The sequence below is a fragment of the Methylobacterium sp. WL8 genome, assembly GCF_008040045.1.
In the GTDB taxonomy this organism is placed as follows: domain Bacteria; phylum Pseudomonadota; class Alphaproteobacteria; order Rhizobiales; family Beijerinckiaceae; genus Methylobacterium; species Methylobacterium cerastii.
Map to the genome: position 1 here is coordinate 1 of NZ_VRVF01000004.1, position 55,035 is coordinate 55,035.

Here is a 55,035-nt window from a genome sequence, read left to right on the forward strand (position 1 = left end):
GAAAGCATCGCCCCGATCGGCGATGATCCCCTCGTCAGCCTGCCCACCCTCGCAGCCTGATCGTCCCGGCCCAAGCCGGTGATCGTGGTGGCCCTCACCAAGCTACACCACGCCTAGGGACACGACCCTTCGCTGATCCGGGCTCCGGAATAGGCCGCCAGCCAGGGGCACCATCGCTTGGCAGCACTCAGATGCGGAAACTTGACATCCGCTTCCACGGTCAAGGCGGCCTGCAGGATCTTGATTGCCTTGTGTTCCAGAAAATGTTTCGGACGCTTGCGCCGGATTTTCTCCTCCGGAAGCCGGAGGCCGACGACAGGATTTGTCCGCATGCGGCGGCTTCCGTCGCGGGTCGTGGCCCAACCAAAGATTGCTCTGACGGCTGCCAGATCATTGCGGTTGATCGATCGCGCGGAAACCCCTTCGTGATTTCGACGGTGGGTCGCCCACTGATGGATGTCGTCGTCCGTAAGCGTGTTGACGTCGCGATCCTTGAAGAAGGCCGCGAGAAAGCCAAACACGCATCGATAACGCTTGATCGTGGCTGGCTGAACTTCTTGCTTTGGTCCGGCTTCCCAGGCTTCGAAGATCTGCCACGCCGTGATGGTTGGACCTGGAGCAGGTGTCGATGTCGCATCGGGCCACGCCGGAAAACGGGCGCTGGTGGCGTCAGCGCTGTAATCGTTAGCCGCATTTTGCGGCGAGCCGCGTCGCCCGACTGAGTTCACGCATCAGCAGTCGGCGGCTATCCGCGTCGGTGACGACGGCCTTCCGTTGGAGGAAGACGTCCGCCTGCGCACCGAAGGCAGCTTCGAGCGCGCCGATGGGATATCTCGGCCGGATCATCGAAGCCTGCCCATGCGGCCGCCGTGCCACTCACCTCGAGGTCAGCGATGAGTTGAACGCGTTGCGTCTCGAAATCGGCATCCTGAGCCGCCAGTTCCGAGCCGAGGCGTTTCGCTTCCTCAATGACGTTGGGAAGATAGCGGCTTCGGTCGTTCTCGATGCATTGCGTGGCTGCACGATAGAATTCGCCGGCCAGGGCGACAGCCTCCTTGTGCGTAAGGGGCCTTTGTCCGACCCGGACAGCGTCCCAATAGCGTTTGAGCGCCGCATCGGCTTCGCTGTGCCGTGCCTTGGCTTCCGCGATGGTCTGGGTCCGCAGCGAGGTCTGAACCACGGCACCGACCGTCACGAGGACCGGTCGGGCACCGATGGGAAGCATGACCCGCGTCCCCTTCACGCGAGCAATCAGATCCCGCGGAGGGCGCTGCCGCAGGTGATAGGTCCCGGTCTTCGGATCCTTCCAGGGACGGGCCATGCGAAGGGCCATGTGTGAGACCGCTGTGTGAGAGTCAGCAGTCGCTAAGTCCTTGTCGAACCATAACCTCTTGCGCGGAAAGGCGAAAGGCTGGTGCCGGTGGAGAGGATCGAACTCCCGACCTTCGGTTTACAAAACCGCTGCACTACCGCTGTGCTACACCGGCGGACCCGTTTCGATGCCGCGGCGGGACGAAGCTGCGCCGCGGTGCTGATCGACGCGTCTTAGACGATGGTTGCGCGGGGTTCGTCAAGGCGCGGGACGCGGGCGCGCTCGTCGCCGCGACCCAGGGACCCAGCGCCCTGGCGGCAGGCGGCGAAGGGCTTATCTCAACAGCTGACGGTGCGCACGCGCCCGGGCGTCGCGATCTGCGATGCGTTCGGGCGAGGCGGTCCCGTCGGCGCTCCCCGAGGGCCCGGCATCCGGTCCGCCGCGGGCGAGCGCGTCGAAACGAGACCCGGAGCGCCCGGCCCACGCGGGTCGGATCGGGCTTCGCGGTCGGGGAGAGGTGCGAACCCAGCCGATGTCAGAGACCGATCCGGAAGCCAACCGCTTCTCCGCCCGCGCCAGCCGCTACGCCCGCGTCGGCGCCAACGTCGGCGGGGTCGCCGCGCGGATGGCCGGCGCCCGCTTGTTCGGCAAGGAGGGCACCACCAACGCGGCGGCTTTGGCGCAGGCGCTCGGCGGCCTGAAAGGCCCGATCATGAAGGTGGCGCAGCTGCTCGCCACCGTGCCCGACCTGCTCCCGCCCGAATACGCGGCGGAGCTGCAGAAGCTCCAGGCCGACGCGCCGCCGATGGGCGCGGCCTTCGTCAAGCGCCGGATGCAGGCCGAGCTCGGGGTCGGCTGGCAGGCGCGGTTCGAGAGCTTCGACCTGAAGCCCGCCGCCGCCGCCTCCCTCGGCCAGGTCCACCGCGCCACGGCGCTCGACGGCACGGCGCTCGCCTGCAAGCTCCAGTACCCGGACATGCAGTCGGCGGTGGAGGCCGACCTGAAGCAGCTCGAGGTCGCCTTCGCCCTGCACCGGCGGATGAACTCCTGGCTCGACACCCGCGAGATCGCCAAGGAGATCGGTGCCCGCGTCCGCGAGGAGCTGGACTACGCCCGCGAGGCCAAGCACGGCGCCCTCTACGGCACCGTCCTCAAGGACATCGCGGCGGTGCGCGTGCCGGCGATCCACGCGGATCTGTCGACCAAGCGCCTGCTGACGCTGGGCTGGCTCGACGGCGAGCGCATCCTCAACTTCACGGAATCCCCCGTCGAGATCCGAAACCGCATCGCGCAGGCGATGTTCAAGGCGTGGTGGCACCCGTTCAGCCGCGCCGCGGTGATCCACGGCGACCCGCACCTGGGCAACTACACGGTGTTCTCCGAGGGCGAAGGGGCAGAGCGGGAGCCGCAGGGCATCAACCTGCTCGACTACGGCTGCGTGCGGATCTTCCATCCGCGCTTCGTCGGCGGCGTGGTCGACCTCTACCGCGGCCTGCTCACCCAGGACATGGCGCGGACCGTCCACGCCTACGAGGTCTGGGGCTTCAAGGACCTCGACAAGGAGAAGATCGAGATCCTCAACATCTGGGCGCGCTTCATCTACGGGCCGCTGCTCGAGGATCGCACCCGCACCGTCGCCGACGGGGTGAAGCCCGGCGAGTACGGAAGGCGCCAGGCCTTCGAGGTGCACCAGGCCCTGAAGGCGAAGGGGCCGGTGACCGTGCCGCAGGAATTCGTGTTCATGGACCGGGCCGCGGTCGGCCTCGGAGCCGTGTTCCTGCACCTCAAGTCCGAGCTCAACTATCACCGCCTGTTCGAGGCGGAGATCGAGCGCTTCAGCCTCGACGCTCTCGCCGAGCGGCAGGCGGAGGCGCTCGGCGCGGTCGGGCTGCCTCTGCCGGCCTGAGGGTTCGCGAATCGGGGGCCTCGGCGGATCGCGAGATAACGCGTCCCTCGCCGGCTCACGATCGCGTGTCCGGACGATCTTTTGTGCGCAAGTGAATTGAGGGCCAAGCAAAGCCGTGCGATGCCCGATCCCGCCGGTTGCGGCCGATTGCGGCAGCAATAAGCTTGGGCTAAACCCGCTCCCACCGAGAAGTGGTAGCGTCGAGGACGAGCGCACGATGGCCGATACGAAGGGCGTTTCCGGTGGGGCCTACAGCCCCGCGATGGACGCGAAGACGCACGAGCAGACCTATCGGGGATTCGTCCGCTTCGTCGAGATCGCCAGCGGCGTGGTGATCTGCTGGGTGCTCGCCCTGGCGGTCGGCGGCATCCGCGAGGCCTGGCTCACCGCGATCCTCGGCGTCGTCCTCTCGAGCGCGGCAGGCGCCCTCGGCGCCTTCGCGCCGAACATCGGCTGGCGTGCGCCTTGCGTGGTCGCCGTGCTCATGGCCCTCTATCTCGCCTTCGCCTGAGGCCTGACGTCTCGGAAAGGATCGGGGCGGTCCGCGCTCCGGAATTCGGGGCCGCCGCTTACAATCGTCACGCTTCCGTCAGTTCGTCTTACCAACTCGCCTCGAAAAGCCGTTCCATATCGCGCATTCGGGAGCGGTCAATCGAGGGAAGTCCTGAATGCGCATCGCTGTCCTGTCGGAGACCGATTCCGCGGAACCGCGGGTCGCGGCGGTGCCCGAGACGGTCAAGAAGTTCCTGGCGCTCGGCGCCGACGTGACCGTCCAGTCGGGCGCCGGGCTGAGGGCCGGCATGCCGGATTCCGAGTACGAGGCGGTCGGGGCCTCGGTCGCAGGCTCGGCCGAACAGGCCGCCCGCGACGCCGACCTGATCCTCAAGGTCCGCCGCCCCGGCGCCGACGAGCTCAAGCTCCTCAAGCGGGGCGCCGTGGTCGTCGCGATCATGGACCCCTACGGCCACGAGGCCGAGCTGCAGGCGATGGCCGAGGCGGGCGTCGACGGCTTCGCCATGGAGCTGATGCCGCGCATCACCCGCGCGCAGGTGATGGACGTGCTCTCGAGCCAAGCCAACCTCGCCGGCTACCGCGCCGTGGTCGACGGCGCCTCCGAGTACGGCCGCGCCATGCCGATGATGATGACGGCGGCCGGCACCGTGCCTGCCGCCCGCGTGTTCGTGATGGGCGTCGGCGTCGCCGGCCTGCAGGCCATCGCCACCGCCCGCCGCATGGGCGCGGTCGTCACCGCCACCGACGTGCGCCCGGCGACCAAGGAGCAGGTCGAGTCGCTCGGCGCGAAGTTCGTCGCCGTCGAGGACGACGAGTTCAAGCAGGCCGAGACCAAGGGCGGCTACGCCAAGGAGATGTCGGCCGAGTACCAGAAGAAGCAGGCCGACCTCGTCGCGACCCACATCGCCAAGCAGGACATCGTCATCACCACGGCGCTGATCCCCGGCCGCCCCGCGCCCAAGCTGGTCTCGGCGGCGATGGTCGCCTCGATGAAGCCCGGCTCGGTGCTCGTGGACCTCGCGGTGGAGCGCGGCGGCAACGTCGAGGGCGCCAAGCCCGGCGAGGTCGTCGTCAACGACCGCGGCGTGAAGATCGTCGGCCACCTCAACGTCGCCGGCCGGCTCGCGGCCAGCGCCTCGGCGCTCTATGCGCGCAACCTCTACGCCTTCGTCGAGACCCTGGTCGACAAGGAGTCGAAGGCGCTGGCGATCAAGTGGGACGACGAGCTCGTCAAGGCCACCAACCTGACCCACGACGGCTCCGTGGTGCACCCGTCCTTCCAGCCGAAGGCCGACGCGGCGGTCGCCGACCGCCCGAAGGACTCGCCGCAATCCGAGCCGGCCTCGGTCGGGCTGTCGAAGACCGGGGTGTCGGCGTCACCCAGCACTCAGCCAACGGGCGCGGCGTAGGCCGGTCGCGAGGAGCATAACGATGGCCAACATCCCCCCCGATCAGGCGGTCGACCAGACCCGCGTCCTCGCCGACACCGCGCGCTCGGCCGCGGCCGCCGCGCGCAACGCCGCCGACCAGGCGCAGGCGATCGCCGACGGCGTCGGCCACGGCCTCAGCGCCGTGACCCACGGCGCCGTCGACGCCACCGTGTTCCAGCTCGCGATCTTCGTGCTCGCGATCTTCGTCGGCTACTACGTGGTGTGGTCGGTGACCCCGGCGCTGCACACCCCGCTGATGTCGGTCACCAACGCGATCTCGTCCGTCATCATCGTCGGCGCGATCCTCGCCGCCGGCGTGCCGCTGATCGAGAAGGGCACCGGCTGGGCCCGCGCCTTCGGGTTCATCGGCATCGTGCTGGCCAGCGTGAACATCTTCGGCGGCTTCCTGGTCACCCAGCGCATGCTCGCCATGTACAAGAAGAAGGCCTGAGACATGTCCCAGAACGTCTCCGCCCTTCTCTACATCGTCTCGGGCGTCTTGTTCATCATGGCGCTGCGGGGGCTTTCGCACCCGACAACGTCGCGGCAGGGCAACCTCTACGGCATGGTCGGCATGGCGCTGGCCGTACTCACCACCCTGGTCGGCCATCCGCCGGCCGGCGCGGGCGCCTGGCTCCTCGTCTTCCTCGGGCTCGCCATCGGCGGCGGCGCGGGTGCGGTCATCGCCAAGCGCGTGCCGATGACGGCGATGCCGCAGCTCATCGCCGCCTTCCACTCGCTCGTCGGCCTCGCCGCCGTGGCGGGTGCGGCCGCGACGCTCTACGCGCCGCAGGCCGTGGGCATCCTCGAGAACGGCCACATCCACAAGGAGTCGCTGTTCGAGATGGCGCTCGGCGCGGCGATCGGCGCGATCACCTTCACCGGTTCGGTCATCGCCTTCGCCAAGCTCGACGGCCGGATGTCCGGCAAGCCGATCATGCTGCCGAGCCGGCACCTCATCAACATCGGCCTCGCGGTGGCGCTGGTCGTGCTGATCGCGGTGTTCATCGGCGGCGAGAGCAAGGTCGTCTTCTGGCTGATCGTGCTGCTGTCCTTCGCCCTCGGCGGCCTGCTCATCATCCCGATCGGCGGCGCGGACATGCCCGTCGTCGTCTCGATGCTGAACTCCTACTCGGGCTGGGCCGCCGCCGGCATCGGCTTCACGCTGGGCAACCTCGCGCTGATCATCACCGGCGCGCTGGTCGGCTCGTCGGGCGCGATCCTGTCCTACATCATGTGCCACGCGATGAACCGCTCGTTCATCTCGGTCATCCTCGGCGGCTTCGGCGGCGACGCCGCGGCGGGTGCCGGCGGCGGCGAGGTCGAGACCCGGCCGGTCAAGCAGGGCTCGGCGGACGACGCGGCCTACATCATGAAGAACGCCGAGCGGGTCATCATCGTGCCGGGCTACGGCATGGCGGTGGCGCAGGCGCAGCATTCGCTGCGCGAGATGGCCGACCTGCTCAAGAAGGAGGGCGTCGACGTGAAGTACGCCATCCACCCCGTCGCCGGCCGCATGCCCGGCCACATGAACGTGCTGCTCGCCGAAGCCAACGTGCCCTACGACGAGGTGTTCGAGCTGGAGGACATCAACGGCGAGTTCCCGCAGGCCGACGTGGCCTTCGTGATCGGCGCCAACGACGTCACCAACCCGGCCGCCAAGACCGACAAGGCCTCGCCGATCTACGGCATGCCGATCCTCGACGTGGAGCGGGCCAAGACCGTGCTGTTCATCAAGCGCGGCATGGGCTCGGGCTACGCCGGCGTCGAGAACGAGGTGTTCTTCCGCGACAACACGATGATGCTGTTCGGCGACGCCAAGAAGGTCGTCGACCAGATCCTCAAGAACCTCTGACCGGACGTCCTTCGATCCGGGATGCGGCGGACGGGGCGGGCAGCGATGCCCGCCCTTCTGCGTTCCGGGCGCTCGGGCTCGGGGTGCGCCCCGACGATGACTTGTGTCGAGCGGGGTCCTACAACCGCAACGCCGACCGCCGATCCGGTGCGACGGTTCTCCAACCCGGGGCTGGCATGTCGCCCGAGACCTCCGATCCCGAGCGCCTCGCCGAGTTGGAGGCGCTCGCCATCCTCGACACGGCCCCGGAGGAGGCCTTCGACGACGCGGTCCAGATCGCGCGCGCGCTCTGCGCCGCCCCCGTCGCCCTGGTGAGCCTCGTCGCCGCCGACCGGCAATGGTTCAAGGCCCGCGCCGGCTTCCTGTTCTGCGAGACCGAACTCAACGCCTCCATCTGCCGGCACGCGCTGGGCGAGCCGGACCTGCTCGTCATCCCCGACCTGACGCAGGACCCGCGCACCCGCGAGAACCCGCTCGTCACCGGCCCGCCGGGGATCCGGTTCTATGCCGGCGCGCCCCTGCGCACGTCGAGCGGCCGGGCGCTGGGCAGCCTCTGCGTCATCGACACCGTGCCCCGGCCCGGGGGCCTGAACGAGGATCAGGCTGACGCGCTTCGGCGGCTGGCCCGGCAGATCATGATCCTGATGCGCGAGCGGCGCCAGCTGGTCCGCCTGCAGGTCGAGGAGCGCCTGACCCGCGCCGCCTCGATCCGCCGGGCGGCCTTGATCGAGCTCGGCGACCACCTGCGCGACGTCACCTGCGTCGCCGCCATGACCGCCAAGGCCGCCGAGATCGTCGGCCGGACGCTCGATGCCAGCCGGGCCGGCTACGGCGAGATCGACGCGAGCGGGGTGCACGTCACGATCCTCCAGGACTGGACCGCGGCGGGGGTGGAAAGTCTCGCCGGCACGCACCGCTTCGCCGATTTCGGCCGCCTCGGCGCCTCGATCGAGCGCGGCGACGCCCTCGTCGTCGGCGCGGTCGCAGAGGACCCGCGGACCGCGCCGTTCGCAGCGCCGTTCATGGCGCAGGCCATCGGCGCCATGCTCGACGTGCCGGTGCGCGAGCGCGGACGGACGGTCGGGCTGTTCTTCGTCCACGCCGCCGCGCCGCGCGACTGGCTGCCGGAGGAGGTCGCCTTCGCCCGCAACGTCGCGGACCGGGTCCAGGTCGGGATCGGCCGCCTGCGGGCCGAGGAGCAGCAGGCGGTGCTCAATCGCGAGCTGAGCCACCGGATGAAGAACACCCTGGCGATGGTGCAGGCCATCGCCATGCAGACCATGCGCAACGCCACCGACCTGGAGGCGGCCCGCGACGCCCTCGCCAACCGGCTGATCGCGCTGGGCAAGGCGCACGACATCCTGCTCGACGGCACCCGCGAGAGCGCGAGCCTCGAAAAGGTCGTCCAAGGCGCGCTGACGATTCACGACGACGCGCAGGCGGGCCGCCTGCGGCTGTTCGGCCCGCACGTTCAGGTCGGCTCCAAGGCCGCGCTGTCGCTGTCGCTGATGATCCACGAGCTCGCGACGAACGCCGCCAAGTACGGCGCGCTGTCGACGCCCGCGGGCTTCATCGTGGTGGATTGGTCGATCGATGCCGCCGGCCGCGAGCCTATGGTCCGGCTGCGCTGGGCCGAGAGCGGCGGGCCGCCGGTCGCGACGCCGACGCGGCTCGGGTTCGGCAGCCGCCTGATCGAGCGGGGCTTGGCCGGGGCGATCGGCGGCGAGGTCCGGCTGACCTACCCGCCGGACGGCGTGCTCTGCGAGTTGGACATGCCGCTCTCCGGGATGGAAGCCGACGAGTAGCGACCGCGACCCACATGCGGGCCGGGATTTGGCCGCCGTTGCGGTCTATGGTGGCCCCCGTGTCAGCCCTTCCTCACCTCTCGGCCCAGCCCGAGGCGCCCCGCGCCTTCCTCGGCGTCACCCGGTCCGTCCTCGGGCGGCCATGGCGGGAACGCTGCGCCGACCCGGCGGCGCAGGCCTACGCCGCGACCATGGTCCAGGCCCACGGCTTGCCGGAGCTGCTCGCCCGCGTGCTCGCCGGGCGCGGCGTCCGGCCGGACGGGTCGGAGGCCTACCTGCGCCCGCGCCTGCGCGACCTGATGCCGGACCCCGCCTGCCTCGTCGACATGGGGCCGGCGACCGAGCGCCTCGCGCGGGCGGTGCGCCGGGGCGAGAGCGTCGCGGTGTTCGGCGACTACGACGTCGACGGCGCCGCAAGCGCGGCCCTGCTGGCGGGATACCTGCGCCGGCTCGGCGTGCCGACCCGCATCCACATCCCCGACCGGATCACCGAGGGCTACGGGCCGAACGCGGCCGCGATCGCCGCGCTCGCCGGCGAGGGGGCGACGCTCCTCGTCTGCGTCGATTGCGGCACCAGCGGGCATGGTCCTCTGGCGGAAGCGGCCCGGCTCGGCCTCGACGTGATCGTCCTCGACCATCACGGTGCCCCCGAGCTGCTGCCGCCGGTCTGCGCCCTGGTGAACCCGAACCGCCTCGACGACCTTTCCGGTCTCGGCCACCTCTGCGCCGCGGGCGTCGTGTTCCTCACCCTGGTGGCCCTCGCCCGCACGCTTCGGGCGGAGGGGTATTTCGGGTCCCATCCCGAGCCGCCGCTCACCGATGCCCTCGACCTCGTGGCTTTGGCCACCGTCGCCGACGTGGTGCCGCTGACGAGCCTCAACCGCGCCTTCGTGGTCCAGGGGCTGACCGTGATGCGCGCCCGCGGCCGCCATGGGCTCGCCGCGCTCCTCGATGCCGCCGCCCTCGACGGGCCGCCGGAGGCGTGGCACCTCGGCTACCTGCTCGGCCCTCGCATCAACGCCGGCGGGCGCATCGGCGATGCGGGCCTGGGCGCGCGCCTGCTCACCACCGACGACCCGGCCGAAGCCGCCCGCATCGCGGTGGAGCTCGACCGCCTGAACCGCGAGCGCCAGGCGATCGAGGCTCAGGCGGTGGCGGAAGCCGAAGCGGAGATGGACCACGCCCTCGCCCTCGACCCCGATCGCCCGGTGCTGGTCGCAGGCAGCGCGGAGTGGCATCCGGGCATCGTCGGGCTGATCGCGGCGCGCCTCAAGGAGCGCTTCGGCCGACCGGCCTTCGCCTTCGCCCTCCGGCCGGACGGGTCGGCCACCGGCTCGGGCCGCTCGATCGCCGGCGCCGACCTCGGCCACGCGGTCCGCGCCGCCGTCGAAGCCGGCCTGGCGACGAAGGGCGGCGGCCACGCCATGGCCGCGGGCGTGACGCTGGCCGGCCCCGACCTGACGCGCTTCGCCGCCTTCCTCGCCGCGGACCTGGCGGAGGCCGTGGCCGAGGCGCGGGCGGTCGAGGCTTTGCTCCTCGACGGCACGGTCAGCGCCGGCGGCGCCACCGCCGAGACCGTCCGCCTGATCCAGCGCGCCGGCCCGTTCGGGCAGGGCGCGCCGGAGCCGGTCTTCGCCCTGCCGCGCCATCGCATCGTCGACGCCGGCCTCGTCGGCCACGGCCATGTCCGCGCGCGCCTGCGCAGCCGCGACGGACAGGCGGTCGGCGCGATCAGCTTCCGGAGCGCGCAAGGCCCGCTCGGACAGGCGATCCTCGCGGGAATCGGCTCCGAGTTCCACGTCGCCGGCACGCTGGCCTGCGACCGCTGGCGCGGGGCCGAGCGGGCGCAGGTCCGCATCTGCGATCTCAGCCCCGCGACTTGAGCCTCGCCGCGGAGCCGGCCTCGGCCCCGGCGCTCTCGCTACATCGTTAACGCGGCGTGGAGGCGCCGCGCCGTAAGCTCTCCGCATGCGCCTCCTCCTCTCCGCCACCCTCCTCCTCGCCGCGGCGCCGGCCTGCGCCGGCGGGGCCGAGGAGTTCTTCCTCGGCCGCCCGCCCTCGGTCGGCGTGGTGCAGGGCGGCGCCTTCGGCGTCGGCGGCGCGGACTACCTCGACGAGTCGCGCGCCCGCCGCCCGGTCTCGGCCCCGCGCCCCGTGCGGACCGCCCACCGCGTGGTCCACGCCCAGCGCGTGCGCCCGGTAGACCCGACCGCGATCGTCGCGCGGCCCTACTTCAAGCCGTGAGGCACCTGAGCGTTTTAATCCGCCCTGCCGCGTGCGGTGCGTCACGCCGCCAGAGGAATGGGCAAGCTATATAAGGTTCATGCAAGACGAATCGACGCCGAACCGGCGGACAGTCTTGTAAGAAGGAGCCTTATATCCACATGAAGACCCGTTCCGTTGCCGTAGTTGCTGTTCTGATCCTCGGCGTTGCTGTGCCCGCCTCGTCCGCGATGGCGTTCCGCTCTGAGGCGCCCGCCGCCCGCGTCGCCCCGCCCTCGCCCTACGACGACCTGACCACCGGTTCGCTCGGGTTCGACGCCGTGCCGGCGCCGCGCAGCGCCTGGTGCGCCCCGAGCTCGGCGAGCGAGGGCAACGCCAACCAGCAGACCCGCCCGGTGATGCAGTACGGCCAGACCAGCGGCGGACCCCGCTGCTGAGCGCGAAGCGGAACGGAATCACGTCCATGAAGCTGTTCAGCTACGCGATGATCGGCGCCTTCGTCTGCGGCCTCGTCCTCACCGCCGTCGGCTCCGTCAACGTCCTGATGTCCCTCTGACGCCGATGTCGGTGGGGCGCCGTTTCCACGCGGCGCGCGACCGGGTGTGACGCGCGATCTCCCTCCCTTGCAGAGGGGGGAGGGCATCGCAGGTGGCGAATTTCTCTTCGACCCCACTGGCAGCACCGGGAGGACGGCGGCGAGCCGATCGTCACTGGTGTCGACTCGCCTCTCGCGTGCTGCGTGAATACGGTGGTCCGCGCCAGAGTAAGGTCGGTGCTTCGTCCGAACACCCCGGGGCGGCACATCCAGGCTGGACATCTCTTAGGCGCCGGATTGGAATGTCCCCCTGTCCAAACGATGCCACGGGAGCCGAGGATGTCCGATCCGATCGTGATCGCCGGGGCGGCGCGCACGCCGATGGGGGCGTTCCAGGGTGAGCTCGCCCGCGTCGCGGCTCCGGAGCTCGGCGCGGCGGCGATCCGCGCGGCGGTGGCGCGAGCCGGGCTCTCCGGCGACGGCGTATCCGAGGTGGTGATGGGCTGCGTCCTGCCGGCCGGCCTTGGCCAGGCGCCGGCGCGGCAGGCGGCGCTCGGCGCGGGCCTGTCCGACGCGACACCCTGCGCCACCCTGAACAAGGTCTGCGGGTCGGGCATGAAGGCGCTGATGCTCGGCCACGACATGATCGCGGCGGGCTCGGCCGAGACCGTGGTCGCGGGCGGCATGGAGTCGATGTCGAACGCGCCCTACCTCCTCGACAAGGCGCGGGCCGGCCAGCGCCTCGGCCACGGGCGCATGATCGACCACATGTTCCTCGACGGGCTGGAGGACGCCTACGACCGCGGCCGGCTGATGGGCACCTTCGCCGAGGACACTGCGCAGCACTACCAGTTCACCCGGGAGGCGCAGGACGCCTACGCCCTCGAGTCGCTGGCCCGCGCCAAGCGCGCGACGGCCGACGGGGCCTTCGCCGACGAGATCGTCGCCGTCGGCGAGGTCACGAGCGACGAGGGCCCGCGCAAGGCCCGGCCCGAGAAGATCCCGACCCTGAAGCCCGCCTTCCGCCCCGACGGCACGGTGACGGCGGCCAACGCCTCGTCGATCTCCGACGGCGCGGCGGCCCTGGTGCTGATGCGCCGGTCGCAGGCGGAGCGCGGCGGCGTCGCGCCCCTCGGGATCGTGCGCGGCCACGCGAGCCACGCGGCCGCCCCGGCCTGGTTCTCGACCGCGCCGATCGGCGCCATCCGCAAGCTCCTGGACAAGGTCGGCTGGCAGGCCGGCGAGGTCGACCTCTACGAGATCAACGAGGCCTTCGCCGTGGTGGCGATGGCCGCGATGCGCGACCTCGACCTGGCGCCCGACCGCGTCAACGTCCACGGCGGCGCCTGCGCGCTCGGCCACCCGATCGGCGCCTCGGGCGCCCGCATCGTCGTCACGCTGCTCGCCGCGCTCGCCCGCACCGGCGGACGGCGGGGGATCGCCGCGCTCTGCATCGGCGGCGGCGAAGCGACGGCGATCGCGTTGGAGCGGATGTCCTGAGGGTTGCACGGACGTTCGACGGGTGGAACGCATTTCCCCTCTCCCCGCGAGCGGGGAGAGGCCCGCACGGACCTCGTCGTCCGTGCGGGAAGCGGAGGCGAAGCCGCAGCGGCGGTGAGGGGGGCGGAGCCGGACGAGCCTCTTCCGGGTCGGCCCCCTCACCCTCGGCTGCCGCCTCGCTTTGCCGACGACGAGGTCGTCAAAGCCCTCTCCCCGCAGGCGGGGCGAGGGGATGCGTGGTCTCGATCAGAGCCAGGCGTCGATGCGGACGGGTGCGGAACCCGGCGAACGGATCGCAGGCTGACGTTCCAAGCCTTCAGGCCGCCACGCCGGTCCCGATCGGGCAGGCCACGCCGGTTCCGCCCAGGCCGCAATAGCCCGCCGGGTTCTTGGCGAGGTACTGCTGGTGATAGCCTTCCGCGAAGTAGAAGGTCTGGCCGGAGACGATCTCGGTGGTGATGTCCGGGAAGCCCCGGGCCTTCAGCGCCGCGGCGTAGGCCGAGCGGACGGCCTTGGCCGTCGCCTCCTGCGCGGGATCGGTGAGGTAGATGCCGGAACGGTACTGCGTGCCGACGTCGTTGCCCTGGCGGTAGCCCTGCGTCGGGTCGTGGCTCTCGAAGAAGGTCTTGAGCACGGCGTCCAGCGGCAGCACCATCGGGTCGAAGGCCACCAGCACGACCTCGTTGTGCCCGGTGCGGCCGGAGCACACCTCCTCGTAGGTCGGGTTCGGGGTGAAGCCGCCTTGGTAGCCTACCGCCGTGACGAACACGCCCTCGGGCAGCTGCCAGAACTTGCGCTCGGCGCCCCAGAAGCAGCCGAAGCCGAGGCCGATCGTCTCGATGCCCGGCGGATACGGGCCCTTCAGCGGGTTGCCGCTGACGAAGTGGGTCTCGGCGGTCGGCAGCGGATCGGGGCGGCCGGGCAGGGCGTCGGCCGGGCTCGGCATCTCGGCCTTCTTGCGGAACAGGTGCAGCATCGGGCGTCCTTCGGGCAGGGTCGGATGATGCCCGTATATGGGGTCGCCTGCCCGGTTCATGAAGCGGACGCCGTCAGGAGCGCGTGAGGAACCCGATCGGTTCGCGCGCCGGCTGGCCGAGCCAGAGCAGCACCGCGCCGAGGCCGAGACCGAGCAGCGAGGCCGGCGCCAGCGTCAGCGGCAGCACCGCGAGGTTCCACAGCCACGGGGCGACGCCCTCGACCGCACCCTGAAGCGCGTTCGCCTTGTCCTTGAACAGGGTGAACAGCAGCTCGCTCAGCGGTGTGATCCGCAGGCCGTTGTTCGCGACCGAGCGCGCCCCGTCGTAGACCAGGGCGACGAAGCCGCCGGCCAGCAGCACGAAGCCGAGGAAGCGCAGGAGAAAACGGAACATCGCGGGGTCTCGGGAGCACGCTTGTCGGCCGGTCCTGAGGGGGTTACGAGCCCCGCCCGCGCCGCGCAAGCGGTTGCCGCGCCCGCGCCCGCCGTGCCACAGGGGCGATCCCGGCGACAGGAACCGACCTTCCGTGAGCATAAGCCTACAGGCCCCGGCGCCGGCCCTCGTGATCTTCGATTGCGACGGCGTTCTGGTCGACAGCGAGCCCCTGAGCCTCGCCTGCCTCACCGCCGGGCTCAACCGCATCGGCGTCGCCATCGACGTCGAGACCGTGCGGGCGCGCTTCGCCGGCACCTCCATGACCTCGATCATGGGCCACGTCGAACGCGACTACGGCGTGACGGCTCCCGAGGGCTTCGTCGCGGCGGTGAAGGCCGAGACCCTGGCGATCTTCGACGCGGAGCTACAGGCCATGGCCGGGATCGCCGACGCCGTCGCGGCCCTGTCGCTGCCGACCTGCGTCGCCTCGAGCAGCGATCCCGTGCGGCTGCGCCACTCGCTCGGCCTCACCGGCCTGCTGCCGCTGTTCGAGGGGCGGATCTACTCGGCTGTCGAGGTCGCCCGCGGAAAGCCGTTCCCCGACCTGTTCCTGCACGCCGCCGCGCGGATGGGGTTCTCCCCCGACGCCTGCCTGGTCATCGAGGACAGCGTGCCCGGCGTCACCGCAGCGCGGGCCGCCGGGATGCGGGTGCTGGGCTTCGCCGGCGGCGGCCATTGGGGCCACGACCGCGACGGCGCCGACCTGCTGGCGGCCGGCGCCGCCCGGGTCTACCGCGACCACCGCGACCTCTCCGCGCTCCTGGCCGCGCTTCCGGCCGAGACCCTTGCTGCGACCTCCGCGCAGGCCTGAGGCAGGATCGGGCTGCCGGTGCGGGCGGCGACGCGCGTTTTTTGCCCGAAACCTTCGGAAAAACGGAAACGGCTTCCTTTGACGCGGAGGCCTGCAATGTCCATCTTAGTCAGGCAGGGCGATGCCAAGCATCGCCGGCCGCGGTGATTTGAAGAGCCTCGCTTGCGCCGCGTCATCAAACGCTAAAGCACTGCCGGACAACGCCGTCCGGCGGTCCTTCATCGTCAGGAGGGCTTTTTCGTGATCCGATACGCTTCGAAGTCCGCTCTCCCCCTGCAGGGTGCGATGCCCCGCCGTCGCTGTCGCGGCTGACGCACGCGCCGACGGACGATCCGACCGCCCTGCAACGCCGGCCCACGAACGGCCCCGGGAGAATTCCATGCCTCAGCTTCATCCGGCCGCGCAGGCCGCGCCGCCGCACGATCTTTTCGCCGACCATTTGGCCCAACGCGCCCGCAACCGCCTGCACGCGGAGCCGCCGCCGACCCGGATCATCGAAGTCGGCGAGATCGCCGCCGGCATCGCCGTACCTGAGCCCGGCGGCGTGCGCTTCTTCTCCTCGGCCCGTGCCTTCGACGACCTCGACGGCACGGTCTTCCGCAGCACCGAGCAGGCAGCCCGCGCCGCCCGCGAGCGCTTCCGGGCCCGCACCACGCGGACGGCGGCGGGGTTAGGGCAGGGCGGCGGGAGGCTGGCCGCCGTCTAAGGGACCGGGTTTTTTCACCCCCGAAGACACGCGATCCTTGAGGTTGCCGCGCACCCCTCACCCCGCACGCGGGGAGAGAGATCTTCCGACGTCTTCGTCGGCGAAGCGATGCGGCAGCCGGCGGTGAGGGGGAATCGACAGACGAGCCTCCTTCGTCGACTCCCCCTCACCGCCGCTTCGGCTTCGCCTCCGCTTCCTGCAGGCACGACGAGGTGCCTGCAGGCCTCTCCCCGCCCGCGGGGAGAGGGGGGCCGCACCCGACGCACCGGGATCAGGCAGGCATGACGGCACGGGCGCCGGCAAGCCGGGTCCCGCTCCTACTTGCACTCCTCGCGCGTGCGCTTCATCGCCTCGCCGAAGCCGGCCAGCGCGTACTCGTCGCTGGTCGGCTTGCCGCGCATCGAGACGGTCTTGACCAGGAGCTTGGGCACCCGGCCGCTCATCTCGGTGACGACGCGGGTTTCCTCGGAAGGGTTCTGCAGCCAGGCGTTGCCGTCCTTGACCACGAGCCCGTAGCGGGCGCTGCCCAGGGTGATCGCCGGGTCGGTGGGGGCGGCTGCCGCACCGGGCTTGGCCTGCGCCGCGGCGGGCTTGGAGGGAAAGCCCAGCATCACCGCGATCTCGTTCTGGACGTTCTCGCCCTTGCGCACGGTGACGAAGAGGTAGGCGGTGTCGCGCTTGAGAGTGGCGGGCGAGCGGGTCTGCGGCTGCGCGATCGCATAGCACAGGCGGGTCCTTCCCTGGCCGCTGGCGAACACGTTCCAATCGCCGAAGATCGCCACCGGCGTCGCCTGCTGCATGCCGGGCGGCGTCGGCGCAGCCTTGCCCGGCGTCGCCTTGGCCGTCCGATCGCGGCCGCCTCGACGGCGGCGGCTCGGCGTGGCTGCCTCGGGGGCTTCGGCCTCCTGCGCGGAGGCGGAGGCGATCCCGAGGGTCCGGCCACCGCCGGCAGGCAGGAGGGCCGCCAGCGCGAGGGCGCCGAACGGAAGCAGGCAAAGGGCAAATCGCATCATCACGTCCCGGTCAGCGTGTCGGCGCGGCCCGCACGCCGAAGCCTCGGCCGGTGCGAAGCCGGCACCGGCCTCAGGAAGTCATGAAGCTTGGGCGACGGTTGGGCAAGATGGCGGCGACCTGCATGCCGGCGACCTGCATGCCGGCGACCTGCCGCCGTCAGCCGGCGTGGATCTCGGTGGCGGCGTTCTGGGCCGCCATCGCCGCCACCGGCAGAGCCGGAACCTCGTCGAGGTCGATCCGCACCGGGGGGGGCGGCGCAGTCGGGGCAGGCGCGGGTTTGGGCTGCGGATCGTTGTAGGGCGTGTTGTAGCCCTTGCGCACGGCGGCCCAGTAGGCGTCGCGCGACAGGCCGGAGCCGACGAGCGCCGCATCGATCATCGCGGTGGCGGTGGCGGCGAGCGCCGGAGTCTCCTCCGGCTTCGTCCAACTCTCGACGGGCATGCTGCGGTCTCCGATGCGCTCGCGCCGGTGTAGCAGAGCTTACCTAGCTGGACCGTGAACGCACGAACCCGGCTTTCGGTTGCTCTGCACCATTTTCAGGCAACCGGCTCCGCGAGCCGTGCGAGCCAGCCCTCGGCCTGCGCGCGGACGTTGGCCGGCGCGGTGCCGCCGAAGCTGACCCGGCTCGCCACCGAGTTCTCGACGCCCAGCACCGCGTAGACGGCTTGCGTGATCCGCGGCTCGGCCTCCTGCATCTCGGGCAGCGACAGCGCCTCCAGCCCGACGCCCTTGCCCGAGGCGACGCCGACGAGGCGGCCGGTGACGTGGTGCGCCTGCCGGAACGGCAGGCCGAGCTCCCGCACCAGCCAGTCGGCGAGGTCCGTCGCGGTGCTGTAGCCGGAGCCGGCGGCGCGGGCGAGCACGCCCGCGTTCGGCTCGAGGTCGCGGACCATGCCGGTCATCGCGGCAAGGCACAGCGACAGCGCCTGCAGCGCGTCGAAGGTGCCTTCCTTGTCCTCCTGCATGTCCTTCGAATAGGCCAGCGGCAGGCCCTTCATCACGGTGAGCAAGCCCATCAGGGCGCCGACGATGCGCCCGCTCTTGGCCCGCACCAGCTCCGCCGCGTCGGGGTTGCGCTTCTGCGGCATGATCGAGGAGCCGGTGGTATAGCCGTCCGACAGCCTGACGAAGTCGAACTGCGCCGAGGTCCACACCACCAGCTCCTCGGCGAAGCGCGACAGGTGGATCGCGCAGATCGAGGCGGCCGAGAGCGATTCCAGGGCGAAGTCGCGGTCGGCGACGGAGTCGAGCGAGTTCGCCGTCGGGCGGTCGAAGCCCAGCGCCGCGGCCGTGGCGTGCCGGTCGATCGGGAACGAGGTGCCGGCGAGGGCGGCGGCCCCCAGCGGGCACTCGTTGAGCCGGGCGCGCGCGTCGCGGAAGCGGCCGCGGTCGCGCGCCAGCATCTCGACGTAGGCGAGGCAATGGTGCCCGAAGGTGACCGGCTGGGCCGATTGCAGGTGGGTGAATCCCGGCATCACGGTGCCGGCATGCGCCAACGCCTTCTCGGCCAGCGCCTGCTGCAGCCCGGCGGCCTGCGCGTCGAGGTTGTCGAGGGTGTCGCGCACCCACAGCTTCATATCGGTGGCGACCTGGTCGTTGCGCGAGCGCGCGGTGTGCAGGCGCCCGGCCGACGGGCCGACGATCTCGGTGAGCCGGCTCTCCACCGACATGTGGATGTCCTCGAGCTCACGCCGGAACACGAAGGTGCCGGCCTCGATCTCGGACTGGACCGCCTTGAGTCCGTCTTGAATGGCCGCCACATCGTCGGCCGGCAGGATGCCTTGGGCGCCCAGCATCGCGACGTGCGCCAGCGAGCCGCGGATGTCCTGGGGCGCGAGGCGCTTGTCGAATCCGATGGAGGCGTTGATCTCCTCCATGATCTCGGCGGGGCCGCTCGCGAAGCGTCCGCCCCACATCCGGTTGCTCATGGTCTTCCCGATCCTTCCGCTCGCGCAAGAGCGTTTCGTGTGGTGGCATTTCCTTGACGCGAGCCGGCATCCACCGCGCTCGAAATGCTCTTAGGGACGCAACGATGATGCCTGGACGATTGATGGGCGCCGCGGTCGGCGCCGGCCTCGTCACCGCGTTGGCTGCCGGCCTCGCCCTATACGGGACCGGTGCGGGGCCGGGCAACGCCCCGGCGCCCTGCGCCGCCTCGGCCGCCGCCGTGGCGCGGGTCGACGCCGCCGCCCGCGGCGACGTGGCGGCGATGCAGGCGCCCGAGAAGGCGCGACAGGCGCCGGACATCGCGTTCAAGGGCCCGGGCAAGGAGGTGGGGGGCGAAGGAGCCCAGGCGGACGTGCGGCTTTCGGACTTCCGCGGCCGTCTCGTCCTCGTGAACCTGTGGGCGACGTGGTGCGCGCCGTGCAAGGCCGAGATGCCGGCCCTCGACCGGCTCGAGGCCGCCCTCGGGGGCAAGGACTTCGCCGTCGTCGCGATCAACCTCGATACGCGCAACCTCGACAAGCCGCCGGTCTGGATGCGGGACAACGGCATCGCGCGCCTGGCCTACTATGCCGACCCGGGCGGGCGCGTCCTGCCGGCGGTGCAGCGCGACACCGGCTCGCCCGGCCTGCCGACGACGCTGCTCGTCGACCCCGCCGGCTGCACGATCGGATTGATGAAGGGGCCGGCCGAATGGTCGAGCCCGGACGGGCTGGCGCTGATCCGCGCCGCGCTCGGCCGCACGTCATGAACCGGTCCACGCCCTGAACCCGGCGGCATGTTCTGCACACGGCGGCATGTCCGGAACCTGGCGTCACGTCCCGAACCGGTCGAGGAACCGGTGACCACGTTCGCAGGCACCGATGTCCACGCGCCCTGCCGACGTCCATAACACCTTGGAACGAGACGCGAAGTCCGGGTCCGGCAGACGAATCGCAGCGATGTCCGATTGCCTGACGCGTAAGTCTGCGGCATAGCCTGGCTATAGCCGAGGTTGGGCCATGATCTTCGTCACGGATGCCGTAGGAAAGATGGTCTATCTCAGTCAGGAATGGACGGTTCTGACTGGTCAACAGCTTGAAGACGTCTCCCAACGTGGCTGGAGCAAGGTCATCCATCCGGACGACCTCGCGATCGTGGGCACCGTGGTGGCCGAGGCGACCGTCGCGCGGAGCGAGTTCACCGTGCGCTACCGCCTGCTCTCGCCGGACGGGCGGGCGATCTGGGTCGCGGCCGGCGCGGTGCCGTCCTTCGGGCCGCCGGAGCGGACCTTCCTCGGATTCCTCGGCTCGATCAGCCTGCTCGCGGCCCCCCCGCCGAAGGGCACCGCGAGCGGTGCGCTCGGTCGCTTCAGCCGTCCGTCGCCGGTGGCGGAATCCGAGCCGCGCTCGGTCCTGGAGCTGGTCGCCGACCACCTGATCACGGCGCACGCGCTGATCATGCAGGACGGCGGCACCTGCGCCTTGGCGGCGGTCGAGGTCGCGCTGCACGAGATCGGGCGCGAGCTCGCACGCGTATCCGAGACCGCGCAGGACGGCTCGAACCTGCACTGAGCGTTTATCGCCCGCGGCGGATGCCGGTGCGCGTCAGGAAAATGGTCTTGTCCGCGCCGCGGTCTCCTTACGCCTCCGTGTCGGCGTCGAGGTCGCGCCCGCGGGTCTCGTGCATCATCCAGGCGGCGATCGTGCCGAGCACGCTGAAGCCGACGAGGTAGTAGGCGGGCGCCAGCGGGTCGCCGGTGATCGCAATCAGCTTGTTGACGACGTAGTTCGTGCTGCCGCCGAAGATCGACACCGAGAAGGCGTAGACGATCGACAGCCCGGCGCTGCGCACCGCCCGCGGCAGCGATTCGGGGATCGCGACGATGATTGCCGCCGCGTTGATCGAGGACAGGGCCGACATCAGGAACGTCACCGCGTAGACCGAGGCCGCGGTCGGCGACTGCGCCAGCCACCAGAAGGTGGGCACGGCCAGCACCACGATCGCGGCGCGGGGCCAGACCAGCACCGGCCGCCGGCCGAAGCGGTCGGCGAGCCAGCCGCCCAGCAGCGGGAACACCACCGAGGCGAGGCCGAGTGCGATCGGCACCGCGGTCGAGACGGTCTCGGTGAGGCCGAGGGTGGCGCGGGCGTAGACCGGCATGTTGGTGCCGATGGCGTTCGAGACCGTCGAGGCGGCGATGACCACGAAGGTCAGGAGCAGCAGGCGCCCGTGCTCGCGCAGCAGCCGCATCACCACCGCGCCGGTGGAGGCCGCCGCCGCCGGGTCTTCGCCCTCGCCCGCCGTCTCGGGCAGGTGGCTGCGGATGACGAGGCCGACCGGGACGACGCCGACGCCGAGCAGGAACATGATGCGCCAGCCCCACTCCGCCATCGCCGCCTCGCCGAGGAAGAACGTGAGCGCGGTGGCGACGACGCCGGCGAACAGCGCGGCGCAGCCCTGGCTGGCGATCTGCCAGCTCGCCACGAAGCCGCGGTGCTTCGGCGGCGCCGCCTCCAGCAGGTAGGCGGTGGAGGGGCCGACCTCGCCGCCCAGCGCGAGCCCCTGGATCAGCCGCCCGACGATGACGATGACCTGCGCCCAACCCCCCAGCGTCGCGTAAGAGGGCGCCAGCGCCAGCATCAGCATGCCGACCGCCATCAGCGCGATGGTGATGAGCATGGCGGGCTTTCGGCCCGCCCGGTCGGCGAAGGCGCCGATGACGATGCCGCCGATCGGCCGCATCACGTAGCCGATGCCGAACAGGGCGAGCGAGGCGAGCAGGCTGTCGGTGGCGTTGGCGGAGGGGAAGAACGCCGCGCCGATCGGAACGGCGAAGAAAACGTAGAGCGTGAAGTCGTAGAATTCGAGCGCGTTGCCGAGGACCACGGCGCCGACCGCCTTTCGGTGCAGGGCCGGATGCTCCGGTGTCGTCGTTGCGGTCATCGCGCGTCCTTGCGTCATCCGTTCTGGCATAGCCGGCCCGGGCCGGGATCGCCACCGGCGGGGTCGCCCGCGAGGGCGAAGGCGAGCGCGAGGGAGGGTGCGAAGGGTTGCCCGCGGGCGCAAAGCCGGGCACCCCCGGCGCCATGACGAAGCCGCGCCCCCTTTCCGCGATCCGTAACGCGCTCGCCAGCGAGGCGGCCGGAGGCCTCGTGCTGATGGCGGCCGCCGCCTGCGCGCTCGTCGTCGCCAACACCGGCCTCGCCGAGACCTACGCCCACGCGCTGCACGCACCGCTCGGTCCGTTGAGCGTGCAGCACTGGATCAACGACGGCCTGATGGCGGTGTTCTTTCTGCTCGTCGGCCTGGAGATCAAGCGCGAGGCCCTGGACGGCCGCCTGCGGACCTGGCCCGACCGGGCGCTGCCCGGCATCGCGGCGATCGGCGGCATGGCGGTGCCGGCCCTTGTCTACCTCGCCTTCAACGCGGGCACCGGGACGGCGCGGGGCTGGGCGATCCCGGCGGCCACCGACATCGCCTTCGCGCTGGGCGTCCTGGCGCTGCTGGGTAAGCGCGTGCCGGTGTCGCTGAAGATCCTGCTCAGCGCGGTGGCGATCGTCGACGACCTCGGCGCCGTGGTGATTATCGCGCTGGTCTACACCGGCGGCCTCGACCCGACGATGCTCGGCCTCGCCGCCTTGGTGCTGGCGATCCTCGTCGGCCTGAACCGCGCCGGCGTCGCCGCGCTCACACCCTACCTGTTGCTCGGCCTCGTGCTCTGGGTGCTGGTGCTGCGCTCCGGGGTCCACGCCACGGTGGCCGGCGTGCTCCTGGCGATGACCATCCCGATCCGCCCGAGCCCGGGCCGGCCGGAGGACGCGACCTCGCCGCTGCACCGGCTGGAGCACGCGATCACCCCCTTCGTCGCCTTCGGGATCGTGCCGCTCTTCGGCTTCGCCAACGCCGGGGTGCCCCTGCTCGGCCTGTCCCCGGGGGCGCTCCTCGACCCGGTGACGCTCGGCGTCGCGGGCGGGCTGTTCGTCGGCAAGCAGGTGGGCGTCTTCGCCGCCCTGCGCCTCGCCGTCTCCCTTGGGCTGGCGCACCGGCCCGGCGGGGCGACGTGGCGCCAGGTCTACGGCGTCGCGGTGCTCTGCGGCATCGGCTTCACCATGAGCCTGTTCATCGGCGCGCTCGCCTTCACCGACGCCGCCCACGAGACGGAGGTGAAGCTCGGGGTTCTCGTCGGTTCCCTGCTCTCCGGGCTGGCGGGCGCCGCGATCCTTGGATCTGCCGCCCCGCGGGGCCCGGCGCGGGCCTGAATCCCGGCGGCCGTGAGCCGGCTGCGGAATTCGAAAGAATGGCCTTGCCAGTCCGGCCCGGACGGGTCTAGCCTCTCCTCATGGCTACGCGGCTTCCTCTCCAGAGGCCCCGGCGCCGGATCGAGACGAAGAGGAGGTCTGCCATGCATGCAAGCCCGACCCACGTCCATTCCGCCGACACCGGTGCCGGTGACCAGGACGATCCGCCGAGCGTCCACCGACAGGGATAGAGGTTTTCGGGAGGGTTTTAGGCGCCCGACCCCACGGCCCTGAGCGCCCTGGGACGAACGCCGGACACCAACCCTCGAACCCGGGAACGTGGCCCCTGCCACCGGCCCGTCGGCGAAAGCCGACGGGCTTTTTCGTTGCAGCCATCCGGCCGCTGACGCAGCGCAGCACCAGGCGCGCGGGCCGTCGCAATCGTATCCAAAATTACTTAGGTATCCGCCCCTGGCTGCTCTTGCGCGAGGGTGACGAAGCGGTAACGTCGAGCATCGATACACGAGGAGAGAATCACCGCGGAAGCAGATCGACGGCTCACGAGACGATCAACGCAGCACAGGATGGCCCCCATGCCCGAGACGATTCGCGTCAAGCCCACCCACGACGGCACCTATACGGTCTATCGCGGGTCCACTGCCTTGATCTCAGGCCTCACGCGCCTCCAGGCCGAACGCTACGAGGCCAGCATCGGCGACCGTCGGCTCTCCGGGCTCCTCGCCGCCTCCGCCTGATCCGAGCGTCGGCCCGGCCGCCTCGCGCACCGGGTCGCCCGATCGAAGCGTCAGCCCAGCGTCAGCGGGCCAAGGTCCGTCACGGTCCCGCCCGCTCCGATCCCACGCTGCGTCGCCGACACGACGTGGCGCCCCCCGTTCTCCGAGAACGCGTACAGGATGTAGGCCGCCCGCCGCGCGGCTTCCGAGCCGTGCCCGCCCGCATGCGCGCCGGGCCGGGCCGAGGCGGATGCGCCGCCGACCACCGGGATCGCCCGCCCGTCCGGTCCCGGCAGGTGGGCGACGCTCGCCACGTGGTTGTGCCCGTGCAGGACGAGGTCGGCGCCGACGCGGCCGAGCATCGCGCTGAACAGGGCGGCGTCGCGCAGGTCGCGGCCCGGGCTCGCCCCGCCGGGATGGGGCGGATGATGGATCATCACCACGCGGGCCGGCCGCGACGGGTCTGTCGCCAGCGTCCGCAACAACGATTCGGCCGCCGCGATCTGGCGTGGCCCGAGTCGGCCGGTGGCGACGAACGGCACGGTCGGGATCGCGCTCGACAGTCCGACCAGCGCCAGCGGCCCGCGCCGGCGCAGGTACGGAAACGTGCCGCCTCCGCCGGCGTCGTCCGCGGTCCAGGCGCCGCAGGCCGCGAGCAGCCCTTCGAGCGAGCCGCGCACGTAGGCGTCGTGGTTGCCGGGCACGAAGCTGACCGCCTCCGGCGTGCCGAGCGCCTCCAGGAAGATGCGCGCGGTGTCCCACTCGCTCGGCAGGCCGATGTTGCACAGGTCGCCGGTGCAGGCGACGTGATCCGGCGCCTGCAGCCTCAGGTCCGCGACCAAGGCAGCCAGCGTTTCCATGTCGTGGCTGCGCGAGCGCCCGCGGCGCCAGTTCGCGTAGCCCGTCGCGCGCTTGCCGAAGAGCTGGTGCAGGCGCGGCCGCGGCAGCGGGCCGACATGCGGGTCTGTGAGGTGGGCGAGGCGGAAGGACACCGGGCCATCGCATCGCGGTTGGGGCCGGCCGCGTCAAGCGAGGCGCCGTGCCCGAGGGGCCGGCGTGGGGCGGACGTCAGGTCAGCGCCACCAAGCCGACGCCGAAGATCATCAGGCCCGCCCCGAGGACACGCCACAGGCTCGCCGGATGGACCTGGAAGCCGATCCAGCCGTAATGGTCGAGGACGATCGAGGCGGCGACGCCCACCGTCACGACGATCCCGAGGAAGGACGCGGCCCCGAGGGAAGGGGCGGCATAGAGCTGGGCCAGGATCAGCAGGACGCTGAGACAGCCGCCGAGCCAGCCCCACCAGGGCACCTCGGCCATCTGCTGCCAGCTCGGCACGCCGAGCTTGCCGAAGGCGAGGCCGCCCAGCAGCATGAAGCCGGTGCTGACGAAGAGGATCACCACCGCCGCCGTGACCGGAAGCCCGAAGGACTTCGACAGGGCCGCGTTCTGTCCCGGCTGGACCGCATTCGCGAGCCCGGCGAGGATCGTCAGTCCGTAAAGATACCACATGACTCAAGGTATCGGCGGCGGCACGGCTCAGTTTCGCCGATCCCGAAGCCTGCGACGAAGTGGTGAGCGCCTCGATCGCGGGGAATGGGCGCGCACCCGCCTCACGCGCTGCCGATCAGCACCCCCACTGCCAGCACCAGCGCGCCGCCGAGCACGATCTGCAGCACCGCCCGGCCGAACGGGGTCGCCATGTAGCGGGTGCGGATCGCGGCGATGACCACCAGTTCGATCGCCACCACCAGCACCGCGAGGCCGGTGGCCAGCGCGAAGGCGTTCGGCCAGTGGCCCGGGATCGTGTAGGGCAGGGTGTGGCCAAGCCCCCCGAGCGCGGTCGCCGCGCCGCAGACGAGGCCGCGCATCCACGGACTGCCCCGCCCGGTGATGCGCCCGTCGTCGGAGAGCGCCTCGGTGAAGCCCATGCTGATCCCGGCCCCGAGGGAGGCCGCGAGCCCGACGAGGAAGGTCGCGCCGTTGCTGTGCGTGGCGAAGGCGGCGGCGAAGATCGGCGCCAACGTCGAGACCGATCCGTCGATCAGCCCGGCGAGACCCGGCTGCACGTAGGCCAGCACGAAGGCGCGGTGGGTGTCGTCGCCGGGTGCGGCTGCGTCGGTGTCGCCGTGGAGGACCGCTTCCATGATCGTCATCCTGTCTGGATCGATTCCAATCTACATATTGGAATCGATCCAAACAAGCCGGAAGAGCGCGGTTTCGCGGTGTCTTTGGACACGCGGCGCGGCTCAAGCGGCCCGAACCGCTCCGGGTCTCGGTTGCGCAGGCTGCGACGACGGGTCTAGAGAGCCACCGGGCTGCGCGGGACGGCGCTGTCCCGTTGTCGCGTCCGAACGCCCGACCCGTCGCCAGGCCGGTCGGCGACCTTGCCTCCCTCCGGCCGCCACGCCATCGCGCGAACCCGGCCGAGCCTTGGAAAGCGAGACATGTTCCCCATGCCGACCCTTCCTGCCGTCCGCACGCCGCGTCGCCGCGCGCCCTCGCGCGGCACCCCCGAGGCGGTCGCATGAGCCTCGGCAAGCGCATCATCCGGCATCCGGCCGTGCAGGCGGCGCTCGGACGGCTCGCCGCCAGCTACCTCACGCTGGTGCGCCGAACCAACCGCTTCACCGTGGAGCCGGCGAACGCCGACCCCTGGCTCGACGCGATGTCCCCCTTCGTCGCCGGGATGTGGCACGGCCAGCACATCATGGTGTCCTTCGCCGGGAGGCCGGTGGACCGGGTCGCCACGATCATCTCGAAGAACCCAGACGGCAACATCAACACCATCGCCCTGGAGCGGATGGGCGTGCGGGTGATCCGTGCCTCCGGCGCCCGCGGCCGGGTGGTCAAGGACGCCAAGGCCAAGGGCGGCGCCGAGGGGCTGCGCGCGATGATGCGGGCCCTGAAGAACGGCGAGATCGTCGCCTTCAGCGCCGACGTGCCCAAGATCTCGCGCCGGGCCGACGCCGGCATCCTCACCCTGGCGCGCTTCTCCGGCCGGCCGATCGTGCCGGTGGCGGTGGTGACGAGCCGGCACATCCGCTTCGGAAGCTGGGACCGCGCCTGCCTCGGGCTGCCGTTCGGCCGCGGCGCTGTGGTCTTCGGCGAGGCGATCCGCGTGCCGCGCGACCCCGACCCGGAGACGTTCGAGGCCCTGCGCGTCCGCCTGGAGGCCGAGATGAACCGGGTGCACGACCGGGCCTACACCCTCGTCGGGCGGCTCGACCGCGTCGGGGACAACTGGCTCGGGCGTGCGCCCCGCGCCGAGGCGGCATGACGGTGACGGCATGAGGGCACCGCCGCTCACCCTGGCCCTCAAGGCCTATCACGGCGGCCTGTGGCTCGGCGAGCCGGCGGTGGCCGGCCTGCTGGCGTGGCGGGCGCGCAAGGGCAAGGAGGACCCGACCCGCTTGGCCGAGCGCCGCGGCCTGCCCGGGCGGGCGCGGCCCGTGGGCTCGCTGGTCTGGATGCACGGGGCGTCGGTGGGCGAGTCGCTCTCGCTGGTCGGCCTCGTCGAGGGAATGATCGCCCGCGGCTTCTCGGTGCTGGTCACCACCGGCACCCGCAGCGCCGCCGACCTGATCGGCGCGCGCCTGCCGGCGGGCGCCGTACACCAGTACATGCCCCTCGATGCGCCGCGCTGGGTCGCGCGCTTCCTCGACCATTGGCAGCCCGACCTCGCCCTGGTCGCCGAATCCGAGATCTGGCCCAACACCGTGGTGGCGCTGCATGCCCGCGCCATCCCCTTGCTGCTCGTCAACGGACGGATGTCGGAGCAGTCGTTCGCCGGCTGGGCGCGCGCGCCGCGCACGGCCAAGGCGCTGCTGGCGAGGATCGCGATCTGCCTTGCGCAGACGCGCGACGACGCCGAGCGCTTCGTGCGCCTCGGCGCGCCGCGGGTGAGCGTGGCCGGGAACCTCAAGTACGATGCCGCGGTGCAGCCGGCCGACCGGCAGCAGGTGGCCTATCTCGGGGACATGATCGGCGACCGCCCGGTCTGGGTCGCAGCGAGCACCCATCCGGGCGAGGACGCGGCGGCGGCCGAGGCGCATGCGGCGCTGAAAGACCGGTTCCCGCGGCTCCTGACCATCGTCGCCCCGCGCCACCCCTATCGCGGTGGCGACGTGGCGGCCTGCGCGACGGCTCAAGGGCTGCGCAGCGCGCGCCGCTCGGCCGGCGGGCGCCCGCACCCGTCGGTCGACCTCTACGTCGCCGACACGATCGGCGAGCTCGGCCTGTTCTACCGCCTGAGCCCGCTGGTGTTCCTCGGCGGCTCGCTGGTGCCGCATGGCGGCCAGAACCCGATCGAGCCGGTGCGCCTCGACGCCGCCGTGCTCCACGGCCCGCATACGGAAAACTTCACCGAGGTCTACCGCGCGCTCGATGCCGGCGGCGGCGCCGCCGCGGTCGCCGACGCGGCCGAGCTGGCCGCGACGCTCGCCGACCTCATGGCCGCCCCCGACCGCATCACCGCGATGACCCGGGCCGGACAGCGCGCCCTGGTGCCGTTCGAGGGCGCGGTGGAGCGGACGCTCGCGGTGCTCGACCCCTTCATCGCGCAGATGAAGCTCGCCGCGTTCCACCAGGACTGATGCGCGCCCCCCGCTTCTGGCAAGGCGACGCGAACCATCCGGCCGCGCGCCTGCTGGCGCCCCTCGGCCGCGCCTACGGCCGCGCCGCCGGGAACCGCATGGACCGGCCCGGCGCGCGGGGCGAGTGCCCTGTCCTGTGCCTGGGCAACTTCACCCTGGGCGGTGCCGGCAAGACCCCGAGCGCGATCGCGCTCGCCGTGCTGCTGCGCGAGCTTGGGCGCACGCCCGCCTTCCTCAGCCGCGGCTACGGCGGCCGCCTGCCCGGGCCCGTCCTCGTCGATCCCGCCCGCCATGGCTGGCGCGACGTCGGCGACGAGCCGCTGCTGCTCGCCCGCCACGCGCCGACGGTCGTCGCCCGCGACCGCGTCGCCGGCGCGCGGCTCTGCGTGGCGGAGGGCGCCGACGTCGTCGTCATGGACGACGGGCTGCAGAACCCGAGCCTGGCGAAGGACCTCGCGCTCGCCGTCGTCGACGCAGGCGTCGGCGTCGGCAACGGGCTGTGCGTCCCCGCCGGCCCCTTGCGCGCCCCGCTGGCGCGGCAATGGCCGCATGTCGGCGGCCTGGTGCTGATCGGCGCGGGCCCCGCCGGCGCGGCGGTGGCGGCTGAGGCGCAGGCGCACGGCCTGCCGGTGCATCGCGCCCGGCTGGTGCCCGAGGTCGCCGCTGTCGCGGGCCGGCGCGTGCTGGCCTTCGCCGGCATCGGCCGCCCGGAGAAGTTCTTCGCCTCGCTCTGCGAGGCCGGCGCCGAGGTCGCCGCGACCCGCAGCTTTCCCGATCACCACCCCTACCGCGACGCCGACCTGGCCCGGCTGGCGGCGGAGGCCGACGGCCTCGGCGCGGAACTCGCCACCACCGAGAAGGACCGCGTTCGCCTGCCCGAAGCGTTCGCGGCGCGGGTGCGGGTGCTGCCGGTCGCGCTGCACTTCCAGACGCCCGAGACGCTGGAGATACTGGTGTCGGCGGCGCTGGACGATCCAGACGGAAGGACGTGAGGCCCTCTGCCGCCGCCTTTGGACAAGCGTGAAAGGCGATGACGACATCGCAACCGGCCGTCCTATCGCGTGTACGGTGGCGTGTTCAGGCGCGCCGGTCACGAGCCCTTCTGGTCGGAGATGCGCGATCGATGAACGTTGCGGTCCCGAACGCGCTACAGATCAAGGCGGGCGACGCGGAACGCGGCGCGATGTCTTTGCCGGGCAGGGCGGCGGCCTTTCCCGAGCTGCGATACATGGGATCGAAGAAGCGGCTGCTGCCTTGGATCCATGGCGTGCTCCAAGGCCTCGACTTCGAGACGGCGATGGATCCGTTCAGCGGCAGTGGCTCCGTCGCCTATCTGATGAAGGCCATGGGACGGCGGGTGGTCGCGACCGACTTCTTGAACGTCTCGGCGACCGTCGCAAAGGGTCTCGTCGAAAACTCGAAGTCTCGGATCGACGCCGACGCCCTCGATAGGCTTCTGTCCCGTAACGATCGAGCCGATACGTTCATAGAGCGCACCTTCACGGGGGTGTTCTTTCGTCCGGAGGACCTGCGGTTCCTGGACCGGATTTCGGCGAACCTGACCAAGCTCGAATGCGATCACCAACGTGCTCTCGCGGTCTCGGCTCTCGTCCGATCGTGCCTCAAGAAGCAGCCGCGCGGCGTCTTCACGATCTCGGGCGATCCGGCGCGCTACGACGATGGCCGACGCGATCTGCGCTTGAGCATCGAACAGCATTTTCTCGAACAGGTCGCCGTCTACAACGAAGCCGTCTTCTCCAACGCTTTCGAAAACCGGGCGCTCAGATGCGACGTGTTCGACGCCGACGCGCAAGGAATCGATCTCGTCTACCTCGATCCGCCATACGTTCCACGTGCGGATGATAATTGCTACATCAAGCGCTACCCCTTCGTGGAAGGACTTTCCGTTTATTGGAAAGATCTCGACATCATGGAGGGTACGAAGGTCAAAAAAATCGCCAAGCGCTATACGCCTTTCAGCTATCGATCCCAGTCCGAAGATGCCTTCGATCGGATGTTCGCCCGCTTCAGGCGGCAGACTATCGTGATGAGCTACAGCTCGAATGGTTTTCCCGATCTGGAGCAGTTGACGATATTGTTGAGGAAATACAAGCGCAACGTCGAGGTCTATACGCGCCCTCATCGGTACCACTTCGGCACCCACGTCGCCGTTAAGCGGGCGTCCGTCGATGAGTATCTGATCGTGGGGCGCTGATGCGTGTCGTCGATCAGGGGGCCGAAGAGATCGCCGAAGCCCTCGGTTCGCTCGATGTGGACTGGATGGATGCCACGGCCGGCAACGTCATCGCCAAGCTGACGGCGTTCGGCGTGAAGGAGGCATACGGCCGGGCCGATGTGGCTGCGCTTCTCGACGACCACTTCGACGAGGGGCTTTTGTGTTGCAGGCTGTTCCTCGGCCTCTCGAAGGACCAGTCCGAGGCGCTTCTCCGCGAGGCGCTCGGCAAGGGCGGTATCGGGGTGACGCGCTATCAAACGGATCGGGCGGCGTTCCTGTCTGGGCAGAAGCGGGGGCGCGGCCTCGAAGACTTCGCAGAAGCCATCGTGAGAGAGGTATTCGGGGAAGGGGCCTACGAACTGCGATGCACGTTCACGGGCGTCGGCGGCAAGATCGCGAAATGCGACATCTCCATCCCCGGCCGGACCCGTCCGCTCATCCTCATCGAGGCCAAGGCCTACGGCGCGACCGGTTCGAAGTTGACGGACATCCTGGGCCATCTCGACGCCATCATCGAGGCGAAACGCCGAGATGCCGCGTTGCTGGTCATGACCGACGGCACGACCTGGAAAGCCAGGATGGCGGACATGGCCAAGATCGTCGCGCGTCAGAACGATGGTCGCATTCTCAGAATCTACACGATGCAGATGCGCGATCAGTTCCTCGCGGATCTCACGACTCTCAAAGCCGAGTTCGGTTTATAGGATTGCGAGAGGCGACGGGCAGGCTCGCTGCGGCGCCCGGCGAAGGATTGCGCCGCGTTGCCATCCGGCCCCAAGCCCGCTATAGGCGCTCCACGCCCGCCAGACACCCTTGGAGGCACGGGCGCGTGGGGTTTCGGTTCGGCCGTCCGTCTCGGGCGGCCTTCGTCGTTTCCCCGACCATTCATCAATCAAAGGATCACGCCATGAGCGCAGTCAAGACGCTTGAGGCCGTGGCACGCGACCGGGTCGGCAAGGGGGCCGCCCGGGCCGTTCGTCGCCAGGGCCAGGTTCCCGCCGTCGTGTACGGGGGAGGCCAGCCGCCGCAGTCGATCGCCATCGACCTCATCCGCACCCGCACCCTGATCTACGCCGGCGGCTTCAAGACGACGCTGTTCGAGATCAACGCCGGCGGCAAGAAGACCCGCGCGATCCCGCGCGACTTCCAGCTCGACCCGGTCAGCGGCGTGCCGATGCATGTCGACTTCCTGCGCGTGGTCGCCGGCCAAACCGTCACCGTCGAGGTGCCGGTGCACTTCCACAACGAGGACGCGGCCCCGGGCATCAAGCAGCAGGGCGGCACCCTCAACATCTCGCTGCACACCTTGGCCGTCGAGGTCGCCCCCGACCAGATCCCCGACGGGATCGAGATCGACCTCACCGGCCGCCAGATCGGCGACGTGATCCACGTCTCCGACGTCACATTGCCGGCCGGCGTCGTCTACACCGGCGAAGCCACCGACCCGATCGCCAACGTCGTGCCGCCGACCGTGCTCGGCGCCGAGGTCGAGGCCGAGGAGGCCGCGATTGCCGAGGCGCAGTCGGCGGAAGCCGAGGCCGAGAAGGTCGAAGCCGAGGCCGAAGAGGCCGAGGCCGCTGCCGAAGCCTCCGAGGAGAAGAAGGAGGACTGAGCCCTTCGCGGCTCGATCCTCCCGCACCGCCCTCGTGGTGGTGCGGCTTCGAAACGATGCCCCGGCCGCGAGGCCGGGGCGTTCTTGTTTTGGAAGGCCGGAGTCCGTCGCCATGCGACTCATCGTAGGCCTGGGCAATCCGGGCAAAGCCTACGCGCGCAACCGCCACAACATCGGGTTCCTCGCGATCGACGAGATCGCGCGGGTCCACCGGGCGAGCCCGTTCCGGCGACGCTTCCAGGGCGAGGCCGCCGAGGTCTCGTTCGGGGCCGAGCGCGCGATCCTCCTGAAGCCGCAGACCTTCATGAACGAGTCCGGCCGCTCGGTCGCCGAGGCGCAGCGCTTCTACAAGATCGCGCTGTCCGACGTGATCGTATGCCACGACGAGCTCGACCTCGCCGCGGCCAAGATCCGGGTGAAGCTCGGCGGGGGGAACGCCGGGCACAACGGCCTGCGCTCGATCACCGCCCAATGCGGCAACGACTATCGCCGCGTCCGGCTCGGCATCGGGCACCCCGGCGACAAGGCCCTGGTGCACGCCTACGTGCTCAACGATTTCGCGAAGTCCGAGGAGCCCTGGGTCGAGGACCTGTGCCGGGCGGTCGCCGACGAGATCGCGCTGCTCGCGGCGAACGAGAACGAGAGCTTCCAGAACAAGGTCCACCTCGCCATGGTCGGCCGTGGCTGGGCCGACGTGAAGCGGCCGGGCGAGAAGGCCGCCAAGAATTGACACGAAAACACGAGGACACGATATCGAAGGCCTTGGAGGCCGTCCGATGAAGAACCTCACCATCACCCTCGACGAGGACCTGTTTTCCTGGGCGCGCGTGGAAGCGGCCAAGCAGGGCCAAAGCCTGTCCCGCTTCGTCGCCCAGGCGCTGGCAGACCGCCGGGCGCCCGAGCTTGCGCACCAGCTTGCGATCCTCGAGGACTTCTTCGAGGGACCCGGATGGCCCGGCATCGCCGAGAACCTCCCCACGCGCGACGAGATCTATGACAGGTCGGCTCTTCTTCGACACGAACATCCTGATCTACGCCCTGGATCCGAAGGATCCGGCGAAGCGGTCGATGAGTATGGAGGTGATCACGAAGGCTCTGACGCAGGGACGTCTGGTCGTCAGCCCGCAAATTCTGAACGAATGCGTCTGGGTCGCGGCCTATAGGAAGAAGCTCGTTCCTCCGGCCGACATCGAGCGCTACCTGTCCGCATTCCACCATGCCTGCACCGCCCCGCTCGACGTTGAGACCCACCGTCTGGCGATTCGCGTGTCTGCTAAGCACCGCCTGTCTTGGTGGGACAGCATCGCCCTCGCTTCGGCGCTTCAGGCTCGCTGCCAGGCCTACGTCTCTGAAGATATGCGGGACGGCCAAGCCGTCGAGTCCCTGACGATCATCAATCCCTTCGGGCCTCGCGCCCGCGCCACCCTGGCGCTCACCTAACGGACCTGACCCCATGGGCTTCAAATGCGGCATCGTCGGCCTGCCGAACGTCGGCAAGTCGACCCTCTTCAACGCGCTGACGCAGACGGCGGCGGCGCAGGCCGCGAACTATCCGTTCTGCACCATCGAGCCGAACGTCGGCGACGTGGCGGTGCCCGACCCGCGCCTCGACGACCTGGCGCGGATCGCCTCGTCGAAGGAGATCATCCCGACGCGGCTGACCTTCGTCGACATCGCTGGCCTCGTGCGCGGCGCCTCGAAGGGCGAGGGCCTCGGCAACCAGTTCCTCGCCAACATCCGCGAATGCGACGCCATCGCCCACGTGGTCCGCTGCTTCGACGACGGCGACGTCACCCACGTGGAGGGCAAGGTCGACCCAGGCGCCGACATCGAGACCATCGAGACCGAGCTGATGCTGGCCGACCTCGACAGCCTCGAGAAGCGCGTCGTCGCCCTGGAGAAGCGGGCTCGTGGCGCCGACAAGGAAGCCAAGGAGTTCCTCGACCTCGTCAACCGCGCCCTGCCGTACCTGCGCGAGGGCAAGCCCGCCCGCATGGTCGCCCGCAAGCCGGAGGAGGAGAAGCTGTTCCAGCAGCTCGGCCTGATGACGGCCAAGCCCGTGCTCTACGTCTGCAACGTCGACGAGGGCGACGCCGACAAGGGCAACGCCTACTCGAAGGCGGTGCAGGAGCGCGCGGCGGCCGAGGGCGCGCAGGCGGTGGTGGTCTCGGCTAAGATCGAGAGCGAGATCGCGGTGATGCCGGCCGCCGACCAGGGCGACTACCTCGAGGCGGTGGGGCTCGCCGAGCCCGGCCTGAACCGGGTGATCCGCGCCGGCTACGATCTGCTCGGGCTCATCACCTACTTCACCGTCGGCCCGAAGGAGGCCCGCGCCTGGACGATCACCAAGGGCACCCGCGCGCCGGCCGCCGCCGGCGTGATCCACACCGACTTCGAGAAGGGCTTCATCCGCGCCGAGACGATCGCGTTCTCCGACTACACCACGCTGAAGGGCGAATCGGGCGCGCGCGACGCCGGCAAGCTCCGGCTCGAGGGCAAGGAGTACCTCGTGCAGGACGGCGACGTGCTGCATTTCCGCTTCGCCAACTGACGCGCGCGGCCGCGCCGGACCACCTGCGTCCAGACGGAGACATGCCCATGTCAGGCCTCTACTTCGAGGATTTCGCCGCCGGCCAGGTTCGCGGCGGCGCGCGGCTGACGGTGAGCCGCGACGACATCGTCGCCTTCGCCCGGGAGTTCGACGCGCAGCCGTTCCACCTCGACGAGCGCGAAGCGGAGAAGACCTTCGCCGGCCGGCTGATCGCGTCGGGCTGGCACACGGCCTCCCTTGGGATGCGGCTGCTGCAGGCCGGGCCGATGGGCGGGCACTCCTCGCTCGGATCGCCCGGCGTCGCCGAGCTGCGCTGGTTGAAGCCTGTGCTGCCGGGCGATTCGCTCTCCGCCACCCTGCGCGTCGAGGAGACCCGCGCCTCGGCCTCGAAGCCGGATCGGGGCTTCGCCGTCTGCCTGCTGACCCTGGAGAACGACCGCGGCGAGGCGGTGATGACCCAGGCGTTCACGGTGATGCTGGCCCGCCGCGGGGCCGAGCCGGCGGCGCCGCGGGTCGTGGAGACCGGCGTTCCGGCCCCTCTGGTCGAGCCGGACGACGCCGAGATCGTGCCGTTCCTGAAGGACGCCGCGGTCGGCGCCACCCGCGACTTGGGCGCCTACGCCTTCTCGGCCGAGGCGATCCTGGACTTCGGCCGCGCCTACGACCCGCAGGTGTTCCACACCGATCCGGAGGCCGCCAAGGCCACGCATTTCGGCGGCCTGTGCGCCTCGGGCTGGCACACCGCCGCCGCCTACATGAAGCGGCTGCTCGCCACCCGCACCCGCGACCACGCCTTCACCGCCGCCCGCGGGCAGGCGCCGGCGACCGGCCCCTCGCCGGGTTTTCGCGACATGCGCTGGCTGAGGCCGGTCTACGCCGGCGACACCGTGCGCTACGCCACGACGCTCACCGACAAGCGCGCCTCCGCCTCCCGCCCCGGCTGGGGCCTCGCCTTCGCCGACAACGTCGGCGTCAACCAGCGCGGCGAGACGGTGTTCTCGTTCGCAAGCTCGGTGTTCTGGCAGTGGGCGCCGTAACGCGCGCGTCCGGCGCCGTCGCCTGCGTCGGGTGACGAGCGAAATCCGATAACGCGACGACCGTCCGGACGTCCCTGAAGCGATCCATCGCGAACCGCCCGGCTCGATCCGCTCGGGCGGAGAGGTGTCCGTCCGGCGGTCGGCTCGTGCGCGGGGGGAAGGCCGATGGGATCGCGCGCCGCTAGGCCTCCGGCCGGAACGGTTTGCCCGCCAGCGCCGTTCCTCGCCCCCTGCAGCACCCGTCCGACGCACCGCCAGCACAGACCGGGCCGGCCGCGACGACGGGTCGTTCGCGGCGGCGCGCCGAGGTCATCCTCCGGTGGCGATGCCGCATGCCAGTTTGCGGGATGATGAACGAAGCATATCAATTTCGTTTAACTGCTGTTCATGTCATCGATTTGCAGAATTGTGCAGAAATACCGCGGAACGGTTTTTCTATGCTGTCCGTTTATGGCCCGTACAACCGGATAAACGGAGATAATACATGTTAAAGCACGTTCGCGTCGCCGCCCTTGCGACCACCTTCGTCATCGGCGGCGCCGCCATGGCGCTCGCGCAGTCGTCCTCCACCGTGGGCACCGGCGGCTCTTCGGCGGGCGGCGGCACCAGCTCGTCGACGGTCGGCACTGGCGGCTCCTCGGCAGGATCCGGCAGCGGCTCGGGTTCGACCGTGGGCACCGGCGGCTCCTCCGCGGGCGGCGGCAAGAGCTCGTCCACGGTCGGCACCGGCGGTTCGTCGGCGGGCGCCGGCAGCGGTTCGGGGTCGACGGTCGGCACCGGCGGCTCCTCGGCCGGCAAGGGCACCAGCGGCTCCTCGATGGGCACGGGCGGTTCCTCGTCCGGCATGTCGGGCAGCGCGTCCGGTCATGACCGCGGCGGCCCCGGCAACTCCGAGAACGCACCGGGCCACAACAAGCGCTGATCCGGCTCTGGAACGGCGACATCGGGCGCGGCTCCTCGGAGCCGCGCCCTCCTCGACCTTCGCACCGCGCCTTTCATTCCCTCCCCGCCATCAAGGAGACCTGACCATGGCTCGCCTGATCCTGCCGCTTCTCGGTGGCGCCCTCGTCCTCGCCGGCGTCGCGACCGGCCAAGCCCAGACAAGCACGGTCACGACCGGCCCGAACGGCGTCTCGGGCAGCACGACGGTGACGACCGGCCCGAACGGAAAGCCGTGCAAGGTCGTGCATTCCGACGACGCGAAGAACGCCGGCACGATGTCGAGCTCGGTCACGGCCGGGGCGGACGGCGTGCGGAGCGCGACCACGGGCGGTCCTTCGGTGACCACGCGGTCCGGGAGCGGCTCGACCAGCAGCTCGGCCTCCAGCTCGAGTTCCGGCGGCACCACCATGACGACCACCGGCGCCGGCGACTGCGTCGTCACCGTCCCCAAGACCACGAAGTGAGGCTGACATGACGATCCGATTCATCGCCCCCCTCGCCGCCTTCGGGCTCCTCGTCGTCCCGGCGCTCGCCCAGACCGGGGGCAGCGCCACCGGCGGCACGGCGGGCTCGGCGGCGGCCGGCGGCACCTCCGCCTCGACCGTCGGGACCGGCGGGACTTCGACGGGAGCGAACGGCGCGACGGGCTCGTCCCTGGCCACCGGCGGCAGCGCGGCGGGCGGCAAGACGATGGACCGCTCGCACGTCAACGAGACCGGGAACGGCGGGCTCAACGGGCAATCGAAGGCGATGGCCCATGACGGCGGCACCTTCTCGAAGTCGCATACCCAGACCAAGGTTCGCGACGGCGAGGGCGTCGAGTCTCGGACGAAGACCATGTCGCACGAGCCCGGCTCCAAGCCGGTGAAGTCGACCACCACGACCGGTCGGTGACCGCCTTTCCGGCCGCGTGATCCCGATGTTTCGGCGGGCCATCCTGCCGGGACATGGCCGAAGACCGGAACCCGACGACGCCACGCGCCCGGCGTGGCGTCGTCGCTCCGTTGCGGGTCATCCCCGCCGTCCGGCCTCGCGCCGTGCCTGGGAGGGCGTGCGCCCGTACACACGCTTATAGCGTTGGCCGAAGTCGCTCATGTGCACGAAGCCCCAGCGCCGCGCGATCTCCGCGATCGGAACCGCGGCGGCGGACGCGGAGGTCAGATCCTCGTGGGTGCGCGCGAGCCGCCGCTCGGTGATGAAGGCGATCGCCGTCTGCCCAGTCCGGTTGCGGAACTGGCTCTGGAGGGAGCGAACGCTGAGCCCGGCGGCCGCGGCGATCAGCGACAGCGTGAGCGGTTGCGAAAGGTTCGCCTCGATGAAGTCGAGCGCGATGGTGAAGCGCGAGGCCGTGGCGTCGGTCGTCGCAATCGTCGCCACGCCCGCGCGCCTGGGCCAGACAGACAGGAGCTGGTAGCTGAGGATCTCCTGGACCAGCGGGAAGGCGATGTCGCCGCCGCGACCCGCCTCCTGCCCGCGGCGCTGCACCTGCCGCATCATCAAGAACAGGGCGATCATGCCCGGCGTGGCGACGTCTGCGATCGGGGCGAAGGCCGGAAGAGCCGGCTGTCCGCCCGTGAGCGCGGCGTTGGCCGCCGAGAGCGCTTCGAGCGTGATCGTTCCGTTGATCGCGCTGAAGGCCGGCGAGGCCTGGATCTCGCTGACGTCCTCGAAGTCGACCAGGGTCGCGTATTTTGGCGTACCTTGCGTCTTGCCCGACTGGTTGCGGTAGATGATGTGCCCGTTCGCGATGAAGCGGACCGTCAGGATGTCGACGGCGACCCGCGGCTTGGTGATGAAGCCGCTGGAGGAGCGCGTCTCCCACAGGCACAAGGTGCTGCTCTTGTTGCCGGCCATCTCGATGTCGGGCTTCACCGAGCGGAGTACGTCGAAGTTGATCGCGAAGCTGCTCAGGTCGTTGAACGTCTGAAGCTGACGCGCGGACGCGATGCGGGCCGCGAACTCGCTCTGGGGAACCCACGCGGCTTGGCGGTTCGAAGTCCGGGCCGTCATCGTCTCAACCTGAAGTTCATGCCGTCGATCCGGCTTCGATCGCGTCGGCCTTCATGGCATTTCGTGGCCGCGTCGGCCAAGCTCCCACACCCGCGCACGCCCCCGCGGAGATTGCGGTCCCAGTGCCTCAGGTCCCGCCCCTTTGCGCCCGGTGGTGCAGCAGGTTGACGATCAGCGCGGCCCAGCCGGTCTGGTGCGAGGCGCCGAGGCCCCGGCCGGTGTCGCCGTCGAAGAACTCGTGGAACAGCAGGGCCTCCTCGGCGCCGTCCGCCGGGGGGATCGGCACGCGGTCGCCGTCCGTGGGGCGGCGGCCGTCCGCGCCGCGGGTGAACAGGTCGATCAGCCGCTCCTGCAGCGCGTCGGCGATGGCGGCCAGCGTGTGCATCGCGCCGGAGCCGGTCGGGAACTCCACCAGGAAGTCGGCGCCGTAATAGGAGTGGAACCGGCGCAGGGCCTCGATGATCAGGTAGTTCGTCGGCATCCAGACCGGCCCGCGCCAGTTCGAGTTGCCGCCGAACATGTTCGAGGTCGAGTCGGCCGGGTCGTAGCGCACCGTGAACGAGGCGCCGAACTCGTTGAGCACGTAGGGCTGGTCGCGGTGCGCCTTCGAGAGCGAGCGCACGCCAAAGGGCGAAAGGAACTCGGCCTCGTCGAGCATCCGCCGCAGCAACGCCTTCATCCGGTGGCCGCGCAGGAGCGAGAGCAGCTTGCGGTCGCCGACGCCGCCCTCGTCCCAGCGCGAGACCAGGCAGGCGAGGTGCGGGCGGTTCTCCAGGAGCCAGTTGAGCCGCCGGGCGAAGTCCGGCAGGCGCTGGAGCACGAAGGGCTCGATCACCTCCACCGCGAACAGCGGCACGAGGCCGACCATGGAGCGGACGCGCAACGGCAGCATCCCGCCGCCGGGCATGTCGACCTCGTCGTAGTAGAACTCGTCCTCCTCGTCCCACAGGCCGAAGCCCTCGCCGCCCATGTCGGTCATCGCCTCGGCGATGAGCAGGAAGTGCTCGAAGAACTTCGACGCTGTGCTTTCGTAGACGTCGTTGTGGAGCGCGAGCTCGAGGGCGATGCGCATCATGTTGAGCGCGTACATCGCCATCCAGGCGGTGCCGTCGGCCTGGTGCACCATGCCGAAGCCGGGGGGCGGGCGCGAGCGGTCGAACACGCCGACGTTGTCGAGCCCGAGGAAGCCGCCCTGGAACACGTTGCGGCCGCCGGCGTCCTTGCGGTTCACCCACCAGGTGAAGTTGATCAGGAGTTTGTGGAACACGCCCTCGAGGAAGGCGAGGTCGCCCCGGCCGCCGCGGCGGTCGCGGTCGATCTCGAACACCCGGTAGGTCGCCCAGGCGTGGACCGGCGGGTTGGTGTCGGAGAACTCCCATTCGTAGGCCGGGAGCTGGCCGTTGGGGTGCATGTACCATTCGCGCGTCAGCAGCAGGAGCTGCTTCTTGGCGAAGTCCGGGTCGAGCAGCGCCAGCGGCAGGCAGTGGAAGGCGAGGTCCCAGGCGGCGAACCACGGGTACTCCCACTTGTCGGGCATCGAGAGCACGTCGGAGGCGGCGAAGTGGCGCCATTGGGTGTTGCGACCGCCGTCGCGCTCCCGCGGCGGCACCGGCTGGGCCGGATCGCCCTGCAGCCAGCGCCGCACGTCGTAGGCATAGAGCTGCTTCGACCAGATCAGGCCGGCCGACGCCTGCCGGAAGATGGTGCGGGCTTCCGCGTCCGCGATCCCGTCCTGCAGGTCGTCGTAGAAGGCGTCGGCTTCGGCGATGCGCCGTGTGCGGATCGCATCGTCCGCGTCGAGCGGGCGCGCCCGCGTCCCGGCTGACAGCCGCAGGCGTACCCGGCGGGTCTCGCCGGGCTCGAGGCGCAGGGCGTAGTGCAGGCCGAGCTTGGTCCCCGCGTCCCGGCGCACCGCCGAGGCGTCGCCCTCGACGATCGCCGCGTGCAGCCCGTCCTTGAACGGGCCTTCGGCGTCCGGCTGCCCCGCGTGCCGGCGCAGGTTGGTGTCGTTCTCGCAGAACAGCAACGCGGGCCCGCCCTCGAAGGCCAGCCGGTAGCGCCCGAGCCGCGGGTGCTCGCAGGCGACCCCGCCCTCGGGGTGGCGCCCGATCCACGGACGCGGCTGCGCCCCGTCCTCCCGCCAGGACCAGGTGTTGCGGAACCAGAGCTGCGGCACGAGGTGGAGGTCGGCCGCCTCCGGCCCGCGGTTCGTCGCCGTGATCGCGACGTGGACGTCGTCGACGTCCGCCTTGGCGTATTCCACCGTCACGTCGAAGAAGCGCGCCCCCTCGAACAGGCCGGTCTCCTCGATCTCGTATTCGGGAACCTCGCGGCTGCGCTGCAGACCCTCGCGCACGAGGTCCTCGTAGGGGTAGGCGCCTTGCGGATAGCGGTAGAGGAACTTGAGGTAGGCGTGGCTCGGGACCGCGTCGAGGTAGTGGTAGACTTCCTTCACGTCCTCGCCGTGGTTGCCCTGCTCGTTGGTGAGGCCGAACAAGCGCTCCTTCAGGATGCGGTCGCGCCCGTTCCACAAGGCCAGCCCGAGGCAGAGCTGCCCGCGCTCGTCGCAGATGCCGGCCAGGCCGTCCTCGCCCCAGCGATAGGCGCGCGAGCGGGCCTCCTCGTGGGTGAGCGAGCGCCACGCGTTGCCGTCGCGGCTGTAATCCTCGCGCACGGTGCCCCATTGCCGCTCGCTCAGATACGGCCCCCACAGCGACCACGCCCGCTCGCCGCGCGCCTGCTCGGCGATGCGGCGCCGCTCCGCCCAGGCGATCGCCTCGTTCATGCGCGGGTCCCGCGGCCGAGGATCGCCGCGGCGGGGGTGGAGGAGGGCAGGGGAACGGTCATGGCATCCCAAGGGGCCGAAGGGTCGACGCCTCGTGCGATGCATCATCAGCGCCACACCGCGGCGCCGGGGGTATTTCCTCAAGCTGCAGACGTATCGCGCAGGTGAAGCTGCGCTCGTCCCTCCTCTCCTGCAAGAGGAGGGAGCTGGCGCTATGTCCTCGACCGCGTCTCTGATTTCCGCCGACTGTTCTACCGGCTTGCAGCAACGCCCGGGTCCTGATCGGACAAAAACTGCCGTTTCTCTGGGCAGAACCTGCGCGGCAAGCACATCTGACCTGCGGAACCTCGAGCATAGCGTCCGTGTTCAAGGCGCGTCCACGCTCTCGCCTCTGCCCCGCCTGCGCCCTCGCTCGCGGCCGTCACGGATCCACCGATGCTCGTCCAAGCCGGCTTCACCATCGCCTTCAACACCTTCGGCCCGACCCCGATGAACCTGCTGCTCAACGTGCGGCCGGAGCGCCGGGTCGACCTCGTGACGCCGGAGGTCATCGCGTTCGATCCGCCGGTGCTGGCGACGCAGCACGTCGACGCCTTCGGCAACGTCTGCACCCGCATCGTCGCCCCGGGCGGCCGGATCACGATGTCGGCCGACTTCACGATCCGCGATTCCGGCGAGCCGGACGCGTATGAGCCGGAGGCCCGCCAGCACCCGGTGCAGGACTTGCCCGACGACGTTCTGCCGTTCCTCCTCGGCTCGCGCTACTGCGACACCGACAAGCTCTCGGCCACCGCGTGGTCGCTGTTCGGCGCGACGCCGGAGGGTTGGGCATGGGTGCAGGCGATCGTCGACTTCGTGCACAATCACTTGCAGTTCGACTATCAGCGGGCCGACAACACCCGCACCGCGCATGACGGCTACGTCCAGGGCGTCGGCGTCTGCCGCGACTTCGCCCACCTGGCGATCGCGCTCTGCCGCTGCATGAACATCCCGGCCCGCTACGCCACCGGCTACCTCGGCGACATCGGCGTGCCGAAGGACCCGGCGCCGATGGATTTCTCGGCCTGGTTCGAGGTCTACCTCGGAGACCGCTGGTACACGTTCGACGCCCGCCACAACACGCCGCGGATCGCCCGCATCGTCATGGCCCGCGGGCGCGACGCGACGGACTGCGCTCTCACCACCAGCTTCGGCACCGCCTACCTGATGCGCTTCGACGTGCACACCGACGAGGTCGCGACGAACGACGGGACGATGGCCGAGGCAGCCTGAGGCTTCGCCGCGAACGCAAGGCCGACCGGAACCGCCCTAGCCGGCCTGTCGCGCGACGAGGCGGTCGAGGAAGTTGCCGATCTCGCGACGGCGTTGACGCGGCTCCAGGACGTCGGCGCCGAGGCCGTGTCGCCAAGCGAGCGACGCGTCCGCGGCGGCGTGCAGCGCCTCGATCTCGGCGGCGTAGTCCGAGACCGCGCCTGCGTCGGGCGCGAGGCCGGCCTCGACCACGGCCTCGGCGCAGACCCGCAGCATCGCGGCAAGCTCGTCGAGGTCGAGTTCCGGGTGATACTGCGTGCCCCAGAACACGCCGTCCCCGTGGGGGATCTCGATCGTCTGCACGTCGAGGAGCGCGTTCGCGGCGAGAACCCGCGCGCCGGGCGGGGGCACGATCACCGCGTCGGAATGGATCGCCGGCGCGTCCCATGCCGCCCCGCGGCCCGACAGCAGCGGGTGGTCGCGGCCCTCGGCCGTCGCGGCGATGCGGCGGGCGAAGCCGTATTCGGGGCCGCGCGGGTTGGGGCCGGCGTCGCCCCCGGTGACGACCGCCGCGAGCTGGACGCCCCAGCACGAGCCGAACACCGGCAGGCCGGCCTCCAGCGCCGCCTGCATCAGGTCGCGCTGGCGCATCACCTCCGGGCTGCGCTCGGCGACCTTCAGGGTCGATCCGGTGAAGATCACGCCGTCGTAGGTGGCGAGCCCCGCGCCCTCGGGCAGGCCGGCGTCGGCGTCGGCCGGGCTGACGAGGCGGCACTGCGCCTCGGGGTGGTAGGCGTGGACGACGTCGGCGTAGGATTCGGCCGAGGTGCGTCCGGTGGCCGTGACGTGCTGCGCGCGGTCTTCGCGCCCATTGCCGTCCGCGATGAGCAGTCGAAGCATGGTGTCCTGAAAAGTCGTCGGCGAGCGGATCTTGGGAACGCCCGGCAGAGCCGGATGATACTGCGACATAGGCGCAAAGCGACGGTGTCAGGATGATCCGAATTGTCGCGACCGGCGCCTTGGCGGGCTGCGGACCGAGGGGACCTATCGGCGCGCCCCGCGTTGAGGCAAAGGCAGGTGCCGTCGGGGCGAGGTCGTTCGTGTCGGGCGAGGCGCCGCGCCATAGGGCACCTCGCACGGTGCGCCGGCCCGTCGCCGGCACGCCTTCCATCGCAGGTGACTGCATCTCTCGCAGGCGGCTGCTTCTTCCGCAGGTGACTGCACCACATCCGTGATGGCGAAGCCGATGGATCAACCAACCCGCGTCGCCTCCTTCTCCCGCGAGACCCTCTCGACCGGGGTGGCGGGACTGGACGACGTCCTCGCCGGCGGCCTGACGAAGGGGCGCCTCTACCTGCTCGAAGGCACGCCCGGCACCGGCAAGACCACGCTCGCCCTGCAGTTCCTGCTCGATGGCGTCGCCCGCGGCGAGACCTGCCTCTACGTCACCCTGTCGGAGAGCGCGGACGAGCTGCGTTCTTCGGCGGCCTCGCACGGCTGGTCGCTCGACGGAGTCGAGCTCTACGAACTGGTCAACGAGCTCGGCCTCGATCCGGAGAGCGAGCAGTCGGTGCTGCACCCCTCCGAGGTCGAACTCGGCGAGACCGTCCGCGAGGTGATGGAGCGGGTGGACGCGGCAAAGCCCGACCGGGTGGTGTTCGACAGCCTGTCCGAGCTGCGGCTGCTCGCGCAGAACCCGCTGCGCTATCGCCGCCAGATCCTGGCGCTGAAGCAGCTCTTCGCGGCACGCGGCTGCACGGTGTTCCTGCTCGACGACGGCACCGCCGACGTGCAGCTCCACAGCATCGCCCACGGCGTCTTCCTGCTGGAACACAACCAGCGCAACTTCGGCGCGGGCCGCCGCCGCCTCCTCGTCCTGAAGATGCGCGGCGTGAAGAGCCGCGGCGGCTACCACGACTTCATCCTCGAGACCGGCGGGATCGCGCTGTTCCCGACCCTGGTCGCCGCCGAGCACGGCGTCGACTTCGCGCCGGTCACCCGCTCCACCGGCGCGCCCGGCCTCGACCTGCTGCTCGGCGGCGGCCTCGTGCGCGGCACCAACACCCTGCTGCTCGGGCCGTCCGGCGCCGGCAAGACCACGACGGCGGTCCGCTGCATGCTGGCGGCGCTGGAGCGGGGCGAGCGGGCCACCTACTTCCTGTTCGACGAGGGACGCGCGACGCTGCTGGCGCGCTCCGCCCTGCTTGGGATGGACCTGCAGCCGCATCTCGATGCGGGCACCCTCACCATCGCCCAGGTCGACCCCGCCGAGCTGGCGCCGGGCGAGTTCGCCTGCCGCGTCCGCGAGGCGGTCGAGCGACGCGGCGCGACCTTCGTCGCCCTCGACAGCCTCAACGCCTACATCCACGCGATGCCGGGCGAGCAGTTCCTGATCCTGCAGATGCACGAACTCCTGACCTACCTGAACCAGGTGGGCGTCACGACGCTGCTGGTGCTCGGGCAGCACGGCGTCATCGGCGACGTGCGCTCCGACCTCGACCTGAGCTACCTCAGCGACGGCATCCTGCTGTTCCGCTACTTCGAGGCCAAGGGCGAGGTCCGCACCGCGCTCTCGACGGTGAAGAGCCGGGTCAACGCCCACGAGCGCACCATCCGCGAGCTGCGGTTCTCCCGCGGCGGGATCCAGGTCGGGGAGGCGCTGACCGACTTCGAGGGGGTGCTGTCGGGGTTGCCGGCCTATGGCGGCAAGGTCGCGATGCTGCGCAGCGAACCGGCGGAATGACCGAGCCCGACCTCGACGAGACCCGCGTCCTCATCCTGGCGCCGCGCGGGCGCGACGCCGCGGCGATGGAGCGGTTGCTGGCCAAGTCCGGCACCCGCGTCGCCGTCTGCCCCGACGCGGCCGCGTGGCTCGCCGCCCTCGCGGGCCGGGCGGGCTCGGCGATCGTCACCGAGGAAGCCCTGCTCGACGTCGACCCCGACGCGCTCGGGACCTGGATCGAGCGCCAGCCGCCCTGGTCGGACTTCCCCTTCATCATGCTGGCGACGCGCCAGGCCGGGCGCCGCCCCGCGGAGGGCGCGGCCATGGTGGAGCGCCTGGGCAACGTCGTGCTGCTCGAGCGCCCGATCAACGCCGAGACCCTGGTCAGCGCGGTCGCCTCGGCCCTGCGGGTGCGGCGGCGCCAATACCAGGCGCGCGAACACATCCGCGAGCGGGAGCGGGCCGAGGAGCGCCTGCGGATCGCCAACGAGACCCTGGAGCGGCGGGTCGCCGAGCGCACCGGCGAGGTCGAGGCCGCCCGCGAAACCTTGGCCTTCGCCCTCGATTCCGCCGGGATGGGGACGTGGGACCTCGATCTCCTCACCGACACCGCGCGTCGGTCGGACCGCCACGACGCGATCTTCGGCTACGCCACGCCGCTGCCGCATTGGGGCCGGCAGACCTTCCTCGCCCACATCCACCCGGAGGATCGCGAGGCGGCGGAAGCGGCCTTCGCGCAGGCGGCGCGGGCCGGGACGCTCGATCTCGAATGCCGGATCGTGCGCCCCGACGGAACCGTGCGCTGGGTCGCGGCCAAGGGCCGGGCCGAGTACCGCGCCGACGGCATCCCCGTCCGCATGGCCGGAATCGTCCTCGACCGCTCCGACCAGCGCAACACCGAGGAGGCCCTGCGCCAGGCGCAGAAGATGGAGGCGATCGGCCAGCTCACCGGCGGCGTCGCGCACGACTTCAACAACCTGCTGACGGTCATCGTCGGCGGCCTCGACATGGTGCTGCGCCAGCCCGACAACGTCGAGCGGGTCAAGCGCCTGGCCGACGCCGCGATGACGGCGGCCCGGCGCGGCGAGCAGCTGACGCAGCAGCTCCTCGCCTTCTCCCGGCGCCAGATGCTGCGGCCGCAGACCCTCAACCCGAACCGCCTGCTCATCGACTTCCGGCCGCTCGCCGAGCGCGCCGCCGGGGGCGCGATCGAACTGGCCTTCGACCTCGACCCGGCCCTCGACCCGATCCGCATCGACCCGGCCCAGTTCGAGGCCGCCATCCTCAACCTCGTCGTCAACGCCCGCGACGCGATGGAGGCGGACGCCGGTCACGCCCGGATCGAGATCCGCAGCCGCAACCTCCGCCTCGACACCGCGGCGGTGGCCGACAAGGGCGTGCCGCCGGGCGCCTACGTCGAGATCGCGGTGTCCGACACCGGCAGCGGCATCGCGCCGGAGCTTTTGGCGCGGGTGTTCGAGCCGTTCTTCACCACCAAGGAGGTCGGCAAGGGCACCGGCCTCGGCCTGAGCCAGGTCTACGGCTTCACCCGCAGCGCCAAGGGCTTCGTCGCCATCGACTCCGAGGTGGAGCGCGGCACCACCTTCCGGCTGCGCTTCCCGCGCTCGACCGACCCCGCCGGCGAGGAGGCGGAGACGGGCGAACGCGGCGTGCTGCCGCTGCGCCGCGCCGGCGAAGGCGAGACCGTGCTGCTCGTCGAGGACGACGAGCAGGTCCTCACCATGGCCGTCGAGAGCCTTGAGGAACTGCGCTACAAGGTCGTCGTGGCGCGGAACGCTGCGGAGGCGCTGGCCCATCTCCGGGACGTCCAGCGCATCGACATCCTGTTCTCCGACGTGATGATGCCCGGCGGCATGAACGGCTCGCAGCTCGCGGTAGAGGCGCAGCGCCTGCGACCCGGCCTCAAGGTGCTGCTCACCTCCGGCTACGTCGCCGACCTCGACGAGGGCCAAGTCATCGGCCGCGGCGAGCTGCCGGTGCTCAACAAGCCCTACCGCCGCGACGAGCTCGCTCGCTCGCTCCGCCTCGTCCTCGGCGGCGGCGAGGCCTGAGCGGGGCGCGCGGGGTTCCGAAGCCTGGCCCGAACCGCCGATCCATCGAACCGGGAGCTTTGCGGCCGTGCACTGGGTCCACCTGATGATCGCGATCGTCGCCGAGGTCGTCGGCACCAGCGCGCTCAAGGCGTCGGACGGGTTCTCCCGGCCGGTGCCGCTGCTGATCACGGTCGCCGGCTACGCGGTGGCGTTCTTCTTCCTCGCGCTCACCCTGCGGACGATCCCGATGGGCGTGGCCTACGCGGTCTGGTCGGGCGTCGGCATCGTGCTGATCTCCCTCGTCGGCTGGCTGGTGTTCCGGCAGAGCCTCGACGCCCCGGCCCTGCTCGGCCTCGGCCTGATCGTCGCCGGCGTCGTGGTGATCAACGGCTTCTCGAACGCCGTCGGGCGCTGACGCGCCGGCCCTGCCCTGTGGGCCGTCCCGCACGGTTGACACGCCGCCACCCCCTCACCATAAGAGCCCCGCGCGGCCCGATGGGCCGCCCTTTGGGGGAATGTCCCGAGCGGCAAAGGGGGCGGACTGTAAATCCGCTGCGTAAGCTTCGTAGGTTCGAGTCCTACTTCCCCCACCACGTCCTTTCCCTTGCGATGTCCGATCCCTTGCGATGGCCGACGCCGTCGCCTCTCCCGAGGCTGCGGACTCGCGATGGCGCGTGCGCCGATCAGGCCTTTCGCGTCCGCGCGCCGAAGATCGACGTGCCGACCCGGACATGGGTCGCGCCCATCTGGATCGCGGCGCCGTAGTCGGCGCTCATGCCCATCGACAGGATCGGCAGGTTGTGCCGGCGGGCGAGCGCGGCGAGCAGGCCGAAATGGGCCGAGGGCGGGTCCTCGACCGGCGGAACGCACATCAGGCCCTGGATCGCCAGCCCGTGGGTGCCGACGCACTCGGCGAGCAGCACGTCGAGGTCGGCGGGCGACACGCCGCCCTTCTGCGGCTCGTCCCCGGTGTTGACCTGGATGAGCAGCTTGGGCGTGCGCCCGGTCCGCGCGATCTCCTTGGCCAGCGCAGCGGCGAGCGACAGCCGGTCGAGCGAGTGGATCACGTCGAAGAGTTCCACCGCCTCGCGCGCCTTGTTCGACTGCAGCGGCCCGACGAGATGGAGTTCCACGTCCGGGTATCGTGCCTTGAGCGCCGGCCACTTGGCCTTCGACTCCTGCACGTAGTTCTCGCCGAACAGGCGCTGGCCGGCCTCCAGCGCCGGCACGATACCCTCCGCCGGCACGGTCTTGGAGACGGCGATCAGACGGATCCCGGCCGGATCGCGCTCGCAATCCTCGGCCGCGCGGGCGATCCCGGTCCGCACCTCGGCGAGGCCTGCGGCGACGTCCGCCTCGCCGACGGGCGGCTTGTCCGGGATCGGCGGCGTATCGATCGGTGTGTCGGTCATCGGGGTCCTTCCGGGGGCGTCCGGCGGTCGCTGCGTGAGAGGTGGTCCACGCCGCCGCGCTGTCCAGCGGCACGGCATCGACATAGGCGATCTGGCGCCTCAATGCCGGGATCGTGCCCGCGGTGCAAAGCTCTCGCCCGCTCGACGCGGTCGGCCGAGCAGGTAGATCCGTTGGCCGAGCCCGGCGCGAATGTGCTAACGCCGCCGCTTCCCCGGCCCGCCCCGCCTGATCCCGGTTCCCGACGACGCCATGACGAACCCGCCCAGCCACCAGACCCTCGAGCGCTACAACGCCAAGGATTCCGAGCCGCGCTGGCAGGAGGCCTGGGCGCAGGCGCGCCTGTTCGAGGCCGACAACGCCGACGCCCGCCCGAAATACTACGTGCTGGAGATGTTCCCCTATCCGTCGGGGCGCATCCACATGGGCCACGTGCGCAACTACGCGATGGGCGACGTGGTGGCGCGCTACAAGCGGGCCAAGGGGTTCGCGGTGCTGCACCCGATGGGCTGGGACGCCTTCGGGCTGCCGGCGGAGAACGCGGCGATCGAGCGCAAGACCAACCCGCGCGACTGGACCTACGCCAACATCGCGACGATGCGCGGGCAGCTGCAATCCATGGGGCTGTCGCTCGACTGGAGCCGGGAGGTCGCGACCTGCGATCCGGACTACTACAAGCACCAGCAGCGCATGTTCCTCGACTTCCTCGGCAAGGGGCTGGTCACGCGCCGCACCGCCAAGGTGAACTGGGACCCGGTCGACCACACCGTGCTCGCCAACGAGCAGGTGATCGATGGGCGCGGCTGGCGCTCCGGCGCGCTCGTCGAGCAGCGCGAGCTGACGCAATGGTTCTTCAAGATCACCGACTTCGCGCAGGACCTCTACGACGCGCTGGACGGGCTCGAGCGCTGGCCGGAGAAGGTCCGGCTGATGCAGAAGAACTGGATCGGCCGCTCGCAGGGGCTGCAGGTCCGGTTCGCGTTGTCGCCGGACGCCGAGACGGCCCTCGCGGAACGCGCGGCCGACGCGACCATCCGTGAGGTCGAGGTCTACACGACCCGGCCCGACACCTTGTTCGGCGCCAAGTTCCTGGCCATCGCCGCCGACCATCCCCTGGCGGCCGCCCTGGCCCCCGGCGACGCCAAGCTGCAGGACTTCATCGCCGAGTGCCGCCGCATGGGCACGGCCCAGGCGGCGATCGATACCGCGGAGAAGCTCGGCTACGACACCGGGCTCACCGTGCGCCATCCCCTGGACCCGTCCTGGACGCTGCCGGTCTACGTCGCGAACTTCGTGCTGATGGAGTACGGCACCGGGGCGGTGTTCGGCTGCCCGGCGCACGACCAGCGCGACCTCGATTTCGCGAACAAGTACGGCCTCGGCAACACCCCCGTGGTCTGCCCCGAGGGCCAGGACCCGGCCACGTTCGTGATCACCGACACCGCCTTCGACGGCGACGGGCGGATGATCAACTCGCGCGACCTCGACGGCCTGACCACGGACGAAGCCTTCGAAGCGGTGGCGAGTCGCCTCGAAGGCGAGGTGCTGTCCGGCGCGCCGGTCGCAGCGCGAAAGGTGCAGTTCCGCCTGCGCGACTGGGGCGTCTCGCGCCAGCGCTACTGGGGCTGCCCGATCCCGATCATCCATTGCGAGGCCTGCGGCCCGGTGCCGGTGCCGGTGGCGGACCTGCCGGTGAAGCTGCCCGAGGCGGTCTCGTTCGACCAGCCCGGCAACCCACTGGAGCGCGACCACGCTTGGCGCACCGTGCCGTGCCCGTCCTGCGGCGCGGCGGCGCGGCGTGAGACCGACACGATGGACACCTTCGTCGACTCGTCCTGGTACTACGCCCGCTTCACGGCGCCCTGGCTCGCCGACCGGCCGACCGACCCGGCGGCGGTCAACCGCTGGCTTGCCGTCGATCAATATATCGGCGGCATCGAGCACGCGATCCTGCACCTGCTCTACGCGCGCTTCTTTATGCGCGCGATGCAGGCGACCGGCTGGTCCGGCGTCTCCGAGCCGTTCGCCGGGCTGTTCACGCAAGGGATGGTCGTCCACGAGACCTACAAGGACGAGGCCGGCGCCTGGGTGCCGCCGGCCGACGTGCGCCTGACGACGGAGGCCGGCGAGCGCCGCGGGTTCCACGTGAAAACCTCCGGCCCGATCGCGATCGGGCCGATCGAGAAGATGTCGAAGTCCAAGAAGAACGTCGTCGATCCCGACGACATCATCGCCTCCTTCGGCGCCGACACCGCACGCTGGTTCATGCTCTCGGATTCACCCCCTGAGCGCGACGTGATCTGGACGGAGGAGGGCGTGCAGGGCGCCGCCCGCTTCGTGCAGCGGGTGTGGCGGCTGGTGAACGCCGCCGTCGCGGCCTCGGGCTCCGGCGACGGCGACCTCGCCCTGCGCAAGGCCGCGCACAAAGCGCTCGCCGCCTTCGGCGAGGACGTGGAGCGCCTGCGCTTCAACCGCTGCGTCGCCCACGTCTACACCCTGGCCAACGCCCTCGAGGAGGCGTTCCGTGGTGGCGCCTCGGCGGCCGCCGGCCGCGAGGCCGCCGGCATCTTGGTCCAGCTCATCGCGCCGATGATGCCGCACCTGGCGGAGAGCTGCTGGGCGGTGCTCGGCCGCGACGGGCTCGTGGCGCAGGCGCCGTGGCCGGATTTCGACCCGGCGCTCCTGGTCGAGGATGCGGTGACCCTGCCGGTCCAGGTCAACGGCAAGAAGCGCGGCGACGTCACCGTTCCGCGCGACGCGGACGCCGCCGCCGTCGAGGCCTTGGTGCTCGCCGACGAGACGGTCCAGCGGGCGCTGGAAGGCCGGACGCCCCGCAAGGTCATCGTCGTGCCGGGGCGGATCGTGAACTTGGTGGTGTGAGGTGGAGCCGACTTCCCCTCTCCCGCACGCGGGGAGAGGCCTGGCTGCACCGCGTCGTGCAGCCAGGTAGCGCAGGCGGAGCCGAAGCGACGGTGAGGGGGAGCTTCCGGAGGAGCCTCGTCCGGCCAAGCTCCTCACCTTCGGCTGCCGCCTTGCTTTGCCGACGACGAGGTCGGCAAAGCCCTCTCCCCGCATGCGGGGAGAGGGGATGCTCTCAAAGCGGAGCGGGTGGCCGCCCCTTCAGGCGGCCAGCGCCCGGCTCACCGTGGCGCGCAGGTCCGCCAGCGAGAACGGTTTGGTCAGCACGTCGGTGACGATGGCGTCGAGCCCGCGGGCGCGTTCGCGCTGGTCGGCGAAGCCCGTCATCAGGAGGATGGTCAAGTCCGGAAAGTCGCGCTTGGCCGCGAGCGCCAGCGCGATGCCGTCCATCAGCGGCATCCGGATGTCGGTCAGCATCAGGTCGAAGGCGCCGTCGGATTCGTTCAGCCGGTCGAGGCCGTCGCTGCCGTCGATCGCCGTGACCACGGCATGGCCGTCGATCTCGAGGCCCCGTTTGAGAAAGCCGCGGACCGTCTCTTCGTCATCCACCAGAAGGATGCGCGCCATGTCGCCTGTATTCGATCCGTCGAAGAAGGGCCGTGCAGCCCGGTCATGCCTGGAGAACGTCTAAACAAGGGCCGCCCTGTCAAGACATTTCGGCGCACGATGTAGTGCGCCGCATGCGGGTTGCGAAAATGCCGCGCGTCGGATCGCGGCTCAGGCGCCGCCGAACAGGTCCGGATCGGGGCTGTCGTAGTCGACCACGCCGACGAACGGCAGCTGCCGGAAGGCGTGCGCGGCATCCATGCCGTAGCCGACGACGAAGGCGTCCGGGCAGGTGAAGCCGACGAAGTCCGCGTCGATCTGCACCGCGCGCTTGCCCGGCTTTTCGAGCAGCACCGCGGTGAGGACGCGGGACGCGCCGCGGGCCATCAGCAGGTCCTTGGCGAACACCACCGTGCGGCCCGATTCGAGGATGTCGTCGACGAGCAGCACGTCGCGGCCGCGCACCTCGCTCTGCACGTCGCGCAGGATCTCGACCTGGCCGGAGGAGACCGTGCCGGTGCGATAGCTCGACAGGTGGACGAACTCGACCTGCGGCGACAGCCCGACCCGGTGCAGGGCGCGCAGCAGGTCGGCGGCGAACATGAAGCTGCCCTTGAGCACCGCCACCACCAGCAGGTTCTGCGGGGCGGCGGCCTTGATCTCGCGCGCCAACGCCTCGTTGCGCGTCGCGATGGTGGCTTCGTCGAAGAGGACGCGGACGCGTCGGGAGGGCGTGGTGGTCATGCGCCCTTCATAGCCCATTCCCGCGCGCGCGGACCACGGCCCCGTGCTCTAAAAATGCGTCAGGGCGTGGCGGAATCCGTCTTCACATCACCCTTCACATCCATCTTCACATCACCTTTCATCTCCACCTTCACGTCTTCCGCCTTGACCGCATCCGCGAAGCGGACCTCGACCCCGCGTCCCTGCTCGGGCGGATCGGGGAAGCGGGCTGCGAACCGCGCGGTCTCGCCCTGCGCCAGGCGGCTGCGCGGCGGGGCGATGGTGTAGGTCTTCACGACCCGCTCGGCGGCGTCGCGCACCAGGACGCTGATCGGCGGCACCGGCATCCCGTTCCGGGCGGTGCCGACGAGGTCGCCCTCGACCACCAATTCGCCCGGCCGCTCGCCGCCGGCCTGGTTCCGTAGGGCGGTGGCGTCTCGGATCTCGATGCCGCGCAGGTTCACCGGCAGGCCGATGCGCGCGAACAGCCCAGCCGCCTGCGGCAGCGCCTGCACCACCTGCACGCGGGCGAGGCAGGCGAGGGGGATCGCGGCCAGCACCACGAGGCCTGCGGCGAGCGCCGGCGACAGCGCGGCGACGCCGCCCTTGCCCGCTCCCTTGCCCGCGCCTTTGCCGAGCGGCTTGTAGCCGGGCTTGGGCTTTCCCGCCTTCGCGCGGCGCGGGGCGTCGGGCACGTTGTCGATCGTCTCAGGGGTCGCCGCCTCGCGCACCGCGGCCGAGGCCTCGGCCCAGGCCTCCGCGGAGACCGCTTCGTCGGCGGCGGCGCTCGCCGCCTGCAACTCGGCCTCGTGGGCGGCGACGACCTCCGCCGGCGACACGAACCACGTCTCGCGGCAGGCGGCGCAGCGCACCGAGCGCCCTTCGGTGCCGACGCGGGCCGTGTCGATCCGGTACTCGCTGGCGCAGGTCGGGCAGACGATCAGCATACGCGGCACGCTCGGTGACGGGCGCCGCCGCGCGGGACCTGCGGCGAAAACCCTTGGGCGATCCTCGGCGGTTAGGGTTAAGCTCCGGTGAAACTGCTGAGAACCGGCTTGAAATGGCCATGCGCGGCGGTCATCCCGTCGTGGACGGGATGGAACGGGAGCGGGCGGGCCCTTGCGCGAAACGGCGACGACGAAAAGCCTGCTCTCCGGCGCGGAAGGGCCGGTGGTCCAGTTCGAGAACGTCGGCATGCGCTACGGCCTCGGGCCGGAGGTGCTGTCCGACGTGAGCTTCCGCATCCAGCCGCACTCGTTCCAGTTCCTCACCGGGCCGTCGGGCGCCGGCAAGACGACGCTGCTGCGGCTGATCCTGCTCTCGGTGCGCCCGACCCGCGGGCTGGTCTCGGTGTTCGGCAACGAGGTCAGCGGCATCTCCAGCGCGTCGCTCACCGGGCTGCGGCGCCGGATGGGCGTGGTGTTCCAGGATTTCCGCCTGCTCGACCACCTCACCACCTACGAGAACGTCGCGCTGCCGCTCCGCGTCCAGGGCCGGGCCGAGACCAGCTACCGGGCCGAGGTGGTCGAGCTGCTGCGCTGGGTGGGCCTCGGCGAGCGCATGCACGTGCTGCCGCCGCTGCTTTCTGGCGGCGAGAAGCAGCGCGCGGCCATCGCCCGCGCGCTGATCGCCCGCCCCGACCTGCTGCTCGCCGACGAGCCCACCGGCAACGTCGACCCGAGCCTCGGCCGCCGCCTGCTGCGGCTCTTCCTCGAACTGAAC

52 protein-coding genes, 2 tRNA genes and 1 pseudogene (1 of these 55 only partly in view) are annotated in these 55,035 nt (G+C 70.8%); 36 read left to right on the forward strand and 19 right to left on the reverse strand.

Going from position 1 to position 55,035, the window contains the following annotated elements; translation table 11 throughout:
* Nucleotides 1–113 precede the first annotated feature (113 nt).
* From FV234_RS02320 to FV234_RS02330, 3 genes are all read right to left on the reverse strand, one after another.
* Nucleotides 114–728, reverse strand: a complete 615-nt coding sequence (locus FV234_RS02320; RefSeq protein WP_147827974.1) for a site-specific integrase — start codon at nt 726–728, stop codon at nt 114–116.
* A gap of 17 nt (nt 729–745) precedes the next feature.
* Complete coding sequence (locus tag FV234_RS02325; RefSeq protein ID WP_210250840.1) at nt 746–1,321, reverse strand: DUF6538 domain-containing protein; 576 nt, start codon at nt 1,319–1,321, stop codon at nt 746–748.
* 91 nt (nt 1,322–1,412) lie between these two features.
* Nucleotides 1,413–1,487, reverse strand: a tRNA-Thr gene (locus tag FV234_RS02330).
* A gap of 357 nt (nt 1,488–1,844) precedes the next feature.
* Between FV234_RS02330 and FV234_RS02335 the strand changes: the two genes are divergently transcribed.
* The 10 genes from FV234_RS02335 to FV234_RS02380 all read left to right on the forward strand — a co-directional run bounded on the left by FV234_RS02335 (nt 1,845) and on the right by FV234_RS02380 (nt 13,079).
* Entirely contained in the window at nt 1,845–3,218 is a 1,374-nt protein-coding gene (locus FV234_RS02335; RefSeq protein WP_147762448.1) for an AarF/UbiB family protein, read from the forward strand.
* A 217-nt stretch (nt 3,219–3,435) separates the two neighbouring features.
* Nucleotides 3,436–3,729 carry an aa3-type cytochrome c oxidase subunit IV gene (locus tag FV234_RS02340; RefSeq protein WP_147752424.1) on the forward strand — a complete coding sequence of 98 codons (294 nt, stop codon included), beginning with the start codon at nt 3,436–3,438 and terminating at the stop codon, nt 3,727–3,729.
* A gap of 157 nt (nt 3,730–3,886) precedes the next feature.
* The gene (locus FV234_RS02345) at nt 3,887–5,140 is read left to right on the forward strand and encodes a Re/Si-specific NAD(P)(+) transhydrogenase subunit alpha (protein WP_147762449.1); all 1,254 of its coding nucleotides are present in this window, start codon (nt 3,887–3,889) and stop codon (nt 5,138–5,140) included.
* A 22-nt stretch (nt 5,141–5,162) separates the two neighbouring features.
* Complete coding sequence (locus FV234_RS02350; protein ID WP_147726547.1) at nt 5,163–5,612, forward strand: NAD(P) transhydrogenase subunit alpha; 450 nt, start codon at nt 5,163–5,165, stop codon at nt 5,610–5,612.
* Nucleotides 5,613–5,615: 3 nt separating this feature from the next.
* Nucleotides 5,616–7,016, forward strand: a complete 1,401-nt coding sequence (locus FV234_RS02355) for an NAD(P)(+) transhydrogenase (Re/Si-specific) subunit beta (RefSeq protein ID WP_147827976.1) — start codon at nt 5,616–5,618, stop codon at nt 7,014–7,016.
* 176 nt (nt 7,017–7,192) lie between these two features.
* Complete coding sequence (locus FV234_RS02360; protein WP_147827977.1) at nt 7,193–8,821, forward strand: GAF domain-containing protein; 1,629 nt, start codon at nt 7,193–7,195, stop codon at nt 8,819–8,821.
* A gap of 47 nt (nt 8,822–8,868) precedes the next feature.
* Nucleotides 8,869–10,704 carry a single-stranded-DNA-specific exonuclease RecJ gene (recJ, locus tag FV234_RS02365; RefSeq protein ID WP_147827978.1) on the forward strand — a complete coding sequence of 612 codons (1,836 nt, stop codon included), beginning with the start codon at nt 8,869–8,871 and terminating at the stop codon, nt 10,702–10,704.
* 85 nt (nt 10,705–10,789) lie between these two features.
* Complete coding sequence (locus tag FV234_RS02370) at nt 10,790–11,065, forward strand: hypothetical protein (RefSeq protein WP_147827979.1); 276 nt, start codon at nt 10,790–10,792, stop codon at nt 11,063–11,065.
* A gap of 140 nt (nt 11,066–11,205) precedes the next feature.
* Entirely contained in the window at nt 11,206–11,481 is a 276-nt protein-coding gene (locus tag FV234_RS02375; protein ID WP_147762454.1) for a hypothetical protein, read from the forward strand.
* Between the two features lie 437 nt (nt 11,482–11,918).
* Entirely contained in the window at nt 11,919–13,079 is a 1,161-nt protein-coding gene (locus FV234_RS02380) for an acetyl-CoA C-acyltransferase (RefSeq protein ID WP_147762455.1), read from the forward strand.
* A 316-nt stretch (nt 13,080–13,395) separates the two neighbouring features.
* On the opposite strand, the gene msrA is transcribed toward FV234_RS02380, so the two are convergent.
* Together msrA and FV234_RS02390 are read right to left on the reverse strand one after the other, a co-directional pair.
* Complete coding sequence (msrA, locus tag FV234_RS02385) at nt 13,396–14,052, reverse strand: peptide-methionine (S)-S-oxide reductase MsrA (protein ID WP_147762493.1); 657 nt, start codon at nt 14,050–14,052, stop codon at nt 13,396–13,398.
* Between the two features lie 76 nt (nt 14,053–14,128).
* The gene (locus tag FV234_RS02390) at nt 14,129–14,449 is read right to left on the reverse strand and encodes a PetM family of cytochrome b6f complex subunit 7 (RefSeq protein ID WP_147752432.1); all 321 of its coding nucleotides are present in this window, start codon (nt 14,447–14,449) and stop codon (nt 14,129–14,131) included.
* A 133-nt stretch (nt 14,450–14,582) separates the two neighbouring features.
* Here FV234_RS02390 and FV234_RS02395 point away from each other — a divergent pair, with 133 nt between their 5' ends.
* Together FV234_RS02395 and FV234_RS02400 are read left to right on the forward strand one after the other, a co-directional pair.
* On the forward strand, nt 14,583–15,302 hold the full coding sequence (locus FV234_RS02395; RefSeq protein ID WP_238271130.1) for an HAD family hydrolase: 720 nt from the start codon (nt 14,583–14,585) through the stop codon (nt 15,300–15,302).
* Between the two features lie 379 nt (nt 15,303–15,681).
* Nucleotides 15,682–16,008, forward strand: a complete 327-nt coding sequence (locus tag FV234_RS02400; RefSeq protein ID WP_238271128.1) for a hypothetical protein — start codon at nt 15,682–15,684, stop codon at nt 16,006–16,008.
* 317 nt (nt 16,009–16,325) lie between these two features.
* Here FV234_RS02400 and FV234_RS02410 read toward each other — a convergent pair whose 3' ends face one another.
* The 3 genes from FV234_RS02410 to argH all read right to left on the reverse strand — a co-directional run bounded on the left by FV234_RS02410 (nt 16,326) and on the right by argH (nt 18,950).
* The gene (locus FV234_RS02410) at nt 16,326–17,021 is read right to left on the reverse strand and encodes an invasion associated locus b family protein (RefSeq protein WP_147752433.1); all 696 of its coding nucleotides are present in this window, start codon (nt 17,019–17,021) and stop codon (nt 16,326–16,328) included.
* A 157-nt stretch (nt 17,022–17,178) separates the two neighbouring features.
* Complete coding sequence (locus FV234_RS02415; RefSeq protein ID WP_147752434.1) at nt 17,179–17,463, reverse strand: hypothetical protein; 285 nt, start codon at nt 17,461–17,463, stop codon at nt 17,179–17,181.
* 95 nt (nt 17,464–17,558) lie between these two features.
* On the reverse strand, nt 17,559–18,950 hold the full coding sequence (argH, locus tag FV234_RS02420) for an argininosuccinate lyase (RefSeq protein WP_147762457.1): 1,392 nt from the start codon (nt 18,948–18,950) through the stop codon (nt 17,559–17,561).
* Nucleotides 18,951–19,057: 107 nt separating this feature from the next.
* On the opposite strand from argH, the gene FV234_RS02425 reads away from it, so the two are divergent.
* Nucleotides 19,058–19,717 (forward strand): TlpA disulfide reductase family protein, encoded by a 660-nt coding sequence (locus tag FV234_RS02425; RefSeq protein WP_147828036.1) that lies wholly within the window; start codon nt 19,058–19,060, stop codon nt 19,715–19,717.
* Nucleotides 19,718–19,967: 250 nt separating this feature from the next.
* Nucleotides 19,968–20,519: a PAS domain-containing protein gene (locus FV234_RS02430; RefSeq protein ID WP_147750693.1), complete on the forward strand. Its 552-nt coding sequence runs from the start codon at nt 19,968–19,970 to the stop codon at nt 20,517–20,519.
* Between the two features lie 67 nt (nt 20,520–20,586).
* On the opposite strand, the gene FV234_RS02435 is transcribed toward FV234_RS02430, so the two are convergent.
* Nucleotides 20,587–21,891: an MFS transporter gene (locus FV234_RS02435; protein WP_147827980.1), complete on the reverse strand. Its 1,305-nt coding sequence runs from the start codon at nt 21,889–21,891 to the stop codon at nt 20,587–20,589.
* 143 nt (nt 21,892–22,034) lie between these two features.
* Here FV234_RS02435 and nhaA point away from each other — a divergent pair, with 143 nt between their 5' ends.
* Together nhaA and FV234_RS26030 are read left to right on the forward strand one after the other, a co-directional pair.
* A complete protein-coding gene (gene nhaA, locus FV234_RS02440; protein WP_147762497.1) occupies nt 22,035–23,207 on the forward strand; it encodes a Na+/H+ antiporter NhaA in 1,173 nt (390 codons plus the stop codon).
* A 572-nt stretch (nt 23,208–23,779) separates the two neighbouring features.
* Complete coding sequence (locus FV234_RS26030) at nt 23,780–23,941, forward strand: hypothetical protein (protein ID WP_187273555.1); 162 nt, start codon at nt 23,780–23,782, stop codon at nt 23,939–23,941.
* 50 nt (nt 23,942–23,991) lie between these two features.
* Here FV234_RS26030 and FV234_RS02445 read toward each other — a convergent pair whose 3' ends face one another.
* From FV234_RS02445 to FV234_RS02455, 3 genes and pseudogenes are all read right to left on the reverse strand, one after another.
* Nucleotides 23,992–24,912, reverse strand: a complete 921-nt coding sequence (locus FV234_RS02445; protein ID WP_147762459.1) for a metallophosphoesterase — start codon at nt 24,910–24,912, stop codon at nt 23,992–23,994.
* Between the two features lie 76 nt (nt 24,913–24,988).
* A complete protein-coding gene (locus FV234_RS02450; protein WP_147750696.1) occupies nt 24,989–25,432 on the reverse strand; it encodes a DMT family transporter in 444 nt (147 codons plus the stop codon).
* 101 nt (nt 25,433–25,533) lie between these two features.
* Nucleotides 25,534–26,004, reverse strand: a pseudogene (locus FV234_RS02455) (VIT family protein); the annotation flags it as partial.
* Nucleotides 26,005–26,447: 443 nt separating this feature from the next.
* Here FV234_RS02455 and FV234_RS02460 point away from each other — a divergent pair.
* From FV234_RS02460 to FV234_RS02520, 13 genes are all read left to right on the forward strand, one after another.
* Entirely contained in the window at nt 26,448–27,200 is a 753-nt protein-coding gene (locus FV234_RS02460; RefSeq protein WP_147762461.1) for a lysophospholipid acyltransferase family protein, read from the forward strand.
* Between the two features lie 10 nt (nt 27,201–27,210).
* Nucleotides 27,211–28,515: a 3-deoxy-D-manno-octulosonic acid transferase gene (locus tag FV234_RS02465; protein ID WP_147762462.1), complete on the forward strand. Its 1,305-nt coding sequence runs from the start codon at nt 27,211–27,213 to the stop codon at nt 28,513–28,515.
* Nucleotides 28,515–29,507 carry a tetraacyldisaccharide 4'-kinase gene (gene lpxK / locus FV234_RS02470; protein WP_147827981.1) on the forward strand — a complete coding sequence of 331 codons (993 nt, stop codon included), beginning with the start codon at nt 28,515–28,517 and terminating at the stop codon, nt 29,505–29,507. Before FV234_RS02465 ends, lpxK begins: the two co-directional genes overlap by 1 nt.
* Before the next feature lie 131 nt (nt 29,508–29,638).
* A complete protein-coding gene (locus tag FV234_RS02475) occupies nt 29,639–30,730 on the forward strand; it encodes a DNA adenine methylase (RefSeq protein ID WP_246686105.1) in 1,092 nt (363 codons plus the stop codon).
* A complete protein-coding gene (locus FV234_RS02480) occupies nt 30,730–31,455 on the forward strand; it encodes a hypothetical protein (protein ID WP_147827982.1) in 726 nt (241 codons plus the stop codon). The genes FV234_RS02475 and FV234_RS02480 overlap by 1 nt, the downstream gene beginning before the upstream one ends.
* 203 nt (nt 31,456–31,658) lie before the next feature.
* Nucleotides 31,659–32,363 (forward strand): 50S ribosomal protein L25/general stress protein Ctc, encoded by a 705-nt coding sequence (locus tag FV234_RS02485; RefSeq protein WP_147750701.1) that lies wholly within the window; start codon nt 31,659–31,661, stop codon nt 32,361–32,363.
* Between the two features lie 112 nt (nt 32,364–32,475).
* Entirely contained in the window at nt 32,476–33,093 is a 618-nt protein-coding gene (gene pth / locus FV234_RS02490; protein ID WP_147750702.1) for an aminoacyl-tRNA hydrolase, read from the forward strand.
* 263 nt (nt 33,094–33,356) lie between these two features.
* The gene (locus FV234_RS02495; RefSeq protein WP_147762465.1) at nt 33,357–33,803 is read left to right on the forward strand and encodes a PIN domain-containing protein; all 447 of its coding nucleotides are present in this window, start codon (nt 33,357–33,359) and stop codon (nt 33,801–33,803) included.
* Nucleotides 33,804–33,816: 13 nt separating this feature from the next.
* Complete coding sequence (gene ychF, locus FV234_RS02500) at nt 33,817–34,914, forward strand: redox-regulated ATPase YchF (protein ID WP_147750704.1); 1,098 nt, start codon at nt 33,817–33,819, stop codon at nt 34,912–34,914.
* A 47-nt stretch (nt 34,915–34,961) separates the two neighbouring features.
* Nucleotides 34,962–35,951 (forward strand): MaoC family dehydratase, encoded by a 990-nt coding sequence (locus tag FV234_RS02505; protein ID WP_147762466.1) that lies wholly within the window; start codon nt 34,962–34,964, stop codon nt 35,949–35,951.
* Between the two features lie 484 nt (nt 35,952–36,435).
* Complete coding sequence (locus tag FV234_RS02510) at nt 36,436–36,873, forward strand: hypothetical protein (protein ID WP_147750706.1); 438 nt, start codon at nt 36,436–36,438, stop codon at nt 36,871–36,873.
* Between the two features lie 106 nt (nt 36,874–36,979).
* Nucleotides 36,980–37,357 carry a glycosyl hydrolase gene (locus FV234_RS02515; RefSeq protein ID WP_147762467.1) on the forward strand — a complete coding sequence of 126 codons (378 nt, stop codon included), beginning with the start codon at nt 36,980–36,982 and terminating at the stop codon, nt 37,355–37,357.
* A gap of 7 nt (nt 37,358–37,364) precedes the next feature.
* On the forward strand, nt 37,365–37,787 hold the full coding sequence (locus tag FV234_RS02520; RefSeq protein ID WP_147750708.1) for a hypothetical protein: 423 nt from the start codon (nt 37,365–37,367) through the stop codon (nt 37,785–37,787).
* A gap of 117 nt (nt 37,788–37,904) precedes the next feature.
* On the opposite strand, the gene FV234_RS02525 is transcribed toward FV234_RS02520, so the two are convergent.
* Nucleotides 37,905–38,903 carry a helix-turn-helix domain-containing protein gene (locus FV234_RS02525; RefSeq protein WP_147827983.1) on the reverse strand — a complete coding sequence of 333 codons (999 nt, stop codon included), beginning with the start codon at nt 38,901–38,903 and terminating at the stop codon, nt 37,905–37,907.
* 127 nt (nt 38,904–39,030) lie between these two features.
* Nucleotides 39,031–41,688, reverse strand: coding sequence for a glucosidase (locus FV234_RS02530; RefSeq protein ID WP_147827984.1), 2,658 nt, complete (start codon nt 41,686–41,688; stop codon nt 39,031–39,033).
* Between the two features lie 435 nt (nt 41,689–42,123).
* Between FV234_RS02530 and FV234_RS02535 the strand changes: the two genes are divergently transcribed.
* Complete coding sequence (locus tag FV234_RS02535; RefSeq protein ID WP_147827985.1) at nt 42,124–42,960, forward strand: transglutaminase family protein; 837 nt, start codon at nt 42,124–42,126, stop codon at nt 42,958–42,960.
* A gap of 36 nt (nt 42,961–42,996) precedes the next feature.
* Here FV234_RS02535 and FV234_RS02540 read toward each other — a convergent pair whose 3' ends face one another.
* Nucleotides 42,997–43,839 carry a type 1 glutamine amidotransferase gene (locus tag FV234_RS02540; protein WP_147762471.1) on the reverse strand — a complete coding sequence of 281 codons (843 nt, stop codon included), beginning with the start codon at nt 43,837–43,839 and terminating at the stop codon, nt 42,997–42,999.
* A gap of 346 nt (nt 43,840–44,185) precedes the next feature.
* On the opposite strand from FV234_RS02540, the gene FV234_RS02545 reads away from it, so the two are divergent.
* The 4 genes from FV234_RS02545 (at nt 44,186) to FV234_RS02560 (ending at nt 48,308) form a co-directional block, all read left to right on the forward strand.
* Nucleotides 44,186–45,682, forward strand: a complete 1,497-nt coding sequence (locus FV234_RS02545; protein WP_147814072.1) for an ATPase domain-containing protein — start codon at nt 44,186–44,188, stop codon at nt 45,680–45,682.
* Nucleotides 45,679–47,733 carry a PAS domain-containing hybrid sensor histidine kinase/response regulator gene (locus tag FV234_RS02550; RefSeq protein WP_147827986.1) on the forward strand — a complete coding sequence of 685 codons (2,055 nt, stop codon included), beginning with the start codon at nt 45,679–45,681 and terminating at the stop codon, nt 47,731–47,733. The genes FV234_RS02545 and FV234_RS02550 overlap by 4 nt, the downstream gene beginning before the upstream one ends.
* Before the next feature lie 67 nt (nt 47,734–47,800).
* Entirely contained in the window at nt 47,801–48,130 is a 330-nt protein-coding gene (locus FV234_RS02555; RefSeq protein WP_281406029.1) for a multidrug efflux SMR transporter, read from the forward strand.
* Between the two features lie 94 nt (nt 48,131–48,224).
* Nucleotides 48,225–48,308: transfer RNA gene (locus tag FV234_RS02560), tRNA-Tyr, on the forward strand.
* A gap of 90 nt (nt 48,309–48,398) precedes the next feature.
* Here FV234_RS02560 and FV234_RS02565 read toward each other — a convergent pair.
* Nucleotides 48,399–49,127, reverse strand: coding sequence for a YggS family pyridoxal phosphate-dependent enzyme (locus FV234_RS02565; protein ID WP_147762474.1), 729 nt, complete (start codon nt 49,125–49,127; stop codon nt 48,399–48,401).
* 250 nt (nt 49,128–49,377) lie between these two features.
* Between FV234_RS02565 and leuS the strand changes: the two genes are divergently transcribed.
* Nucleotides 49,378–52,005, forward strand: coding sequence for a leucine--tRNA ligase (leuS, locus tag FV234_RS02570; protein ID WP_147827987.1), 2,628 nt, complete (start codon nt 49,378–49,380; stop codon nt 52,003–52,005).
* 240 nt (nt 52,006–52,245) lie between these two features.
* Here leuS and FV234_RS02575 read toward each other — a convergent pair whose 3' ends face one another.
* The 3 genes from FV234_RS02575 to FV234_RS02585 all read right to left on the reverse strand — a co-directional run bounded on the left by FV234_RS02575 (nt 52,246) and on the right by FV234_RS02585 (nt 54,260).
* Nucleotides 52,246–52,611: a response regulator gene (locus FV234_RS02575; RefSeq protein ID WP_147727221.1), complete on the reverse strand. Its 366-nt coding sequence runs from the start codon at nt 52,609–52,611 to the stop codon at nt 52,246–52,248.
* Nucleotides 52,612–52,761: 150 nt separating this feature from the next.
* Complete coding sequence (gene hpt, locus FV234_RS02580) at nt 52,762–53,334, reverse strand: hypoxanthine phosphoribosyltransferase (protein ID WP_147750718.1); 573 nt, start codon at nt 53,332–53,334, stop codon at nt 52,762–52,764.
* Between the two features lie 59 nt (nt 53,335–53,393).
* Nucleotides 53,394–54,260, reverse strand: a complete 867-nt coding sequence (locus tag FV234_RS02585) for a zinc-ribbon domain-containing protein (RefSeq protein WP_147827988.1) — start codon at nt 54,258–54,260, stop codon at nt 53,394–53,396.
* A 172-nt stretch (nt 54,261–54,432) separates the two neighbouring features.
* On the opposite strand from FV234_RS02585, the gene ftsE reads away from it, so the two are divergent.
* Nucleotides 54,433–55,035, forward strand: partial view of a cell division ATP-binding protein FtsE gene (gene ftsE, locus FV234_RS02590; protein WP_147750720.1) — the 5' portion only. 108 nt of this gene lie beyond the right edge of the window; 603 of the gene's 711 nt are visible here — the first part of the coding sequence; it begins with the start codon at nt 54,433–54,435; the stop codon falls past the right edge of the window.

Excerpts from the sequence above, each read along its gene's own strand:
- FV234_RS02325 (WP_210250840.1), bottom strand. The coding sequence starts at position 1,321 with ATGGCCCGTCCCTGGAAGGATCCGAAGACCGGGACCTATCACCTGCGG.
- FV234_RS02335 (WP_147762448.1), top strand. The coding sequence starts at position 1,845 with ATGTCAGAGACCGATCCGGAAGCCAACCGCTTCTCCGCCCGCGCCAGC.
- FV234_RS02340 (WP_147752424.1), top strand. The coding sequence starts at position 3,436 with ATGGCCGATACGAAGGGCGTTTCCGGTGGGGCCTACAGCCCCGCGATG.
- FV234_RS02345 (WP_147762449.1), top strand. The coding sequence starts at position 3,887 with ATGCGCATCGCTGTCCTGTCGGAGACCGATTCCGCGGAACCGCGGGTC.
- FV234_RS02350 (WP_147726547.1), top strand. The coding sequence starts at position 5,163 with ATGGCCAACATCCCCCCCGATCAGGCGGTCGACCAGACCCGCGTCCTC.
- FV234_RS02355 (WP_147827976.1), top strand. The coding sequence starts at position 5,616 with ATGTCCCAGAACGTCTCCGCCCTTCTCTACATCGTCTCGGGCGTCTTG.
- FV234_RS02360 (WP_147827977.1), top strand. The coding sequence starts at position 7,193 with ATGTCGCCCGAGACCTCCGATCCCGAGCGCCTCGCCGAGTTGGAGGCG.
- recJ (WP_147827978.1), top strand. The coding sequence starts at position 8,869 with ATGGTGGCCCCCGTGTCAGCCCTTCCTCACCTCTCGGCCCAGCCCGAG.
- FV234_RS02370 (WP_147827979.1), top strand. The coding sequence starts at position 10,790 with ATGCGCCTCCTCCTCTCCGCCACCCTCCTCCTCGCCGCGGCGCCGGCC.
- FV234_RS02375 (WP_147762454.1), top strand. The coding sequence starts at position 11,206 with ATGAAGACCCGTTCCGTTGCCGTAGTTGCTGTTCTGATCCTCGGCGTT.
- FV234_RS02380 (WP_147762455.1), top strand. The coding sequence starts at position 11,919 with ATGTCCGATCCGATCGTGATCGCCGGGGCGGCGCGCACGCCGATGGGG.
- FV234_RS02390 (WP_147752432.1), bottom strand. The coding sequence starts at position 14,449 with ATGTTCCGTTTTCTCCTGCGCTTCCTCGGCTTCGTGCTGCTGGCCGGC.
- FV234_RS02400 (WP_238271128.1), top strand. The coding sequence starts at position 15,682 with ATGCCTCAGCTTCATCCGGCCGCGCAGGCCGCGCCGCCGCACGATCTT.
- FV234_RS02410 (WP_147752433.1), bottom strand. The coding sequence starts at position 17,021 with ATGATGCGATTTGCCCTTTGCCTGCTTCCGTTCGGCGCCCTCGCGCTG.
- FV234_RS02415 (WP_147752434.1), bottom strand. The coding sequence starts at position 17,463 with ATGCCCGTCGAGAGTTGGACGAAGCCGGAGGAGACTCCGGCGCTCGCC.
- argH (WP_147762457.1), bottom strand. The coding sequence starts at position 18,950 with ATGAGCAACCGGATGTGGGGCGGACGCTTCGCGAGCGGCCCCGCCGAG.
- FV234_RS02425 (WP_147828036.1), top strand. The coding sequence starts at position 19,058 with ATGCCTGGACGATTGATGGGCGCCGCGGTCGGCGCCGGCCTCGTCACC.
- FV234_RS02430 (WP_147750693.1), top strand. The coding sequence starts at position 19,968 with ATGATCTTCGTCACGGATGCCGTAGGAAAGATGGTCTATCTCAGTCAG.
- FV234_RS02435 (WP_147827980.1), bottom strand. The coding sequence starts at position 21,891 with ATGACCGCAACGACGACACCGGAGCATCCGGCCCTGCACCGAAAGGCG.
- nhaA (WP_147762497.1), top strand. The coding sequence starts at position 22,035 with ATGACGAAGCCGCGCCCCCTTTCCGCGATCCGTAACGCGCTCGCCAGC.
- FV234_RS26030 (WP_187273555.1), top strand. The coding sequence starts at position 23,780 with ATGCCCGAGACGATTCGCGTCAAGCCCACCCACGACGGCACCTATACG.
- FV234_RS02450 (WP_147750696.1), bottom strand. The coding sequence starts at position 25,432 with ATGTGGTATCTTTACGGACTGACGATCCTCGCCGGGCTCGCGAATGCG.
- FV234_RS02460 (WP_147762461.1), top strand. The coding sequence starts at position 26,448 with ATGAGCCTCGGCAAGCGCATCATCCGGCATCCGGCCGTGCAGGCGGCG.
- FV234_RS02465 (WP_147762462.1), top strand. The coding sequence starts at position 27,211 with ATGAGGGCACCGCCGCTCACCCTGGCCCTCAAGGCCTATCACGGCGGC.
- lpxK (WP_147827981.1), top strand. The coding sequence starts at position 28,515 with ATGCGCGCCCCCCGCTTCTGGCAAGGCGACGCGAACCATCCGGCCGCG.
- FV234_RS02475 (WP_246686105.1), top strand. The coding sequence starts at position 29,639 with ATGAACGTTGCGGTCCCGAACGCGCTACAGATCAAGGCGGGCGACGCG.
- FV234_RS02480 (WP_147827982.1), top strand. The coding sequence starts at position 30,730 with ATGCGTGTCGTCGATCAGGGGGCCGAAGAGATCGCCGAAGCCCTCGGT.
- FV234_RS02485 (WP_147750701.1), top strand. The coding sequence starts at position 31,659 with ATGAGCGCAGTCAAGACGCTTGAGGCCGTGGCACGCGACCGGGTCGGC.
- pth (WP_147750702.1), top strand. The coding sequence starts at position 32,476 with ATGCGACTCATCGTAGGCCTGGGCAATCCGGGCAAAGCCTACGCGCGC.
- FV234_RS02495 (WP_147762465.1), top strand. The coding sequence starts at position 33,357 with ATGACAGGTCGGCTCTTCTTCGACACGAACATCCTGATCTACGCCCTG.
- ychF (WP_147750704.1), top strand. The coding sequence starts at position 33,817 with ATGGGCTTCAAATGCGGCATCGTCGGCCTGCCGAACGTCGGCAAGTCG.
- FV234_RS02505 (WP_147762466.1), top strand. The coding sequence starts at position 34,962 with ATGTCAGGCCTCTACTTCGAGGATTTCGCCGCCGGCCAGGTTCGCGGC.
- FV234_RS02510 (WP_147750706.1), top strand. The coding sequence starts at position 36,436 with ATGTTAAAGCACGTTCGCGTCGCCGCCCTTGCGACCACCTTCGTCATC.
- FV234_RS02515 (WP_147762467.1), top strand. The coding sequence starts at position 36,980 with ATGGCTCGCCTGATCCTGCCGCTTCTCGGTGGCGCCCTCGTCCTCGCC.
- FV234_RS02520 (WP_147750708.1), top strand. The coding sequence starts at position 37,365 with ATGACGATCCGATTCATCGCCCCCCTCGCCGCCTTCGGGCTCCTCGTC.
- FV234_RS02525 (WP_147827983.1), bottom strand. The coding sequence starts at position 38,903 with ATGACGGCCCGGACTTCGAACCGCCAAGCCGCGTGGGTTCCCCAGAGC.
- FV234_RS02530 (WP_147827984.1), bottom strand. The coding sequence starts at position 41,688 with ATGAACGAGGCGATCGCCTGGGCGGAGCGGCGCCGCATCGCCGAGCAG.
- FV234_RS02535 (WP_147827985.1), top strand. The coding sequence starts at position 42,124 with ATGCTCGTCCAAGCCGGCTTCACCATCGCCTTCAACACCTTCGGCCCG.
- FV234_RS02540 (WP_147762471.1), bottom strand. The coding sequence starts at position 43,839 with ATGCTTCGACTGCTCATCGCGGACGGCAATGGGCGCGAAGACCGCGCG.
- FV234_RS02545 (WP_147814072.1), top strand. The coding sequence starts at position 44,186 with ATGGATCAACCAACCCGCGTCGCCTCCTTCTCCCGCGAGACCCTCTCG.
- FV234_RS02550 (WP_147827986.1), top strand. The coding sequence starts at position 45,679 with ATGACCGAGCCCGACCTCGACGAGACCCGCGTCCTCATCCTGGCGCCG.
- FV234_RS02565 (WP_147762474.1), bottom strand. The coding sequence starts at position 49,127 with ATGACCGACACACCGATCGATACGCCGCCGATCCCGGACAAGCCGCCC.
- leuS (WP_147827987.1), top strand. The coding sequence starts at position 49,378 with ATGACGAACCCGCCCAGCCACCAGACCCTCGAGCGCTACAACGCCAAG.
- FV234_RS02575 (WP_147727221.1), bottom strand. The coding sequence starts at position 52,611 with ATGGCGCGCATCCTTCTGGTGGATGACGAAGAGACGGTCCGCGGCTTT.
- hpt (WP_147750718.1), bottom strand. The coding sequence starts at position 53,334 with ATGACCACCACGCCCTCCCGACGCGTCCGCGTCCTCTTCGACGAAGCC.
- FV234_RS02585 (WP_147827988.1), bottom strand. The coding sequence starts at position 54,260 with ATGCTGATCGTCTGCCCGACCTGCGCCAGCGAGTACCGGATCGACACG.